Origin of the sequence: Brevibacillus fulvus, from assembly GCF_016908525.1 — a bacterium.
In the GTDB taxonomy this organism is placed as follows: domain Bacteria; phylum Bacillota; class Bacilli; order Brevibacillales; family Brevibacillaceae; genus Brevibacillus_G; species Brevibacillus_G fulvus.
Genome location: NZ_JAFBEB010000011.1, coordinates 1 through 57,671 on the forward strand (window position 1 = coordinate 1; position 57,671 = coordinate 57,671).

The 57,671-nt window shown below is 49.8% G+C and carries 53 protein-coding genes, 7 tRNA genes, 1 pseudogene and 1 other annotated feature (1 of these 62 running past the window's edge); of the genes and pseudogenes, 50 read left to right on the forward strand and 11 right to left on the reverse strand.

Features of this window, described 5'->3' with window-relative positions:
* Positions 1-19: 19 nt before the first annotated feature.
* From JOD01_RS14415 to rocF, 8 genes are all read left to right on the forward strand, one after another.
* Positions 20-95 (forward strand) — tRNA-Val (locus tag JOD01_RS14415).
* Between the two features lie 32 nt (positions 96-127).
* Positions 128-212: transfer RNA gene (locus JOD01_RS14420), tRNA-Tyr, on the forward strand.
* Positions 213-229: 17 nt separating this feature from the next.
* Positions 230-304: transfer RNA gene (locus JOD01_RS14425), tRNA-Gln, on the forward strand.
* Between the two features lie 7 nt (positions 305-311).
* A tRNA-Lys gene (locus tag JOD01_RS14430) sits at positions 312-387 on the forward strand.
* A gap of 14 nt (positions 388-401) precedes the next feature.
* A tRNA-Arg gene (locus JOD01_RS14435) sits at positions 402-478 on the forward strand.
* A gap of 46 nt (positions 479-524) precedes the next feature.
* Positions 525-601 (forward strand) — tRNA-Pro (locus JOD01_RS14440).
* A gap of 56 nt (positions 602-657) precedes the next feature.
* Positions 658-731, forward strand: a tRNA-Gly gene (locus JOD01_RS14445).
* A 177-nt stretch (positions 732-908) separates the two neighbouring features.
* A complete protein-coding gene (gene rocF / locus JOD01_RS14450; RefSeq protein ID WP_204519023.1) occupies positions 909-1,805 on the forward strand; it encodes an arginase in 897 nt (298 codons plus the stop codon).
* 127 nt (positions 1,806-1,932) lie between these two features.
* Here the strand turns inward: rocF and JOD01_RS14455 are convergent, their stop codons facing one another.
* The gene (locus JOD01_RS14455; RefSeq protein ID WP_204519024.1) at positions 1,933-2,088 is read right to left on the reverse strand and encodes an aspartyl-phosphate phosphatase Spo0E family protein; all 156 of its coding nucleotides are present in this window, start codon (positions 2,086-2,088) and stop codon (positions 1,933-1,935) included.
* A 184-nt stretch (positions 2,089-2,272) separates the two neighbouring features.
* Here JOD01_RS14455 and sigW point away from each other — a divergent pair, with 184 nt between their 5' ends.
* From sigW to JOD01_RS14495, 8 genes are all read left to right on the forward strand, one after another.
* Positions 2,273-2,836: an RNA polymerase sigma factor SigW gene (sigW, locus tag JOD01_RS14460; RefSeq protein ID WP_204519025.1), complete on the forward strand. Its 564-nt coding sequence runs from the start codon at positions 2,273-2,275 to the stop codon at positions 2,834-2,836.
* Between the two features lie 19 nt (positions 2,837-2,855).
* Positions 2,856-3,479, forward strand: coding sequence for a zf-HC2 domain-containing protein (locus tag JOD01_RS14465; RefSeq protein WP_204519026.1), 624 nt, complete (start codon positions 2,856-2,858; stop codon positions 3,477-3,479).
* A gap of 106 nt (positions 3,480-3,585) precedes the next feature.
* Positions 3,586-4,404, forward strand: a complete 819-nt coding sequence (gene cdaA, locus JOD01_RS14470) for a diadenylate cyclase CdaA (RefSeq protein WP_239565474.1) — start codon at positions 3,586-3,588, stop codon at positions 4,402-4,404.
* Positions 4,397-5,644, forward strand: a complete 1,248-nt coding sequence (locus tag JOD01_RS14475) for a CdaR family protein (RefSeq protein WP_204519027.1) — start codon at positions 4,397-4,399, stop codon at positions 5,642-5,644. The genes cdaA and JOD01_RS14475 overlap by 8 nt, the downstream gene beginning before the upstream one ends.
* Positions 5,645-5,688: 44 nt before the next feature.
* Positions 5,689-7,035 (forward strand): phosphoglucosamine mutase, encoded by a 1,347-nt coding sequence (gene glmM, locus JOD01_RS14480; protein WP_204519028.1) that lies wholly within the window; start codon positions 5,689-5,691, stop codon positions 7,033-7,035.
* Between the two features lie 492 nt (positions 7,036-7,527).
* On the forward strand, positions 7,528-9,360 hold the full coding sequence (glmS, locus tag JOD01_RS14485) for a glutamine--fructose-6-phosphate transaminase (isomerizing) (RefSeq protein ID WP_204519029.1): 1,833 nt from the start codon (positions 7,528-7,530) through the stop codon (positions 9,358-9,360).
* A gap of 454 nt (positions 9,361-9,814) precedes the next feature.
* Positions 9,815-10,636 (forward strand): MerR family transcriptional regulator, encoded by an 822-nt coding sequence (locus JOD01_RS14490; protein ID WP_204519030.1) that lies wholly within the window; start codon positions 9,815-9,817, stop codon positions 10,634-10,636.
* A 53-nt stretch (positions 10,637-10,689) separates the two neighbouring features.
* Positions 10,690-11,370 (forward strand): DUF554 domain-containing protein, encoded by a 681-nt coding sequence (locus JOD01_RS14495; RefSeq protein ID WP_204519031.1) that lies wholly within the window; start codon positions 10,690-10,692, stop codon positions 11,368-11,370.
* 131 nt (positions 11,371-11,501) lie between these two features.
* Here the strand turns inward: JOD01_RS14495 and JOD01_RS20000 are convergent, their stop codons facing one another.
* Together JOD01_RS20000 and JOD01_RS14505 are read right to left on the reverse strand one after the other, a co-directional pair.
* The gene (locus JOD01_RS20000; protein ID WP_204519133.1) at positions 11,502-11,687 is read right to left on the reverse strand and encodes a transposase; all 186 of its coding nucleotides are present in this window, start codon (positions 11,685-11,687) and stop codon (positions 11,502-11,504) included.
* Positions 11,603-12,523, reverse strand: a complete 921-nt coding sequence (locus JOD01_RS14505; protein WP_204519032.1) for an AraC family transcriptional regulator — start codon at positions 12,521-12,523, stop codon at positions 11,603-11,605. Before JOD01_RS14505 ends, JOD01_RS20000 begins: the two co-directional genes overlap by 85 nt.
* Before the next feature lie 198 nt (positions 12,524-12,721).
* On the opposite strand from JOD01_RS14505, the gene JOD01_RS14510 reads away from it, so the two are divergent.
* Complete coding sequence (locus JOD01_RS14510; protein WP_204519033.1) at positions 12,722-12,976, forward strand: Atu4866 domain-containing protein; 255 nt, start codon at positions 12,722-12,724, stop codon at positions 12,974-12,976.
* A gap of 77 nt (positions 12,977-13,053) precedes the next feature.
* Positions 13,054-13,791: an SDR family oxidoreductase gene (locus tag JOD01_RS14515; protein ID WP_204519034.1), complete on the forward strand. Its 738-nt coding sequence runs from the start codon at positions 13,054-13,056 to the stop codon at positions 13,789-13,791.
* 285 nt (positions 13,792-14,076) lie between these two features.
* Here the strand turns inward: JOD01_RS14515 and JOD01_RS14520 are convergent, their stop codons facing one another.
* The 3 genes from JOD01_RS14520 to JOD01_RS14530 form a co-directional block, all read right to left on the reverse strand.
* On the reverse strand, positions 14,077-14,838 hold the full coding sequence (locus tag JOD01_RS14520; RefSeq protein ID WP_204519035.1) for an SDR family oxidoreductase: 762 nt from the start codon (positions 14,836-14,838) through the stop codon (positions 14,077-14,079).
* A gap of 100 nt (positions 14,839-14,938) precedes the next feature.
* Positions 14,939-15,316 carry a MerR family transcriptional regulator gene (locus JOD01_RS14525; protein WP_204519036.1) on the reverse strand — a complete coding sequence of 126 codons (378 nt, stop codon included), beginning with the start codon at positions 15,314-15,316 and terminating at the stop codon, positions 14,939-14,941.
* A gap of 136 nt (positions 15,317-15,452) precedes the next feature.
* Positions 15,453-16,502: an NAD(P)-dependent alcohol dehydrogenase gene (locus tag JOD01_RS14530; protein WP_204519037.1), complete on the reverse strand. Its 1,050-nt coding sequence runs from the start codon at positions 16,500-16,502 to the stop codon at positions 15,453-15,455.
* 271 nt (positions 16,503-16,773) lie between these two features.
* On the opposite strand from JOD01_RS14530, the gene JOD01_RS14535 reads away from it, so the two are divergent.
* Complete coding sequence (locus tag JOD01_RS14535) at positions 16,774-17,319, forward strand: TetR/AcrR family transcriptional regulator (protein WP_204519038.1); 546 nt, start codon at positions 16,774-16,776, stop codon at positions 17,317-17,319.
* Between the two features lie 76 nt (positions 17,320-17,395).
* Positions 17,396-18,241 (forward strand): SPL family radical SAM protein, encoded by an 846-nt coding sequence (locus tag JOD01_RS14540; protein WP_204519134.1) that lies wholly within the window; start codon positions 17,396-17,398, stop codon positions 18,239-18,241.
* A 98-nt stretch (positions 18,242-18,339) separates the two neighbouring features.
* Here JOD01_RS14540 and JOD01_RS14545 read toward each other — a convergent pair whose 3' ends face one another.
* Complete coding sequence (locus tag JOD01_RS14545; RefSeq protein WP_204519039.1) at positions 18,340-19,680, reverse strand: TrkH family potassium uptake protein; 1,341 nt, start codon at positions 19,678-19,680, stop codon at positions 18,340-18,342.
* Positions 19,681-20,057: 377 nt separating this feature from the next.
* Between JOD01_RS14545 and JOD01_RS14550 the strand changes: the two genes are divergently transcribed.
* The 12 genes and pseudogenes from JOD01_RS14550 to JOD01_RS14605 all read left to right on the forward strand — a co-directional run bounded on the left by JOD01_RS14550 (position 20,058) and on the right by JOD01_RS14605 (position 34,132).
* Positions 20,058-20,387, forward strand: a complete 330-nt coding sequence (locus tag JOD01_RS14550; RefSeq protein ID WP_204519040.1) for a metal-sensitive transcriptional regulator — start codon at positions 20,058-20,060, stop codon at positions 20,385-20,387.
* 18 nt (positions 20,388-20,405) lie between these two features.
* Positions 20,406-20,609, forward strand: a complete 204-nt coding sequence (copZ, locus tag JOD01_RS14555) for a copper chaperone CopZ (protein ID WP_204519041.1) — start codon at positions 20,406-20,408, stop codon at positions 20,607-20,609.
* Positions 20,610-20,718: 109 nt separating this feature from the next.
* Positions 20,719-23,142 carry a heavy metal translocating P-type ATPase gene (locus JOD01_RS14560; RefSeq protein ID WP_204519042.1) on the forward strand — a complete coding sequence of 808 codons (2,424 nt, stop codon included), beginning with the start codon at positions 20,719-20,721 and terminating at the stop codon, positions 23,140-23,142.
* Positions 23,143-23,168: 26 nt separating this feature from the next.
* Positions 23,169-23,789 carry an NAD(P)/FAD-dependent oxidoreductase gene (locus JOD01_RS14565; protein WP_204519043.1) on the forward strand — a complete coding sequence of 207 codons (621 nt, stop codon included), beginning with the start codon at positions 23,169-23,171 and terminating at the stop codon, positions 23,787-23,789.
* Positions 23,790-23,842: 53 nt separating this feature from the next.
* On the forward strand, positions 23,843-24,415 hold the full coding sequence (locus JOD01_RS14570; RefSeq protein WP_204519044.1) for a YdhK family protein: 573 nt from the start codon (positions 23,843-23,845) through the stop codon (positions 24,413-24,415).
* Between the two features lie 436 nt (positions 24,416-24,851).
* Positions 24,852-26,285 carry a DHA2 family efflux MFS transporter permease subunit gene (locus tag JOD01_RS14575; protein ID WP_204519045.1) on the forward strand — a complete coding sequence of 478 codons (1,434 nt, stop codon included), beginning with the start codon at positions 24,852-24,854 and terminating at the stop codon, positions 26,283-26,285.
* An 85-nt stretch (positions 26,286-26,370) separates the two neighbouring features.
* Positions 26,371-26,520, forward strand: a pseudogene (locus tag JOD01_RS14580) (heme ABC transporter substrate-binding protein IsdE); the annotation flags it as partial.
* Between the two features lie 184 nt (positions 26,521-26,704).
* The gene (gene acnA / locus JOD01_RS14585) at positions 26,705-29,422 is read left to right on the forward strand and encodes an aconitate hydratase AcnA (RefSeq protein ID WP_204519046.1); all 2,718 of its coding nucleotides are present in this window, start codon (positions 26,705-26,707) and stop codon (positions 29,420-29,422) included.
* Between the two features lie 232 nt (positions 29,423-29,654).
* Entirely contained in the window at positions 29,655-29,999 is a 345-nt protein-coding gene (locus JOD01_RS14590; protein WP_239565475.1) for a hypothetical protein, read from the forward strand.
* Between the two features lie 4 nt (positions 30,000-30,003).
* A complete protein-coding gene (locus JOD01_RS14595) occupies positions 30,004-30,489 on the forward strand; it encodes a nitroreductase family protein (RefSeq protein ID WP_204519047.1) in 486 nt (161 codons plus the stop codon).
* A 48-nt stretch (positions 30,490-30,537) separates the two neighbouring features.
* Positions 30,538-32,283, forward strand: a complete 1,746-nt coding sequence (locus JOD01_RS14600; RefSeq protein ID WP_204519048.1) for an ABC transporter transmembrane domain-containing protein — start codon at positions 30,538-30,540, stop codon at positions 32,281-32,283.
* Entirely contained in the window at positions 32,267-34,132 is a 1,866-nt protein-coding gene (locus JOD01_RS14605; protein ID WP_204519049.1) for an ABC transporter ATP-binding protein, read from the forward strand. The genes JOD01_RS14600 and JOD01_RS14605 overlap by 17 nt, the downstream gene beginning before the upstream one ends.
* A gap of 53 nt (positions 34,133-34,185) precedes the next feature.
* Here JOD01_RS14605 and JOD01_RS14610 read toward each other — a convergent pair whose 3' ends face one another.
* The gene (locus JOD01_RS14610) at positions 34,186-35,013 is read right to left on the reverse strand and encodes a DUF4405 domain-containing protein (protein WP_204519050.1); all 828 of its coding nucleotides are present in this window, start codon (positions 35,011-35,013) and stop codon (positions 34,186-34,188) included.
* Between the two features lie 74 nt (positions 35,014-35,087).
* Between JOD01_RS14610 and JOD01_RS14615 the strand changes: the two genes are divergently transcribed.
* From JOD01_RS14615 to JOD01_RS14680, 14 genes are all read left to right on the forward strand, one after another.
* Positions 35,088-35,249, forward strand: coding sequence for a hypothetical protein (locus JOD01_RS14615; protein WP_204519051.1), 162 nt, complete (start codon positions 35,088-35,090; stop codon positions 35,247-35,249).
* Between the two features lie 148 nt (positions 35,250-35,397).
* Entirely contained in the window at positions 35,398-36,399 is a 1,002-nt protein-coding gene (locus tag JOD01_RS14620; protein ID WP_204519052.1) for a LacI family DNA-binding transcriptional regulator, read from the forward strand.
* A gap of 52 nt (positions 36,400-36,451) precedes the next feature.
* Positions 36,452-37,393, forward strand: a complete 942-nt coding sequence (locus JOD01_RS14625; protein WP_338028569.1) for a sugar kinase — start codon at positions 36,452-36,454, stop codon at positions 37,391-37,393.
* Positions 37,394-37,496: 103 nt separating this feature from the next.
* Positions 37,497-38,540 carry a C4-dicarboxylate TRAP transporter substrate-binding protein gene (locus tag JOD01_RS14630; RefSeq protein ID WP_204519054.1) on the forward strand — a complete coding sequence of 348 codons (1,044 nt, stop codon included), beginning with the start codon at positions 37,497-37,499 and terminating at the stop codon, positions 38,538-38,540.
* Positions 38,541-38,592: 52 nt separating this feature from the next.
* The gene (locus JOD01_RS14635) at positions 38,593-39,066 is read left to right on the forward strand and encodes a TRAP transporter small permease (RefSeq protein WP_204519055.1); all 474 of its coding nucleotides are present in this window, start codon (positions 38,593-38,595) and stop codon (positions 39,064-39,066) included.
* 1 nt (position 39,067) lies between these two features.
* Positions 39,068-40,351 (forward strand): TRAP transporter large permease, encoded by a 1,284-nt coding sequence (locus tag JOD01_RS14640; protein WP_204519056.1) that lies wholly within the window; start codon positions 39,068-39,070, stop codon positions 40,349-40,351.
* Positions 40,352-40,380: 29 nt separating this feature from the next.
* A complete protein-coding gene (locus tag JOD01_RS14645) occupies positions 40,381-41,889 on the forward strand; it encodes a UxaA family hydrolase (protein ID WP_204519057.1) in 1,509 nt (502 codons plus the stop codon).
* Between the two features lie 16 nt (positions 41,890-41,905).
* The gene (locus JOD01_RS14650) at positions 41,906-43,447 is read left to right on the forward strand and encodes a tagaturonate reductase (protein ID WP_204519058.1); all 1,542 of its coding nucleotides are present in this window, start codon (positions 41,906-41,908) and stop codon (positions 43,445-43,447) included.
* A 2-nt stretch (positions 43,448-43,449) separates the two neighbouring features.
* A complete protein-coding gene (locus JOD01_RS14655; RefSeq protein WP_204519059.1) occupies positions 43,450-44,472 on the forward strand; it encodes a zinc-binding alcohol dehydrogenase family protein in 1,023 nt (340 codons plus the stop codon).
* A gap of 13 nt (positions 44,473-44,485) precedes the next feature.
* Entirely contained in the window at positions 44,486-45,127 is a 642-nt protein-coding gene (locus JOD01_RS14660) for a bifunctional 4-hydroxy-2-oxoglutarate aldolase/2-dehydro-3-deoxy-phosphogluconate aldolase (protein ID WP_204519060.1), read from the forward strand.
* Positions 45,128-45,430: 303 nt separating this feature from the next.
* A complete protein-coding gene (locus tag JOD01_RS14665; protein ID WP_204519061.1) occupies positions 45,431-45,718 on the forward strand; it encodes a HesB/YadR/YfhF family protein in 288 nt (95 codons plus the stop codon).
* A gap of 218 nt (positions 45,719-45,936) precedes the next feature.
* Positions 45,937-47,001, forward strand: a complete 1,065-nt coding sequence (locus tag JOD01_RS14670; protein ID WP_204519062.1) for an isocitrate/isopropylmalate dehydrogenase family protein — start codon at positions 45,937-45,939, stop codon at positions 46,999-47,001.
* Positions 47,002-47,159: 158 nt separating this feature from the next.
* Complete coding sequence (locus tag JOD01_RS14675; protein ID WP_204519063.1) at positions 47,160-48,227, forward strand: Ldh family oxidoreductase; 1,068 nt, start codon at positions 47,160-47,162, stop codon at positions 48,225-48,227.
* A 208-nt stretch (positions 48,228-48,435) separates the two neighbouring features.
* On the forward strand, positions 48,436-50,427 hold the full coding sequence (locus JOD01_RS14680) for a methyl-accepting chemotaxis protein (RefSeq protein ID WP_204519064.1): 1,992 nt from the start codon (positions 48,436-48,438) through the stop codon (positions 50,425-50,427).
* Between the two features lie 52 nt (positions 50,428-50,479).
* On the opposite strand, the gene JOD01_RS14685 is transcribed toward JOD01_RS14680, so the two are convergent.
* Both JOD01_RS14685 and JOD01_RS14690 read right to left on the reverse strand, forming a co-directional pair.
* A complete protein-coding gene (locus JOD01_RS14685) occupies positions 50,480-51,493 on the reverse strand; it encodes a LacI family DNA-binding transcriptional regulator (RefSeq protein WP_204519065.1) in 1,014 nt (337 codons plus the stop codon).
* Between the two features lie 310 nt (positions 51,494-51,803).
* Entirely contained in the window at positions 51,804-52,250 is a 447-nt protein-coding gene (locus JOD01_RS14690) for a GyrI-like domain-containing protein (RefSeq protein WP_204519066.1), read from the reverse strand.
* A gap of 113 nt (positions 52,251-52,363) precedes the next feature.
* Between JOD01_RS14690 and JOD01_RS14695 the strand changes: the two genes are divergently transcribed.
* The gene (locus JOD01_RS14695; RefSeq protein ID WP_204519067.1) at positions 52,364-53,842 is read left to right on the forward strand and encodes an aldehyde dehydrogenase family protein; all 1,479 of its coding nucleotides are present in this window, start codon (positions 52,364-52,366) and stop codon (positions 53,840-53,842) included.
* A gap of 42 nt (positions 53,843-53,884) precedes the next feature.
* On the opposite strand, the gene JOD01_RS14700 is transcribed toward JOD01_RS14695, so the two are convergent.
* A complete protein-coding gene (locus JOD01_RS14700) occupies positions 53,885-54,196 on the reverse strand; it encodes a hypothetical protein (protein ID WP_204519068.1) in 312 nt (103 codons plus the stop codon).
* A gap of 185 nt (positions 54,197-54,381) precedes the next feature.
* Positions 54,382-54,612, forward strand: a binding site (T-box leader).
* 99 nt (positions 54,613-54,711) lie between these two features.
* Between JOD01_RS14700 and JOD01_RS14705 the strand changes: the two genes are divergently transcribed.
* The 3 genes in view from JOD01_RS14705 to arsC are tightly spaced (at most 57 nt apart) and all read left to right on the forward strand, a layout consistent with a single transcriptional unit that may run on beyond the window.
* A complete protein-coding gene (locus JOD01_RS14705; protein ID WP_204519069.1) occupies positions 54,712-56,256 on the forward strand; it encodes a 2-isopropylmalate synthase in 1,545 nt (514 codons plus the stop codon).
* A 57-nt stretch (positions 56,257-56,313) separates the two neighbouring features.
* The gene (locus JOD01_RS14710; RefSeq protein WP_204519070.1) at positions 56,314-57,612 is read left to right on the forward strand and encodes an arsenic transporter; all 1,299 of its coding nucleotides are present in this window, start codon (positions 56,314-56,316) and stop codon (positions 57,610-57,612) included.
* A gap of 31 nt (positions 57,613-57,643) precedes the next feature.
* Positions 57,644-57,671, forward strand: the 5' portion of a protein-coding gene (gene arsC, locus JOD01_RS14715; RefSeq protein WP_204519071.1) for an arsenate reductase (thioredoxin). 398 nt of this gene lie beyond the right edge of the window; 28 of the gene's 426 nt are visible here — the first part of the coding sequence; it begins with the start codon at positions 57,644-57,646; its stop codon lies beyond the right edge, outside the window.

Below are 57,671 nucleotides of genomic sequence, written 5' to 3' on the forward strand. Positions count from 1 at the left end.
ACACTTTGTGGGGTGTTGTGGAGGCTTAGCTCAGCTGGGAGAGCATCTGCCTTACAAGCAGAGGGTCGGCGGTTCGATCCCGTCAGCCTCCACCAGAATAATTTTTTGAGAAGCGGCGAAGGCTAACGGGGAGATAGCGAAGAGGCTAAACGCGGCAGACTGTAAATCTGCTCCCTATGGGTTCGGCGGTTCGAATCCGTCTCTCCCCACCACTAACCTTGATTTTTATTGGGGTATAGCCAAGCGGTAAGGCAACGGACTTTGACTCCGTCACTCCTAGGTTCGAATCCTAGTACCCCAGCCAGAAATGAGAGCCATTAGCTCAGTTGGTAGAGCATCTGACTTTTAATCAGAGGGTCGAAGGTTCGAGTCCTTCATGGCTCACCACTTTTTACTTGGATGTGCCCTTAGCTCAGCTGGATAGAGCGTTTGACTACGAATCAAAAGGTCGGGAGTTCGAATCTCTCAGGGCACGCCATTTCGTTTCGTCAAATGAAAGAGAATGGTCAAAAGCCAAACAGAAACGGGAAGTAGCTCAGCTTGGTAGAGTACTTGGCTTGGGACCAAGGGGTCGCAGGTTCGAATCCTGTCTTCCCGACCATTTTATTAAAAAATGGTTATTAGTTCAGTTTCTTGGGGATACTAATAGATAGTCATGCGGGTGTAGTTCAATGGTAGAACCCCAGCCTTCCAAGCTGGTCGCGTGGGTTCGATTCCCATCACCCGCTCCATAACTTTGCCAAAAACGGGCAACCATTCGGTTGTTCGTTTTTTTATTGCCATTTTAACAAGGCGCGGCTAAAAACTGAAAATTGCAACTTATATCTATGCAAAAAGTTGTCGAGTTGAGTCATTGAGGTTGGAAACGCTACAATGAGGGGAGAGATCCTTTTAAGGGGGAAAATCACATGAATGACAAAATATCGGTAATTGGTGTGCCAATGGATCTGGGCGCCGATCGCAGAGGTGTTGATATGGGACCTAGCGCTATCCGTTACGCCGGAATTGCAAAAAAATTGGAAAGATTGGGATTTGACCTGAAGGATACTGGAAATATTAATGTTCCTCAGCCGGAAATGTATGTGGAAGCAGGGAAGTATAAATATCTCGAGCAAGTTGTGAAAGCAAATGAACAACTGGCGGAAGCCGTGAGCAAAGAGATCGGCGATGGCCGTTTTCCGCTTGTGCTGGGGGGAGACCATAGCATTGCAATTGGTACAATAGCTGGAGTTGCCAAACATGTGCAGAACCTGGGAGTAATTTGGTTTGATGCACATGGTGATCTTAATACCGGCGAAACCTCGCCCTCAGGCAATATCCACGGCATGTCCCTGGCAGCCTGCTTAGGTTACGGCCATGAGCGGCTTGTTTCACTCGGCGGTTTCTTTCCCAAACTCAAGCCGGAAAACATCGTAATTATAGGGGCACGCGATCTTGATCCGGGGGAACGGGCATTGATTAAAGAAATAGGTCTCAATGTATATACGATGCATGAAATTGATAAATTGGGAATGGCGCGTGTAATGGAGGAAGCGATTAAGCAAGTGAGCCGTGAAACGGACGGAGTTCATCTGAGCCTTGATCTGGACGGATTGGACCCTCATGATGCTCCCGGCGTAGGAACGCCGGTAATCGGGGGGATTTCCTATCGCGAAAGTCACTTGGCACTGGAGATACTGGCTGAGGCGGATGTACTCGTTTCTGCCGAGTTTGTTGAGGTAAACCCGATCCTCGATCGTGAAAATGCTACGGCGCAGGTGGCGGTCGAATTGATTGGCTCGGCATTTGGGGAAAAGTTGCTTTAAACATATGCTAAAAAAAGGGGGGGGAACCCCCTTTTTCTCTTTTATGGAAACATGATCTTGCCAAACGGCTTGATCCCAACAGTTTTTACCAATAACCCAGTACTCTTTACAAAAAGGCGAAATCGGACTAAAGTCTAGGGAAGAAGTGGAGTTTGTTTAGCAATTGGTCCAGTTTTACACTGAGCTCAACCAATTCGGGGGAGATGATCCCGCTTTTCTTATAGCGGTCATTCAGTTCTTGGCGCAATTGTTCAATTTGTTCCAGTACAAATTCATTGTTCATCCGATCCACTCTCCTTTTCATAAGATATAACGCAGGAGTTTCTTTCTATCTATATAATTAAAGAAGTATAAATATTCCCAATATTAGCCAGTAAGTCATAGGAAAATTTTTTATACGGGAAAAGTGAAACTAAGTTCAGGTTCTATTCGTATAGGAGATTACGGTGTTTGCCGGGGAGGATAGCATGGAATTTGTGGAGAAACGGTTAATCGAACGTGCCAAACGGGGGGATCGGGAAGCATTTGCCGAGTTGATCGAGATATATAAAGATAAAATCTTCCAACTCGCCTATCGCATGGTCGGTAACCGACAAGAAGCAGAGGATATTGCACAAGAAACGTTTTTGCGCGTATTTGCAAATTTACACACATACGACGATCAATACAAATTTTCTACCTGGATCTATCGCATCGCAACAAACCTGTGCATTGACAGAGGGCGGAAGAAAAAGCCCGACTTTTCTTTAGATGAAGAGATTGAGCAAGGAGAAGGGCTGGATTGGTATTCCAGACTCTCCTCAAAAGAACAAACACCGGAAGAAAAAGTCGTGACACAAGAGTTGCAGGAAACGGTGCAGGATGCGCTTTCGCAGTTGGCACCGAAGTACAGGTCGATTATGATCTTGCGCTACATCGAGGATCTATCGCTGCAGGAAATTAGTGACATACTAAAGCTGCCAATTACAACGATCAAAACAAGAATTCATCGTGGTCGTGAGGCGCTACGTGGTCGATTGCGATTTATGTGAAGAAGGGAGTACAACCAAAATGGAATGCAGAGAAATGGCAGGTCGCATCCATGAATTCCTGGACGGAGATCTGGACGAATACAACAATCAATTGCTTCAGCAACATCTCCGAACCTGTGATCGCTGTTACCGTCACATGCGTGAATTGCAAAGGGCGATCGCATTTGTACAAAGCGCTTCCCATATACACGTTCCCGCAGATTTTACGGACCGGGTTCTCGCGAAACTTCCCGCGCCCACGAAATCGTTTCGTTTTGCCAACTGGCTGCGAAAACATCCGATGATCGCGGCGGCGGCTGTTTTTCTGTTGCTGATGACAGGAAGCATTTCCGCATCCTGGTTTGAACGCAATCCGGTCATTCAGGTGGCTTCGGCCAATTTGGATAAGCTGAAAATTGACCATAGCCGCAACGTGGTCATTGTTCCAGCGGGAACAAAAATCGACGGTGACATTGTTGTCCGCAATGGCAGCGTCGAAGTGCAAGGGGAAGTAACCGGGAATGTCGTAGCGATTGAGGGGAAAGTGTTCTTGGCTTCGACGGCTCAAGTGGCTGGAAATACGGAAGAGATTGAAGCGATTTTTGAATGGATCTGGTATGAGTTGAAAAATATCGGAAATGACTTGCTTCCAGCGACTCCATAAGGGAAAATAAAAGAGGTTAAGGTCGGCACGGCTGTGGAGCCGTGCTTTTTCCCAACTCAGAATCAGACAGCGGATAGAAATGGAGTGAAAGATGGAGGCTTCGTTTATGGGTTCGATCGATTATGGGGATATCATCAGATACGCGGTCGATATATTGGCGGTCACGTATGTTATCTATAAATTGCTAATGCTGATTCGCGGTACCAGAGCGGTCCAACTGCTGAAGGGGATTGTTGTTATCGTCGTGACTTGGCTCTTGAGCAGATGGTTTGAACTGACCACTTTGCACTGGCTGATGCAACAAGCCTTCACCTTCGGAGTACTGGCTTTGGTTATTATTTTTCAGCCAGAGCTGCGCAAAGCGCTGGAACAGTTAGGGAGAGGAAGGCTCTTTTCACGAACCCAAAGTACACAGGACCAGGAACAGATCCAGCGCATGGTCAAAGAAGTTTGCAAATCCGCAACCTATATGGCGAAGCGGCGGATTGGCGCACTGATTGTCGTTGAACGGGAGACGGGATTGAACGATTATGTGGAGACCGGGATTGCGATCAACGGCAGAGTCAGTTCCGAACTGATGATCAATATTTTTATCCCGAATACGCCGCTGCATGATGGGGCGGTCATCCTCCGCAAAGATATCGTATTGGCGGCAGCGTGCTATTTGCCTTTATCCGAAAGCACCAATATCTCCAAAGAACTGGGAACCCGACATCGGGCGGCGATCGGGATGAGCGAAGTTTCCGACGGCTTGTCGATCGTTGTATCGGAGGAAACAGGGCAGGTGTCCTTTGTTTCCAATGGAGTGATCTATCGCAATTTGACTGAGGAACAACTGAGCGGCATGATGTTGGAGCATTTAACTCCTCCAGCAAAAAACAGGTCATTTATCGACCGCTGGCAGTGGGGGCGAAAACATGGATAGATGGATCAACAGCCCGTGGGTGGCAAGAATTATCGCATTGTTGTTGGCTTCCATGATGTGGATGGCGGTGAACCTGGAAGCGGAGCCGGAAGCAGCCATGGACAGTACGCAACCTGTTTTTATTGATGGCGTGAAGCTGGAAGTTTATTATGATAGTGACCAATTCGAAGTGGTAAAAGTACCCCAGACGGTAAAGGTCGCATTGGAAAGCAACAATCCGTTTTACCGGCATAACTTTATCCCCCCTGATTCCTATGAAGTGTATGTTGATTTGCGGGGACAGGGCAAAGGGACACATCGGGTCAATGTCCAGTACCGGGGCTTTCCTGAAGAAGCGAAAGTCGGAATTATTCCCAACCAAGTTGACGTGACATTGGAAGAGAAGAAAACGGTGGAAAAAGAAGTGCAGGTGGAAACATTGGGGCAAGTCGCGCCGGGCTATACGGCGGGGGAACCGATCGTCAAACCGTTCCGTGTGCTGGTAAAAGTGCCGGAGAGCCGGGTTGACGACATTGCTTTGGTCAAAGCGACTGTCAATCTGGATCAGGCAACGGAAACGATCAAAACGACCGTTCCGTTAAAAGTTGTCGACAAGGCAGGAAACGAGATTGACAAGGTGGAAGTAAATCCGTTGACCGTCGGGGTAGAGGTACCCGTAACCAGTCCGTTTGTCAAAGTGCCAATCAAATTGAACTTGGTCAATGAGCTTCCGGATGGGTACAGCTTGGCGAGTGTTCAGATGAATACAGAGGAGGCGACTGTATACGGTCCCAAGGAGGTTATTGATCCGGCTAAGCTCAGCACTTACCCGGGGCCGGAAATTGATTTGAGCAAAATTACCTCAGATCATTTGGTTCAGCTAAAAATGCCGCTTTTGGACAAGATAGTAAAAGTAGATCCTGATTACCTGCAGGTCTCATTAAAAGTCGTGAAGTCTTCGACAAAACGTTTGGAAAGGGTCCCGATTCGGGTTACCGGGTTGTCGGAAAACACCGAAGCCAGGGTACTTAGTGCGGATGGAAAAGAACTTTCCACCATCGATTTTGACGTAATCGGGGCTGCGGAAATTTTGCAGCAAATGAAGCTTGATGATGTTCAAGTCGTGGCGGATGTCAGCAATTTGCCGCCGGGCGTGCATGAAGTCGCACTGAATTACATCTATAATCAGCCAGATTATTTGAAAACAGGCCCGACTGCATTAAAAACGGTAACGGTGGAAATCACCAATAAACAGAGATAGGCATATGCTATAGATGTGTAGAAGGATAGAAATGAGGGACAAGAATGGGGAAGTATTTCGGAACAGATGGTGTACGTGGGATTGCGAATGCGCAACTGACGCCTGAGTTGGCTTTTAAAGTGGGACGGATTGGTGGCTACGTACTGACCAGACACAAGAGTGAAGGCAGACCGAAAGTCGTAATTGGACGAGATACTCGTGTTTCCGGAGAGATGCTGGAAAATGCCCTGTTGGCCGGACTGCTCTCCGTAGGGGTAGAAGCGGTTCGACTAGGGGTAATTTCTACACCTGGTGTGGCGTATTTGACAAGAGCAACCGGAGCGGATGCCGGCGTCATGATTTCCGCATCCCATAATCCATATCCTGATAACGGCATCAAGTTTTTCGGGAACAATGGTTTTAAACTGTCTGATGAAGTCGAGTCGGAAATCGAACAGTATCTCGACGCTTCAGAAGATACATTGCCGCGTCCGACCGGTGCAGATATCGGTACGGTCCTCGATTACTTCGAAGGCGGACAGAAGTATTTGTCTCACTTGAAGAGCACGATCAGCGAGCGGTTTGACGGTTACAAAATCGTGCTGGATTGCGCCAATGGGGCGGTTTCCTCTTTGGCGGCGCGTCTGTTTGCCGACGTGGAAGCGGAAGTGGTCACGATCGGAGCGAATCCAAACGGTGTCAATATCAATGAGAACTGCGGTTCGACCCATCCGGAGCGGCTGCAGGAGGAAGTTATCAAGCAAAAAGCTCATCTCGGCTTATCCTTCGACGGCGATGCTGACCGTTGTATTGCCGTAGATGAAAACGGGGAGATCGTCGACGGCGATTACATTATGGCCATTTGTGCCCGCGCGTTGAAAGCGAAAGGAAAACTGAACAACAATACCGTAGTGACGACAGTGATGGCCAATCTCGGTTTCTTCAAAGCGATGGAGGAGTCGGCGATCAATACGACGAAAACGGCAGTGGGCGACCGCTATGTGGTGGAGGAAATGATTCGCGGCGGATACAACCTTGGCGGCGAACAGTCGGGCCATATCATCTTTTTGGATCATAACACGACCGGTGACGGTTTGCTGACCGGCTTGCAGTTGCTCAACGTCTTGAAGGAAACAGGCAGGCCATTATCGGAACTGAAACAAGTGATGAGCAAGTATCCGCAGATTTTGGTCAATGTGCCGGTCGTGGATAAAACCAAACTGAACGGCAATCAGGCGATCGAGCAAGTGATCAAAGAAGTGGAGGAAGAGTTGGCTGGTGACGGTCGCGTATTGGTCCGCCCGTCGGGGACTGAACCGATCGTGCGGGTCATGGCGGAAGGTCCGGATGAAGCCAAGCTAAGCGCACTCGTAGATCGGATCGTCGACGTCGTAAAACAGCAGTTGGTTTAAGTTGGAAACAGGAACGGCACCTTGGCTCGGAGAAACCGCCCGTGCCGGCGTGTCAAAGGTTGTCTATAAAACGGAAGGAAGCAGCACCTCGCTGCTTCCTTTTGCATATGATGAAACATCGAAATAGTTGTTGTTGCCTTGCCAAACCTGTGCTAAAGTAATCATGTACGGAAAGGGGGCAGGTGTTTCGAATAGTTTAGGCGATTGATGACCCGATTTGATTTTCCCAAACAAAGCGCCAGCACTGCGTGGGTCGGAGAGAACGCAGTGGACGAGGTGGAGGTTTATCGAAGGATTCGGCGGATGCCTCCCGGCCGGTTGTATCGAGGCCGAAAATACAGGGACAAAACAGCGGGGTAACCTGTTGCACAATACCTGTATACGATACACAACCATTTTAAAAAATTGCGATGGAGTGACGGGGACACTTCCCCGTTACGGATAGAGTACGGCAGTGTCCCCGTCCGTTCACGAAAGGGGACTTGTTTAAACATGTGCGGAATCGTTGGATATATTGGGAATAAAAATGCGCAGGAGATCATTATCGAAGGCTTGCGGAAATTGGAATATCGCGGCTATGACTCGGCTGGCCTGGCTGTTTTGACCGAACAGGGCTTGTCTTTGGATAAAAAACAAGGCCGATTAGCCAATCTGGAAGAGCTTTTGGCCGCACAGCCGCTGAAAGGTCATGTCGGGATTGGACATACCCGCTGGGCTACGCACGGCCGTCCGTCTGATCTGAATGCGCATCCTCATACAGATGCAAAACGGAAGTTCGCCGTTGTGCACAACGGGATTATCGAAAACTTCCTGTCGATTAAAGAAGAGCTTGTGCAAAAAGGTTATACATTTGTTTCGGAAACAGATACCGAAGTGATTGCCCATTTGCTCGATGACTTGTACGACGGCGATCTCGTCGCCACTGTGCAAAAGGCGGTCAAACGGATGCGCGGCGCCTATGCATTGGGCATTATGAGCGAACATGAACCGGACAAACTGATCGCCGTTCGTCTGGCCAGCCCGTTGATCGTCGGGGTCGGCGAAGGCGAAAGCTTTATCGGTTCGGATATCCCGGCTTTGCTGGAACATACGCGCGACGTCTATATCCTCAATGAAGGGGAAATGGCGGTTTTGACTCGTGACGGCGTCGAACTGTTTGACACCGAAACCGGCCAAAAACTGGAGCGGGACATTTTCCATGTCGATTGGGATTTGGTGCAAGCGGAAAAAGGCGGTTTCGATTCGTTCATGCTTAAAGAAATTTTTGAGCAGCCGCAAGCGATTCGCGACACGATCGGTTCCCGCATTGATCTCGATGAGAAAAAAGTCGTTTTGCCGGAACTGAAAATGAGCGATGCGCAATTGGCCAGCTACGACCGGATTTACATTATCGCTTGCGGTACGTCCATGCACGCTGGTTTGGTCGGCAAAGATGTGATCGAGAAACTGACCCGTATCCCGGTGGAAGTGGCTGTCGCGTCCGAATTCCGCTATCGCGACCCGATTTATACGGATAAAACGTTGATGATTGTGATCAGCCAATCGGGTGAAACCGCCGATACACTGGCTGCATTGCGTGAAGCGAAGAAAAGCGGCGTCACCGTCATGGCGATCACCAATGTGGTCGGCAGCTCGGTTGCCCGCGAAGCCGATGAAGTGCTCTTTACCTGGGCCGGTCCGGAAGTAGCGGTTGCCTCGACCAAAGCGTATACCTCACAGGTAGCGGCGTTGTATATGTTTGCCCTTTACCTGTCACAGATCAAAGGAACGCAGTCGGCTGAACAAATCGCTGAAATTGTGGATCACTTGCTGGAACTGCCGGGGCAAATCAGCCAGATTCTCGCTGATGCGGACCATGTCCGCCAATACGCAGAGCGGATCAAAGATGTGACCAGCTTGTTCTTCATCGGTCGTTCGCTCGACTACGCGGTATCGCTGGAAGGCTCGTTGAAATTGAAGGAGATCTCCTACATTCATTCCGAAGCGTACGCAGCAGGCGAGCTGAAACACGGAACATTGGCCTTGATTGAAGAGGATGTGCCGGTGATCGCCTTGGCGACCCAGCCGGATATTTATGAAAAAATGGTCAGCAATATTGTAGAAGTCAAAGCGCGTGGCGCACATGTCCTCGGCTTTGCTTTCGCAGGCGACAACGATTTGATCAAAACGGTCGATCAAGTCGTGTACGTTCCGAAAACGTTGCCTTTGCTGGCTCCGATTCTTACCGTCATTCCATTGCAACTATTGGCTTACTACACCTCGGCGGCAAGAGGTTTGGATGTTGACAAACCGCGCAACCTTGCGAAGAGCGTGACAGTTGAGTAAAGAGAAGGAAGTTTGTCCAGAGAAATAAAGTTATAGACTATAAATTAACGGTCAATACGTTTCGTGTGGTACTTGTGAGTGGAACCATCACGACGCTACCAATCAGAAATAGTTGTTTATCGAGCTACCTACGGTTAGGTAGCTCTTTTTTCTTTTTCATAATTGTACAGAGCTAATAAAGTTTTAGACTGATGAATAAAGTTCTAGACTGGATAATAAAGTACTAGACTGGGGGCGTTAAACTGACGGGCAGTTTTCGTTGAAGATCGACTGTTTAACTTGTATTCAACAATTGGTCTAGATTCGCTAATAAAGCAAATGGATATTTGTGTTAAAATAAATGGAAATAAATACGGGCAAATGAGAGAGATCAATCTCTTGATTTTCTAGTGCGAACAATTCTATGAAAATAATTCTAAACATTAGGAACTAGAGGTGTAGAAAAGGAACAAACATGAAAGATGTTTTTACAATTGGGGAAGTATCACGACTGTTCCGGATAAAAAGCAGTGCGCTTCGTTACTATTGCGACATTGGCTTACTGACACCGACTTATGTAGATCCTGAAACCGGCTATCGGTACTTTTCAACAGCCCATTTTGAACGGCTCAATACAATTAAATATTTACAGACACTTGGGCTGTCACTGCAAGAAATTCAAACCTTTGTCGACAATCGTGATCCGGTTTATTTACTGGACCAACTACATGCTCAACGTGAAATTACACAGCAAAAAATTAAAGAACTACAAGAAATTGAACAAAAAATAAATAATCGTATACAACAAATTGAAGATGCTCTTACACCACATGTTATTGGAGTCATTCAAGAGCAAGTTTTCCCAACACGAGAAATCGTGGTGTTACGCCAAACTATTCCAAGTGGGGCCGATTTAGAACTCTTCATCCGCAACCTTGAAAATAGCTCGAAATTACAATCGGCGGTTTTTTTGGGGAAAATCGGTATATCGATTGCGAAGCACAAAATAGAGAAGTGTCAATTTGATTTGTATGATGCCATCTTTTTATTATTGGAAAATGAGGCTGTAGAAGAATCGGTACAAGAGGAATTACCAGAAGGTCTTTATGTCACGTTGCGCTTTCAAGGAACACATGTGAATGCCAGTAAGTATTATGAACAGCTTTTACAGTATATAAAACAAAAACACTATGAAATCACAGGCGACTCTGTTGAAGTGACGTATATTGATTATGGGTTATCGAATAATACGAACGAGTTTGTCACTGAAATCCAAATTCCTGTCAAGACTTCTTGACCTTCAAGTTACTTGAAAGTTTATGATAAGCACAGAGGAGGTGAGGTGACAACATGATTGGTACAATTGTGAATACAATCGCTATTATAATCGGCAGTGCAGTTGGTGGCTTTTTAAAAAAGGGAATCAAAGACGAGTACCAATCCGCTTTATTTACAGCAATGGGATTTGCAGCTGTTGCGCTTGGCATCAACGCTGTTGTGCAAAATATGCCAAATAGTGAATACCCTGTATTATTCATCGTAAGTTTAGCGATTGGAGGATTAGTAGGAACTATTCTCGATATCGATGCACAATTTCAAAAGCTTGTTAATCGATTTTCGCAAACTGATTTAAGTAAAGGCTTATCAACTGGGATTTTACTATTTTGTATTGGTACTCTGTCTATTTTAGGTCCTATACAAGGTGCGTTATATAATAATCATACTTATTTATTTACCAATGCCACATTAGATTTGGTGACATCGATGGCGTTAGCAGCGACATATGGTTTTGGGATCGTATTTGCTGCTGTCGTGTTGTTTGTTTGGCAAACATCAATTTACTTATGCGCCCAATACTTGGAACCATTTCTAACGGATGCGTTAATGACGGAAATATCGATTGTTGGAGGAATTTTAATCTTCAGTTCAGGTTTATCGATTTTAGGGATTAAAGAAACGAAATCGTTAAATATGTTGCCAGCGCTCTTTATACCTGTACTTTGGTTTGCCGGATTGGCTTTATTTTCTTAAAAGAAAGTTATTAAGCAAGCTTATTTTCAATATTTTTCATATGGTACTTGTGAATGGAACCATCGCGACGCTACCAGTTAGAAATAGGTGTTTATCGAGCTACCTGCGGTTAGGTAGCTCTTTTTTCTTTATCATAACGAGCCTTCTCGGTTGACTATGCGATGGGAAAAGGAGGACAGTCGCGAGCCTTTTGCTTTTGCTGCCACCCACGCTGCTTGGCAAAGAGTGGTCTTCAGTCCCTTGTTTCCGCTTCGTGTAGTGCGCTGCGCAGCCGGCGAACGTCCCGGACTGGCGGCTGCCCAAACATCCGCGCATATTCCCGGCTAAAATGCGAAGGGCTTTCGTATCCAACCTGAAAAGCAGCTTCGGCCGCATCGATCGATTCCGAGAACAGCAGCCGACGTGCCTCTTGCAATCGGATCTGTTTTTGATACTGGATCGGACTCATCCCCGTGACTTTCTTAAAATATTCGTACAAAGACGAGGTGCTCATGCGAGCTTCTGCGGCCAATTCATCAACGCGCAATGGCAGAGCAAAGTCGCGGTTAAGCTTCTCGACGACCCCCGCAATTCGCTGCGCATGACTTCCTATGACTGCAATTTGCTTCAAGGAAGAGTTATTTTCTTTTTGAATCACTCGGTAAATAATTTCCCGCATGACAGAATGCGCGAGCACCGAGATATCCTGTGGCGTTTCGACCAGTTTCACCAACCGCAGAACTGCATCCAGGAGCATATCATCGATGTGGCTTACCTTTAGACCCCGGCAGGTCTCATTTCCGGCTCTTATCGAATCTCCGGCAGCCTGAATGACGTCAAGAATCTGGTTCGTATCGAAATGGATTTGCACACTTAAATACGGTGTTTCACTCGACGCTTCCATCACCTGTCCAGTAATCGGCAAATGTACAGAAGCTGTTATAAAGCTGCTTGGGTCATACTGGTACATCTCCTTCCCCAGCATGACCACCTTGGAACCTTGGGCCACGACACAAAGGGAAGGTTCGTAGACAGAATAAACGGGCTCGGACGGCCGGGAAGCACGAATCAAGCGCAACCCGGGAACTTGCGTGTCATGCGTTCCGTCTTCCGGTGCGGATTTTTCGATGATCCGCAGCAGTTCCTTTCTTTTTTTCTCGAACCATTCATCCATTTGTTTCCTCCCCTTATCCGCATTATTTACGTTATTTACCACTTTATCTTCTTCTGGAGGATTAGGCAATCATTATGTATGATCCAGCTACCGCCATGCTCTTCGAAGAAGCGATAATAAACATACGGTACGGAAATCCTGGAAACGATGACAAGGCAGACTGAAGTCCAGGATACGAAAACGAAAGGGGAATTATCAATGAGTAAACCAAACGAACAATCCCATCCCTATGTTGGCATGTGGGTGATAAAAGACGGTTATATCCGACACGAACTGCTGCCGAACGGCCGGTATGACGAAGCGCGCGGAAATCGGAAAAGTGCTTATCAAGGCCGGTATACGATTATAGGCGACCATATCGAGTACGTAGATGATACAGGCTTTAAGGCAGACGGCGATTTCCGCAACTCGGTGCTCTACCACGCCGGCATGGTTCTCTATCGTGAAAAATAGCGGGAGATGCGCCGGTTTTTCCCTGTGATTTGTTCGATTCGAGCCATTGGATATTGAGAGAAAAAGGAGAAATGTTAATGTCTGAAATCAATGGAAAGGTTGTCGTTATTACAGGAGCAAGCAGCGGAATCGGTGAAGCGACGGCGAAGCTTCTTGCCAGCCGCGGCGCCCTTGTCGTCATGGGGGCAAGACGTGTGGAAAGGTTGGAAGCACTGGCTTCCCTTATTGAGGCAGAAGGAGGATGCGCATTATATCAACAGCTGGACGTGACGAATATCGATCAAATGCAGTCCATCATCCGCTTGGCGCAGAGCCGGTTCGGACGAGTCGATGTCATTGTGAACAACGCCGGCGTAATGCCTCTCTCTCCCTTGGAAGCCTTGAAAATTGATGAATGGAATCGGATGATCGACGTTAATATCCGCGGGGTTTTGCATGGCATTGCTGCAAGTCTTCCTGTTATGAAGGAGCAGCAATCCGGCCACGTGATTAACCTGGCTTCCATTGGTGCCTATGCGGTTTCACCGACTGCAGCAGTATACTGCGCAACGAAATACGCCGTTCGAGCCATCACGGAAGGTTTGCGCCAGGAAGTTGGTTCAGACATCCGGGTAACGCTCATTTCGCCCGGTGTAACGCAGTCCGAGCTTGCTGAGAGCATTTCGGATGATGAGGCCAGGGAACTGATGAGGACGTACCGGCGCCACGCTCTTCCTGCTTCCGCTATTGCCCGAGCCATCGCCTATGCGATCGAACAGCCGGCTGAAGTTGACGTAAACGAGCTGGTCGTTCGGCCTACAGCCCAGCTTTCGTAACGTTGTGAAAAACTGTACGGAAGGCACAGATTTTACCCACTTAGACTTGGTCTAAGGCAGACGCTGTTTTCATTACCTTTTGCCGGAGGACTCGATTATGTCGTAACCTTTTTGATCCTCTTCTCAATCGTCACGTTGGTCGAAAAAGTAATTATCGAATCTTTGACTCGCCTGCAAAGCGGACCGGGGAAACAGGCTTGAAAAAACTGTAGCGATGCAGTTTTTGCGCTGCCCCCGGTTAGGACACTTTGTGGGCTTGAATGAGCCATTTTTACCGGAAATGGGTTATTCAATCAAGTTTTTTGTGGCCTGATACATCTTTTCGGTGTATTCGTCAATTTCATCTCTTGACATGCGTAAGCGATTCACAGAAGAGCCATAGCCAATTTCCTGTTTCCCTTCTTGCAACCCTGTAAAAATTCCATCGGCGAAGGCATCCAATGGTTCTCCCTGGGTATGTAAACCCGCTCCGCCCAAATCGGTATTCACTGCCGGAGGAGCAACTTCAATGACTTCTACCGATGTTTCGGAGAGTTGGAGCCGCAGACTCATTGTAAAAGAATGAAACGCCGCTTTGGTTGCGGAATAAATCGGAGCGATCGCAAACGGGGTAAAAGCCAGCCCGGATGTCACGTTAATGATCGTCGCCGCTTCTTTTGTCGCAAGATAGGGTGCGAACAACATAGCAAGATGGAAAGGCGCCTCAATGTTGGTGGTAATTTCTTTATGGAAATAACCCCAATTGTTTTTCGCATCCGCTTTTAACACATGGAAGCGTTGCTGAATCCCCGCATTGTTCACTAACACATTCACTTCCGGATAATTGGCTGTCACCCATTCAAACAAGGCGACCCGCTCGGATTCAATCGCCAGATCGCTTACACGGGTAATCAGGCTCGGAACCTTTTCTTTGGCATTTTGCAGCACTTCTTCACGTCTTCCACAAACAATTACTCTGTTTCCGGCCTTAATAAATCGTTCTGCAAAGGCCAATCCGATGCCGGAACCTCCGCCGGTAATAAGGATCGTATTTCCTGAAAGCTTCATGATCGTTCCCCTTTTCCATGTTTTCTCCGCATGCGTGGCATGACTTTTTCTGTAACGGCATGATGCCAGGAAACTCGCACAGGCAAAATGCCCAAGATGATCATTCTTCTATTCTTCCCCGGGTACGTTCCAAATAACGGTTAATTTTTGCTTCGATCCCTTTCAAGGACTCTGTCATGACGGAAATTTCAGCGAGCACAGCTTGCTTGTGCCGGTTCATCATCTCAAGTCTTCGTTCAAGGGTGTTCTCGCCTTCGATCACCCAGTCAACATATTGCTTTATACTGCTGATGGGCATGTGTGTGTGTTTTAAACAAATCACGATTTCCAGAAGGCTCATTTGATCTTCGGAAAATATCCGCCTTCCCGCTTCATCGCGCTCGATTAGGGGCATCAGTCCTTTCTTTTCGTAATAACGCAAGGTAGATTCCGAAATATTGAACTTGGCTGCAGCTTCGCTTATGGAGCAATAGGTCATCGGGAGGCCTCCAGATTTTGTCATTGATCGTCGACAGATACAATGGTACGACTTAAACCATGGTTTAAGTCAAGAGGAAACGCAAAAAAGGCACACCATTGCAGGCGTGCCCTGAATATTTGATGCAAATATACGGTTATTCCTTGCCCATCGTGCTGATGTCGATCACAAATCGATAGCGGACATCTGAAGCGAGTACGCGTTCCCAAGCTTCATCAATCTGGTTGGCCGAAATAACTTCGATCTCCGGGGTGATGCTGTGTTCAGCGCAAAAATCCAGCATTTCCTGCGTTTCACGAATGCCGCCGATCATTGATCCTGCAAACGACCGACGATGAGGAATAAGCGAGAATACTTGCACCGGCAACGGCTCTGCGGGCGCGCCGACATTGACCAATGTACCGTCCAGCGCCAGCAGCGACAGGTAGGCATTAATATCGATCTGGGCGCTCACGGTATTGACAATAAGGTCGAACGTACCGGCCAGTTTTTCAAACGTCTGCGGATCGCTCGTGGCATAATAATGATCCGCACCCAGCCGCAAACCGTCTTCTTTCTTTTTCAACGTCTGCGATAAAACCGTGACCTCTGCTCCCATCGCATGAGCAATTTTCACAGCCATATGTCCAAGCCCGCCAAATCCGACAACCGCTACCTTTTTACCCGGAGCAGCACCCCAATGGCGCAGCGGCGAGTACGTTGTGATGCCGGCGCACAAGAGCGGTGCGGCAACGTCCAGCTCAATACTGTCCGGGATTCGGACCACGAAGTCTTCGGTGACGACGATGTGGGTAGAATAGCCGCCTTGCGTATATTGCCCGTATCGGTCGATCGCCGCGTAGGTACCGGTATGGCCATTCAGGCAGTACTGCTCTTCTCCTTTGCGGCAATTTTCGCACTCTCCGCATGAGTCAACCATGCAGCCGACGCCGACGCGATCGCCAACGGCATATTTTGTGACTGCCGATCCGACCTGTCTGACGATTCCGGCGATCTCGTGTCCGGGGACGAGTGGATATTGCACTGGTCCCCACTCGCCGCGAGCAGTATGAATATCGGAGTGGCAAATACCAGCGTATTTAATCTCAATGAGCACATCATGCGGCTGGAGCTCCCTGCGCTCGATCGTCGTTGGTTGGAACGGACCTTCCGGACTGAAGACAGCACGTGCATTTGCAGTAATCATATGTAACCTCCCGCTTTGCTTGTATTCGGTAATTTTTGAGTGAATAAGGCAAAATAAACAATTTGTGATTAAACAACATCTGTTTATAATTATAAATAGGCACAGGATGCTTGCAATGGTTAAATGAGAGCCATTTGTCGTTTATTGAATAGTTTAAGGCAGTTTGTTGATTATTTTTAAGGAAGTTACAGAGGAACGGCTGCCTTGATAGCGGATATGTAAGCATATGAACCGAACATGTGTCTGATTCAAGAAAGCTGGGGTACGGATCATGGCAAAAGTCGATCGAAGAATTGTGAAAACACAAGAAGCGATAAAAAAGGCAGTCATTGAGCTGATGGCGGAAAAATGCTTTGATGACATTACAATTCAGGATATTGCCGACCGGGCAAACATAAACCGCGGAACCATCTATCTTCATTATCGTGATAAATTTGATTTGTTGGATAAACTCACCGAGGAACATATAAATGAGTTGGCGAAGACGGGGGAATGGGCATGCAAGCTGGATTGGAGCGGTGCGCTAGTCCCTTTCTTTGTCTACTTTCAAGAAAACTACTTATTCTTTTCGACGATGCTGGAAAGCAAAGGGGCTCCCTCTTTTCGAAAGCGGCTGTTTGATTTTATTATCGCCGGGTTCAAAGGTGAGATCGACAGAGAAAGCGGAAGGAATACGGATCTAGATGAAGACGTGATGCTGCAATACGCCGGGGCGGCTTATGTAAGTGTAATTGAATGGTGGATACGGAATGGCATGCCCCATTCTCCCCAGGTTATGGCTAAACAAGTCGGGGCATTGTTGGAGAGAACGCTGTGATTGAAGGGTCTCCCTTTCCGATAACGGAGGGAAAGATATGTAGCGGGAGAACGGAGTCGAGGTGAAATTAGTTCAAATGCCAATCGAAATCAAAGATATTCTAGCGCGTAAGCTTCTGAGCGAGGCGAAAGGCTACCTGGATGTTGGCTTTACCCATTCCTTGAATCCTTATAGCGGCTGTGCATTTTCCTGCACCTATTGTTATGTGAGAGAAATGCCGATTCAAAGGTTCAAACAGATTCCCTGGGGCGAATGGGTGGAGATCAAGAGAAACGCGGCGGAAAACTACCGGAATGAAGTCAGCAAACTTCGTCAAAAAAACAAACCGGTCAATATTTTTATGTCCTCGGCCACCGATCCGTACCAACCGATTGAACGGCAGGCAGCGATTACGCGGCAGATTTTGCAGGCAATGATCGAAGCGCCCCCGGATCTGCTGCAAATTCAGACCCGAAGTCCGCTGGTTACGAGAGATCTCGATTTGCTGCTCAAACTAAAGGAAATTTGCCAACTGCTCGTTTCGATGACGGTCGAGACCGATCGTGAGGACATCAAGCGAATTTTTGCTCCGTATGCGCCCGGGATCAAATTGCGGCTAAAAGCGTTAGCAGAACTGCATGATGCCGGGATTGCCACACAAGCTTCGGTTTCACCTGTATTGCCCTTTACCCCTGAGTTCGCCGATTTGCTGCAAGGGAAAGTTGACCGGATTTGGATTGATACGCTCAATATCGGGGACGGCTCCATGGGAAAACGTTCAGCACGGCTCGGCATGCCACAACTGTTTGAAACACACGGGTTGGCGCAATGGTATGAGAGAAATATCCATGTCAGAGTCGCCAAGTACTTTCAAAAAACATTTCCGCAAGAGATGATACACATCTCCAGGGATCAAGCATTCCCGATTGGCTCCAATGAATGAAACAGCGGCTGTCTAAGTCACGAAGTGAGGTCTTAGATTGCCGCTGCAGTTTTTTATAGCCGATGCTGCTCAGCAAATCAAGCAGCCGTAAACCTTCTTTATCCAATAATGATTCGCTCTTTTGGGTAGTGATAGGAAGTTTGGTTTGGTTTCCCGCCCATAAAGAATAAGAACGTAAATATGCCAATTTTGCCAATAAACATTAACGTCATAATCACAATTTTGCCCGCTGTGGACAAATCCGGCGTGATCCCAAGGGAAAGACCGACTGTACCGAATGCGGACGAAACTTCGAAGACGATTTGCATCAACGAAAGGGTCGGCTCCAGGTATGTAAGCGCAATAACGCCGACGCTGCAAAGCAGCATGGCTGTCGAGAAGACGACGAATGACTTGATAATATCTTCCTCATGAATTTCCCGATTGAAAATTTTTATGGTCATGTTCCTGTTTGCGTAAGCATACATGGTCAGCAATATAACGGCGAACGTGGTTGTTCTGATTCCCCCGCCGGCGCTGCTTGGGGACGCTCCAATGAACATGAGGATACTTAAAAACAAGTGGGTGGCGGTGGAAAACTGGTTGATATCATTGATGGCCATGCCGCCCGTTCGCGATGATATGGAATAAAACAAAGAATGCATAAGCGATTGGAGTCCAGGCTTGTCTGCATATTCAAAGAGGTAAATAAAAATCGTTCCAGCTACGATCAGTAACAAAAAAGTAGCGGTGGTGATTTTCGTAAACAAGCTAAATCGGAATTTTACATTGTTTTCACGGCGAAACCGTTCACGAATTTCCATCAAGACCGGAAATCCAAGTGAGCCGATCATAAAAAGCACCATATTTATGCTCAGGACAAAGTAATCATTTTCAAACGGAACCAATGAGCTTCCTGTAATGTCAAAGCCGGCATTTGTCGTGGCTGCAACGGAGGCGAAGAAACCTTGTAAAAAAGCCTCTTGCCAACTGGGGAAATATTGCAAAAAATACGTTCCCAATACGACAGCCCCGATGAGTTCGACCAGCACAAAGAAAAAAAAGATCATTTGAATAAGCCGAACGATGCCGGACACAGTCGCTCTGTTTTGTTCTGTGGTCATCAGCAGTCGTTCCCGCAATCCAATTCTCTTGCCGAGCAATAACCATAGCATGGTCCCGAAAGCCATAATGCCCACTCCACCGAACTGCAAGATGGCAGCAAAAATGAACATTCCCGGAATGCTGAGCAGTTGACTGATGTCAACGGTAGATAACCCTGTTACCGTCATCGCGCTGATGGCGAGAAAAACGGCGTCAATAAACGGCAACGCCGCATTCGGCTTATGCGTGATCGGGAGCAATAGTAAAACCGTTGACAGAGCCACGGCTACGATGTAATAAAAGACGATCATTTGCGCCGCCGAAAATCTGCGTGTTGTTTTCTCCTTAGTCTTCATCCTATTTCTCCATGATTACTGTAAATTTGCATTGTCTTGATACTGATCGTGCGTGCAAACAATAAACATTCGTACTGCCAGCTTTCTGCTTTACATATTATCCTGCCCGAATGCTTACTGACCAATCGTACGTTATCATACTATATTTTTTCAATCCAAGCATGAAATTTCGCGATTCAATGCTTAATCATCTGCGGTCAGCGTCGAACACTCGAACACTCGAACACTCCAACACTCCAACACTCCAACACTCCAACACTCCAACACAACTTTCCTTGCGATTTAGGCTATCCTATTCATGTTGGCAACAAAGAAGTGTCCGTACGCTTGCATACCCTGGAGGGGTATGGTATTATCTTTTATGGGAGGATGATTGCATGGAGGAACTTGAACAGGAAAAAGCTGAGAGTTGTCACTCACATAGCAGCGAACGCAAGAGTCATCATTCGGATAAAGTCAAGAGCAACTTGATTTCGCGGCTAAACCGGATCGAGGGTCAGGTGCGCGGATTAAAGGGCATGATAGAAAAAGACACGTATTGCGATGACGTGCTGAATCAAATTGCTGCGGTTCAGTCGGCATTAAACAGCGTTGGCAAGCTTTTGCTGGAACATCACATGAACAGTTGCGTGATCGAACGCATTCAAGAAGGCGATCGTGAAGTGATCAAAGAATTGTTGACTACGATGAACAAGTTAATGAAATAATCGGAGGAGAGATGAGCGATGCAATCTATTACATTGAAAGTTGAAGGCATGTCTTGCAATCATTGCGTAAACGCGGTAGAAGGTGCGGTCAAAAAACTTGGCGCAACAGGGAAAGTTGATTTGAACGCGGGATTGGTGACCGTGGAATACGACGAATCCAAAGTAACGGTTGATGCGATTAAAGCAGCTATCGAAGACCAAGGCTATGACGTTGTGAGCTAACGAAGGGGGCCGTTTGAAGCGGCTCCATCCCCGCTGCTCCAGCAGCATATATTTTTTTTCAATCAAATATACCCCATAAGGGTATATTCCCGGTGAGGTGAGCGCTTTAATGGAAAAATGGGAACAGCAGCATGCTACTTTGCAAATTGCCGGTATGACTTGTGCGGCATGCGCCAATCGGATTGAGAAAGGCTTGAAAAAAGTCGACGGCGTTGATGAGGCAAACGTCAACTTCGCGCTTGAAAAAGCTTCTGTTGTGTATAATCCGGCAAAAGTAAACGTGGCCGTACTTGAGCAAAAAATTACCGATCTCGGATACAGCACCGTTAAAGACGAGATCGATTTCACGCTTATAGGCATGACTTGCGCAGCATGTGCGAACCGAATTGAAAAAGGTTTAAACCGAATCCCTGGTGTCAGCAAGGCAACGGTCAATTTCGCCCTGGAGACGGCGCATGTCGAGTACAACGCTGCCGAGGTATCCGTGGCGGACATGATCAAAAAAGTCGAGCAGCTTGGCTATCAGGCGATTCGCAAAGGAGAGGCCTCCGGAGCAGACGGAGATTACAAGCAAAAAGAAATTCGTCACAAGAAGCTGCAGCTGCTCGTATCGGCGGTTCTTTCTGCTCCGCTTCTTTGGGCGATGGTTGGCCACTTCTCGTTTACTGCCTGGATCTATGTGCCTGCATGGTTTATGAATCCATGGGTGCAGCTTGTTCTTGCCACGATCGTACAGTTTGTGATCGGCCGTCAATTTTACGCAGGCGCCTATAAGGCATTGCGAAATCGAAGTGCCAATATGGATGTGCTTGTGGCGTTGGGGACGTCGGCGGCATATTTTTACAGCTTGTACTTAACCTTGCAATGGGCGTCCTCCTCCGATGCTCACCACGCACCGGATATGTATTACGAAACGAGTGCAATTCTGATTACGCTGATTATTCTCGGCAAGCTGTTTGAGGCGCTGGCCAAAGGACGCACCTCGGAAGCGATCAAAAAGTTGATCGGCTTGCAAGCGAAAACCGCCACGGTGATTCGGAACGGCCGAGAACTCTCCATCTCCGTGGAAGAAGTCGTGGTCGGCGACACTGTTTTGATCAAGCCGGGAGAAAAGATTCCAGTTGATGGCCAAGTGTTGGCAGGGCAATCCGCCGTTGATGAATCGATGCTGACTGGTGAGAGTATCCCGGTTGAGAAACAAACGGGTGATGTTGTGATCGGCGCGACGGTGAACAAAAATGGCGCTCTTACGATAAAAGCCACCCGTGTCGGCAAGGAAACGGCGCTCGCGCAAATCATTAAGGTCGTGGAAGAGGCACAAGGCTCAAAAGCGCCGATTCAACGCGTAGCCGATTCGATCTCGGGCGTTTTTGTTCCGATTGTCGTAGGAATCGCTGTCCTTACGTTTCTGGTGTGGTTTATCTTCATTTCCCCAGGTGAACTGGCTGCAGCGCTGGAAAAAGCGATTGCCGTTTTGGTTATCGCCTGTCCTTGTGCGCTGGGGTTGGCGACGCCGACATCGATCATGGCTGGATCAGGCCGCGCCGCAGAGTTCGGGATTCTCTTTAAAGGCGGGGAACATCTGGAATCGTTGCAGAAGGTCCAGACAGTCGTACTGGATAAAACCGGTACGGTAACGAATGGGCAGCCCGAACTGACAGATGTGCAGATCGAAACGATCGATGAGGCGGAAGCGCTTCGCCTGATCGGCTCGGCAGAGAAACAGTCGGAACATCCGCTGGCCCAGGCGATTGTTTCCGGCATTTTGCAAAGGGGCATCTCGCTTTCGCCGGTGCAACAGTTTGAAGCGATTCCCGGATTCGGCATTCGCGCTGTTGTGGAGGGCAGGGAAATACTGGTCGGCACACGCAAACTGCTGAACCGGGAAAAGATTGAATTCGGCAAAGCGGGCCCTTTGATGGAACGTTATGAAACTGAAGGCAAAACAGCCATGCTTGCCGCTATCGATCAAACTTATGTCGGGGTGGTTGCGGTTGCCGACACGATCAAAGAAACGTCCACGGAAGCGATTGCCAAACTGAAACAAATGGGCATTGAGGTCATAATGATCACCGGGGACAACCAGCGGACAGCAGAGGCGATTGCCAAACAAGTCGGGATCGAGCATGTGCTGGCTGAAGTATTGCCGGAGGGCAAAGCCGAGGCGGTGAAACGACTGCAAGCGCAAGGGAAAAAAGTCGCAATGGTCGGCGACGGCATCAATGATGCGCCGGCACTTGCCACCGCTGACGTGGGGATCGCGATTGGAACGGGTACGGACATCGCCATGGAGGCTGCGGATCTCACACTGATGCGAGGCGAGTTGACGGGAATTGCCGATGCCATCTTGATGAGCCGCAAAACGATGGCGAATATCAAGCAAAACCTGTTCTGGGCGCTTGGCTATAATACGCTGGGGATTCCCATTGCCGCGATCGGACTGCTTGCACCATGGGTGGCCGGAGCAGCGATGGCTTTGAGTTCGGTGTCCGTTGTCCTCAATGCGTTGCGTCTGCAAAGGGTCAAACTGTAAGTCTTTCAGTATGGGAGAGGGTTGCTATGGGGATGATGAAGTTTGCCGTCACACCGGGTTTTATGGTCGGCGGGACTCTATTTAAGGCTGAGCAGCTTGCTGTTCTTGGCTCGATCATAGGGGAAGAGGCCAAAATTGAACTGACCAATTTCCAACAGTTGTATGTGGAAATGGATGAAGAGAATGCGGAAGAAGTCAAGCGGAGGCTGTCGGAGACGGGGTTGCAGATTTATCCGGCTGGATATGTGACAAAAAGCGTGATCGGCTGCAATTTTTGCCGTGGGGCTGAAGAAGCCGGACTTGAGGTTGCGAAGAAACTCAATGAGATCATCGCCGGGATTCCGACGCCGGCTCCGATGAAAATCGGCTACGCAGGCTGTGCGCTTGGCACGAGCGAACCGCTGCTTAAAGATATTGGCATTGTAAAAATGCGAGACAGGTACGATATTTACATTGGCGGCGAACCGAAGTCGCTAAAGCCGGCCTTGGCCGTTCTATTGGTTGCCAATGTGGAGGCCGAGCAAATGATTACGATTGTCCGAAAGCTCGTCACTTATTTCCAGGCGAATGGAAAGAATAAGGAGAGATTTGGCAAATTTGTTCAACGGGTTTCAATCGAAAATTTGCGCCAGGCAGTCGCCGGTTAAAGTTAAACCGATGGCATGATATCCGAAAACAGTTCATGGAAGGTGAAAGTGACATGAAAAAACAACATCCAATCACTTTATTTGGAGCTGCCGTGATGCTGGCGGTTGTGTTAAGTGCCTGTGGCAACGAAGAAAATTCGTTTCAAGAGCAGGCGGCAGACAATCAGCGACAAGAGATGAATCACTCGGAAATGAACCATTCCGCATCAGAAAAACTTCCTGCGGGATTGGAGGAAGCAAAGAATCCGAAGTTTACAGTGGGAAGTCAAGCGATCATTCATGCTGATCATATGCCCGGGATGAATGGCGCTCGTGCAACGATCGTCGGAGCTTATGATACTACGGTTTATACCGTTTCCTACGTTCCGACAACAGGTGGGCAAAGGGTTACCAACCACAAATGGGTCATTCAAGAGGAAATCATGAATGCAGGAGATCAACCGTTTTCCAAAGGGGCAGAAGTAACCCTGATGGCCGATCATATGGAGGGCATGAATGGTGCCAAGGCAACGATTGATTCAGCAGAAAAAACGACCGTTTACGTGGTCGATTATATGCCGACAACTGGCGGAAATCCGGTAAAAAACCATAGATGGGTTACAGAAAGCGAGCTTTCATTTCGTTAAACCCTGTTTCATGCAAGTTTTCACATAAAGCCTGAACGGCCAATTCCAGCGAAATGACAAAGGAACATGCTTGCCGGAAAGTCGGGAGAAACCGGGAATGCCGCCCCCGTTTTCCCGGCTTTTTTGCGGAGGGTGCTAATATTTTGGAAATTGCACATCGGGATGTTGGGTTTTTCCGTCCGGATTGTTATAATCAGATTTATTGTTTCTGAAGCTCCAGCAGTCCATTGATCGATTTACATGAGATGCAGAACACCAAGGGCCAAAGGGTCCGTTTTTTCTATATCAAGGACAAATGCGATGATTCCAACAGATAAATCGGGATAAACGGGAGTTCCCAACTGTCCAGCGTTTATCGAACAGTGGGAAGACAGGAGCGACAGGAAGAAAAACAGATAGAGAAGTTTTTTCAACAAAGGGAAAGTGGAGGGAAACAATGAAGCAATTCAATACACGAGCCATCATGGCGTCATTGCTCATCTGCGGTTTCGTCGGCATGTTCAGCGAGACGGCTCTCAATATCGCGATGACCAATTTGATGGACGTTTTTCAAATTTCAGCGGCAACTGCCCAGTGGCTGACGACGGGCTTTTTGCTGACGCTCGGCATTTTGATGCCGATGACCGGGTTGCTGTTGCAGCGGTTTACAACGAGGCAGCTGTTTATTAGCTCGCTCGCAAGCTCGATTGTCGGCACCATCATTGCGGCGTTGGCGGTCAATTTTGAAATGCTGATGGTCGCTCGCGTCTTGCAGGCCATCGGGATGGGGCTGTTGATTCCGCTTATGTTCAATACGATTCTCGTCGTGTATCCGCCAGATAAGCGCGGAGCAGCGATGGGCTTTGTCGGACTGGTTATCATGTTCGCGCCTGCCACCGGCCCGACCGTGGCCGGGTTGTTGATCGAATATTTGACATGGCACTACATCTTCTGGCTGTCGCTGCCGTTTTTGGTCATTGGGCTGCTGGTAGGGCTCAAGTATTTGGAAAATGTCACCGAAGTCACGAAGCCGCGCATCGATCTGCTTTCCGTCGTATTGTCAACGCTCGGCTTCGGCGGAGTTGTTTTCGGCTTTAGCAAGGCGGGGGAAGGCGGGCAAGGCTGGGCCAGTTCACTTGTCGTTGCTTCGATCGGCGTCGGATTGCTCGCGCTTGTGCTATTCTCGCTGCGCCAGTCTTTGATGAAAGAACCGATGATGAATCTGCGTGTCTTCAAGTATCCGATGTATATTGTCGGCTTGCTGTTGGTGCTGTCGTGCACGATGATCATATTGTCGAGCATGATTATTTTGCCGATGTTCTTGCAGGACAGTATGAAGTTGTCCGCGTTCGACACCGGGTTGATGTTGTTGCCGGGCAGCGCCTTGAACGGCATTCTGTCGCCGCGCATGGGTCGTCTGTTCGACAAGTATGGACCGAAATGGCTGGTGATTCCCGGTCTCGTGATCGTAGCGGCCATGTTATGGTTTTTCGCCAGCATGTCGACAGTGTCTTCCATTGTTTTGATCGTCGCGTTGCATATCGGGCTGATGGTTGGTATCTCCATGGTGTGGATGCCGGCGCAAACGAACGGTTTAAACCAGTTGCCGCCGGAACTATACCCGCATGGCACAGCGGTGATGAATACGTTGCAGCAAGTCGCCGGTGCGATTGGAACGGCTGTTGCGATCAGCATTTTGTCCAGCGGGATGGAGAACTATTTGCACGACTCCGCTGCCCCGACCAATCCGAACGAAATAGCCAACGCGATGGCGCTCGGATCGCAACACGTGTTTTTGTTCGCAATGATTGTGACGCTGATCGGTTTGGCTTTGGCGGTGTTTATTCGCCGCGTTGTGGTCAATCATGCAGCCAATCACTCCATGCATTAATTTTGAAAGGGGCCCGCGGGCTCCTTTTTTTGTTGCGCATCGTTGCAAACCCGATAAACGCTGACGATCAGTTCAGCTATTGCCCGTTACCCCGATTGCCGGGAAAAAGGCGAAAATCGCCAAAACGGTTGCCGGCAAGAAATCTCCTACTGTGCCGATCTTGATGGGCGTACCGGGAAGTTACCTGGTTGCGACGGAAAATGCCTACATTGGCAACCTGGTCAAACTGGCCGGCAGTTGCGGTAATGCCATCCATTTCTTTTTCGATTTGCTGCAATCGTTTCATCAAGGTTATTGGGCAGGAAGACGAACGATAGAAAAGATTCATGGCGAGCCATGAAATATCGGTATTCGTTCAGCTGTTCGCCTTAATCTAAAATCAATTGTACAAATAACCTTTGACGGGAGGGCAGACAGGTATGAAAGCAACGGCGACAGACATCTTGCATGCTCGCGCTTCACTAACGATAAACGGAAAACCGTTTACCTACTTTCGCATCAAAGCATTGGAGGAAGCCGGGATCGGCAATGTCTCCAAGCTGCCTTTTTCCATAAAAGTTCTCTTGGAGGCGGCTGTCCGTGAATTTGACGGTGTAGCCATCACAGCGGAACATGTCAGCAAAATCGCAAACTGGGCGACGGAACGGGACCCCAATCAGGAGATTCCCTTTAAGCCGGCACGAATCCTTCTCCATGACACGACCGGCTTGCCAGCGATTGTTGATCTGGCAGCAATGCGTGAGACGATGCAGCGTTTGGATGGAGACGTATCCAGAGTCAATCCGCTCATCCCGGTCGACCTCGTGGTAGATCACTCGGTTACGGTAGATTATTTCGGAAGCGCGGATGCCATGGAACGGAATGAACAATTGAACTTCCAACGCAACTTGGAACGGTTTCGCTTTTTCCGTTGGGCGCAAAATTCGTTTGATAACTTGCGCGTAGTCCCCCCGGCGTCCGGTATTATGCACCAAATTAATATGGAGTATCTGACCACCGTTGTAGTGCAAAAGGATGCGGCTGGTGCCGCCATCCTGTATCCCGATTCCCTTGTCGGTACAGATTCCCATACGACGATGATAAACGGATTGGGTGTAGCCGCTTGGGGCGTCGGCGGCATTGAGGCCGAAGCGGCGATGTTGGGGCAACCGTTGTATTTTGTCATTCCCGAGGTGCTCGGGTTCCGGTTAACCGGCTCTCTTCCGGAAGGGACCACGGCCACAGATCTTGCTCTGACCATTACCCATCTTCTTCGCAAAAAAGGCGTGGTCGGCAAGTTTGTGGAATTCTTTGGTCCGGGTGTGGAAACATTGAGCGCCGCTGATCGGGCGACGATATCCAATATGGCACCTGAGTACGGGGCAACCATGGGCTATTTTCCGGTAGGACAAGAAACTTTGCGTTACTTGCGAACGATTGGCCACAGCGAGGAGCACGTCTCCCTTGTAGAAGCCTATTATAAAGCGCAAGGCATGTTCATGAGCAGCCATAGTCCGGAACCAGCCTATCGTGATCTCATTGAACTCGATTTAGCGACGGTCGAGCCGTGTCTTGCCGGCCCGAAACGTCCGCAAGATCAGATACGTTTGACGGCAATGAAGCATAACTACAACGAACTTATGCGCAAACCGATCGAGCAAGGCGGATACGGTTTGTCCGAGGAAGAGCTGAAAAAAGCGGTCGTTGTGGAACATGCCAATGGGGAAACGTCCGTGTTGAAAAACGGGTCGGTTGTGCTGGCGGCTATCACCAGCTGTACGAATACTTCCAACCCGAGCGTATTGATCGCAGCGGGACTTTTGGCCAAAAAGGCGGTAGAAAAAGGCTTGAGGAAACCGGCGTATGTGAAGAGTTCTCTAACCCCCGGTTCGCGAGTTGTCACGGATTACTTAGCCGAATCAGGGTTGTTGCCTTATCTGGAAGCTCTCGGCTTCCATATCGCCGGTTATGGCTGTGCGACGTGTATCGGCAATTCCGGGCCACTTCCGGACGAGGTGAGTGCCGCTATCGCGCAACATGACTTGACCGTAGCCGGGGTGATTTCCGGCAATCGAAATTTCGAAGGGCGTGTGCACCCTCAAGTCAAAGCGAACTATCTCGCTTCGCCGCCGCTCGTCATCGCTTATGCTTTGGCGGGTACTGTTGACATCGATCTGGCGAAGGAGCCAATCGGGTATGGAGATGCAGATCAGCCTGTCTATTTGAAAGAGATTTGGCCATCTTCCGCGGAGATTCAAGCATGGTTGGGCCATGCGGTTCGTCCAGAGTTGTTCCGGAAAAGGTATGAAAATATTTTGGAGGCAAACGAACAGTGGAATGCCATCGACATCCCGAAAGGTCTGCTGTATGAGTGGGATGAAGCTTCGACTTATATAAAAAAGCCGCCTTTCCTGGAAAATCTTCCGGAAACACCGGCCAAGATTGAGGAAATCAGAGGGGCCCGTGCGCTGGCGGTTTTGGGAGATTCGGTGACGACAGATCACCTTTCTCCGTCGGGGGCGATCAAAGCGGATAGTCCGGCGGGAATATATTTGCAAAAGCGGGGAGTCAAGCCGAAAGATTTCAATTCCTATCCATCGCGGCGTGGTAACCATGAAGTCATGATGCGGGGAGCCTTCGCGAATATTCGTATACGCAATCGCTTGGTTCCCGGCTCAGAGGGGGGCGTGACCAACTACTTGCCGACAGATGAAGTGATGTCGATTTATGATGCTGCCATGCGGTATCTGAAAGAACAAACGCCGCTTGTCGTGATCGCCGGCAAGGAGTATGGAACAGGCAGTTCCCGAGACTGGGCAGCGAAGGGCACGTTTTTGCTTGGGATAAAAGCGGTCATTGCCGAAAGTTTCGAAAGAATACACCGCAGCAACCTCGTCGGCATGGGTGTTCTTCCCCTGCAGTTCACCGAGGGGACGAACGCTTCGGCACTTGGGCTTACCGGTCGTGAAATCTTTGAGACGATAGGGCTTGCCGATGACTTAAAACCGGGACAAACGATCAAGGTCAAAGCTGCGCGAGAAGATGGAACTGCTTTTTGTTTTGATGTGATTGTTCGTCTGGACAGTGTCGCGGATCTTCATTACTATCGGAACGGCGGCATCATGCAAACGGTCGTTCGCCAATTATTGCATCAGTAGAGATCCATGCTGTCCTTTACAAAAAAGCGTCAACAGAAGGAAACCGTTTTTTCGGAAACCTGTCGAAAAGTCCGAAGGATCGCATGGAGGCCCGCTCAGTGAGCTAGCGGGTCTTTTTTCGTATTTGACGGCTGGTCGATCTCCAGCTTGACATAATGGCGGAAAGTTGTATACATTTGGATTCAGAAAATTGTTTGTATACATATGTATGCGATCAGAAGGGGGAGAATCCGTGCGGGAAGGCAAAGATGAGTCAAGGGAGCTTTTCGGTCATCGCGGCCATTGGGAACAATGGCAAGAAAAAGCGGAGAAGCGGAGAGCGAAGATTTGTTCCGAGCCGCGTTACCAAAGCGCGCAGACGTTTCGCCGCGGCAGGGCGATCGCCTTTTTGGAGATCTTGAAAGTAAAGCGTGCGACATTGCAGCAGCAGTTGAATCAACCTGAATATGAATCGATCAAACAGGTGATCAGCGGTGAATTAAAAGCGGTCGAGGCGATTATACAAGAGTTTATGCATGCATTCGAGCTTCGCGAGATATCAATGCAAAGCGAGCGGGAAAACAAAGGAGATGAATGATCAGATGAATATCATTGATGGGATCAAACACCGGAGAACGATCAAAATGTTCAAACCGGATCCGATTCGTGAGGAAGATTTGCTCACCTGGCTGGAAGCTGCCAGCTATGCGCCGAATCATCGGATGAACGAACCGTGGGAAATCCGCTTCGTCGGAGCGCAGACGAGAGCGAAGTTGCAACATAAAACGGACTTCGGCGGCGCGCCGGTCGTGCTGGCCGTCTTGTCCAAACCGGCTCCCACTCCCTTTGAGCGCGATGAGAATGTCATGGCGGTTGCTTGCTTCGTGCAAAATTTGCTCTTGGCTGCGCATGAGGCGGGCGCTGGCGTATTTTGGTCGTCGATGGGTCATTCGCCGCAAAATCGGGAAATTCTCGGTGTGCCCGCTGATTACGACGTGATTGGTGTCTTGGGGATTGGTTATCCGGCGGAAGTGCCTGCTCTCAAAGCGAGAACGCCGATCACTTCCAAAATCGCCTATTTGCCCTAATCCAATCCCAGGACCGCCAACAACAGCGGTCCATCGAGGTGAGAAGCTGTGTGGAAATTGAGAGCCTATTTGCAACCATACTGGAAACCGGCGTTATTGGCGCCGATTTTGATGCTGATTGAGGTCGCCATGGATTTGCTGCAACCAAAGCTGATGGCCCATATTGTGAACGAAGGCATCGTCAAAGGGAATCTGACGCTGATTCAAACTACCGGACTGTTGATGCTCGGGGTTGCGCTGATCGGATTGATCGGCGGCGCCGGCTGTACGATATTTTCGACCATTGCCTCGCAAAACTTTGGAGCCGACCTGAGAAGCGCTTTGTTTCAAAAAGTCCAAAGGTTGCCCTTTCGCGAGCTGAATCGACTGAATACCGGTTCCTTGATAACCCGCTTGACGAATGACGTGATGCAGGTGCAAACCATGGTGCAGATGAGCTTGCGCACGATTCGCGCACCACTGTTGGTAGTTGGCAGTCTGGTGCTGGCTATATTGATCAGTCTGAAGCTTACGCTGATTTTGGCCGTCGCCGTACCTGTGCTGTTCATCGTCTTGTTTTTTGTCATGCGGTTTTCCTTTCCGCTGTTTACCCGGGTGCAATCGAGACTGGACCGCGTCAATACGGTCCTTCAGGAAAACTTGTCCGGTATTCGGGTTGTAAAATCGTTTGTCCGCGCTGATTACGAGCGGAAACGGTTTGCTCGCGCCAACGAAGATTACACCGAGATGGCGATCAAAGCGGGCCGAATTATTGCGCTGAATATGCCGCTGATGATGCTGATCATGAATGCCAGCATCGTAGCTGTGCTCTGGTACGGCGGAGTGCAGACACGGAACGGCAGTCTTCCTGTCGGCGATTTGATCGCTTTTATCAATTATGTGACGCAATTGTTGTTTTCCATGCTCATGCTGGGCAATATGCTGGCGTTTATCTCCCGGGCCCAAGCATCTGCCGGCAGGATTCATGAGGTGCTGGTCATGGAAACGGAGAGCGACAACACCGGGAAGCGGGATGAGAGTAATTTGTTCCAGTCGGGACAGTTGACTTTTGAGAATGTTTCGTTTGCCTACGATCGCGAGCAAACCGATTTAGTGCTGCAAAACATTTCCTTTCGGGTCGAACCCGGGCAGACGATCGCCATCCTGGGCGCCACCGGGGCGGGAAAATCTTCTTTGGTTCAACTGATCCCCCGCTTTTACGACGCGACAAGCGGCAGAGTGCTGATCGACGGTGTGGACGTCAGAGAGATACCGCTGGATATCTTGCGGAAGCGCATTGGCATCGTGCTGCAGCAATCGATTTTGTTCAGCGGCAAGGTTCGTGACAACATTTGTTTCGGAAAGCCCGATGCCAGCCAGGAAGAAGTCGAAGCAGCCGCCATAGCCGCAGAGGCCCATTCGTTTATCATGCAGCTGCCGGATGGATATGACACCGATCTTGGGCAACGGGGCGTCAACTTGTCCGGCGGTCAGAAACAACGGATTGCGATTGCCAGAGCATTGCTGCTGCGGCCGAAACTGTTGATCCTCGACGACAGTATGAGCGCACTCGATCTTGGCACGGAATCGCGCATTCAGCAGGCGCTCAAACATCTGATGAAGCAAAGCACCAATCTTATCATCGCGCAGCGTATCTCTTCGGTTGTCGAAGCAGATAAAATCATTGTGCTGGACCAGGGAAGAATCACCGCAGAAGGCACCCACCATGAACTTTTGCAAAGCAGTTCGGTCTACCAAGAGATTTATCGCTCGCAATGGAGGGAGGAGGATGAAGCTTATGTCAGATCACGCTAACCGAACGCACCGCGATGCCTCCAAACCGCCGAATCCGCCGATCGGGTTCGGAAGACCTGGCCCTGGCAGATTTTTCGGACCGAAAGTGCGGCCGCAAAACGGATTGGCGACAATCAAAAGGCTGTGGGGGTATTTAGGCAGACAGCGCAGCGGAATGCTGATCGCCACGCTGCTCACCTTACTCGGTTCCGCCATTGCACTGATTGGCCCTTATCTGATGGGCAAAGCGGTCGATGACTACATTATCCCGAAAGACTACGCCGGACTCGGCTGGTTATGCTTAGGCATGCTTGGCTTTTATTTGCTCGGCAGCCTTGTTTCGTGGGGGCAATCGTACGTCATGGCCGGCGTTTCCGGGCGAACGGTCCGGGAACTGCGGCAGGATGTTTTCAAGGCGTTTCAACTGCTTCCGTTGAAATTTTTCGACAGCCGCCCCCATGGCGAATGGATGAGCCGCGCGACAAACGATGTGGAGAACGTATCCAACTCCTTGAATCAAAGCGTGATCCAACTGCTGTCCAGCGTCATCACGCTTGCCGGTTCGCTGGTGATGATGCTGCGGCTGAACCTGGTATTGACCTGCGTCAGCCTGGTTTGCATCCCGCTGATGCTGCTGGCGACCAAAAAGATTGCCCAGTTGAGCCGAGGCTACTTTAAAGGCCAGCAGCAGGAGCTTGGCGCATTAAACGGATTTATTGAGGAGATGGTCAGCGGCCAGAAAACGGTCAAAGCGTTTCGCCGGGAAGCGGTGGCCATCGAGCAATTTCAAGCCATTAACAAAAGGCTGAACCGGGTCGGCATCAAAGCCCAGATCGTATCGGGTACGGTCGGACCGGTGATCAACTTTGTGAATAATGTCAGTTTTGCCTTGATTGCGGCAATCGGCGGATGGATGGCGTTTCACGATTGGACGACGATCGGAGTGATTGTCAGCTTTCTTAACTACTCCAAACAATTCAACCGACCGATTAACGAATTGGCGAATCAATATAACATGGTGCAATCGGCGATCGCTGGAGCCGAGCGCGTCTTTGAAATATTGGATATGGACACGGAATTCACGGAGGAACAGGAAGCGCGGGTGAATAAGGAAGTCACAGGCAAAGTGGAGTTTCGCGCTGTCTCTTTCGGCTATACGCGGGAAAAACCGATCTTGCAGCAAGTCTCGTTTACAGCAAAGCCTGGCGACAAAATCGCTTTGGTTGGGCCAACAGGTGCCGGCAAGACAACGATCGTCAATCTGTTGACCCGTTTTTACGACATCGATTCCGGGACGATTGCCATCGACGGCATCAACCTCAACCTTTGGGAGAAAAACAACTTGCGCAGCAAGCTGGGCATTGTCCTGCAGGATGCCTATGTGTTTTCCGGCACGATCCGCGAGAACATCCGCTACGGCCGTTTGGAGGCAACCGATGAAGAAGTCGTGGCCGCGGCGAAGCTGGCTAATGCCGACGGGTTTATTACCAGGCTGCCCCAAGGCTACGATACGATTTTAACCGCGGAAGGCAGCAATTTGAGCCACGGTCAGCGCCAGCTTTTGACGATTGCCCGCACCATCTTGGCTGATCCGGCGATCCTTATCCTCGATGAGGCAACGAGCAGCATCGATACGCGAACGGAAATGCATGTCCAGGAAGCGATGAAAACGTTAATGAAAGGGCGAACAAGCTTTGTCATCGCCCATCGCCTCAACACGATCCGCGATGCTGATCTGATTCTTGTGCTGAACGCCGGGCAAATCGTGGAACAGGGCACGCACCGCCAGCTTTTGCAGGCCAAAGGCTTTTATTATCAATTGTATACGAGCCAATTTGAACGGGCCGATACAGCCAGCGGAATAACCTGACGGGAAACAGTCAGCAGAATTACCGTATACGATTACTGCTCATCTTTTAACTTTTACTGTGTCCCATCCGTGATTTCAAGATGGGCCGATTTTTGCTGCTGCTTTTTGCGAAAAAGCCGTTTCTCCAGATAGTAAGCAGGAACGATCAGCACTGCAAAAATCAGAAAATAGTTGAGAATCACCAGCAACGAATTGGCGCTGCCGCGATGTCCGAATTCGCCTTGTCCGCCATGCCTTTCCGCGAATGGGCCAGCTTGCGGTTTTTCGGGCAGCATAGTGCTGTTAGCTGCACGGTCCGTATTGTTAAGCTGTTTCGCATGTTGGGCAGTTTGACTCGTGTTTGTAGCCACCGCAGAGGAATACCACTGCATTCCTCCGGCCAATACGGCCAAAGCGAGCAGAACGGCAGCGATAACACCTTTCCGCAACGCTCCTTGCTTCGACACAAACGCTTTTTTGCAAATCCCCATCACCCATTGCCAATGGACACCGATATGCAGTCCGACCAGGACAAGGGTGACATTTGCAGAAAGACTGTGCAACCCGCGAATCGCCCGGCTTCCTTCAACGGCAAGATTGGGGAAAACGACCTTGGAAATCAAGATGCCGGTAATAATAATCGTTGACATGGAAATGAGCAAAAGGATGTTCAACAAGTAACTGAAGCGCATTTTCTTGGGCAATTTGGCGTCGAATATTTTCAAGGTGGTCTGTTTTACCCACTGAAAGTTCAGTCCGATATGGGTAAGGATCGCGACACCAAACAGCAATCCGGCAATTTCGTGAAAGGGCAGGCCGTTCAACACTCTTGGATTCATTAACAAGGCAAAAGCGAGAGCCATCAGCAAATCAAGCACGATCTTTATATAATTTTTTTTCACAGCGAATCCCTCCTGGCAGGCTGTCATTTCGTGTTGCTACTGGGTTCATCATAATTGACGCTGGTGAAAATACGATGAAAGAAATAAGGAAATATGATGGAAAAATTCGTACAGGCCGCTTGCCGCAATCTGCGGAGGCGAACGCCCGGTCAGCAACCGGCAGTTGTTTTGCCGCAAGCGAGGCGTGGGATAAGCGATTTGACTGCCAGCCTTGGCTCGCTGTTGACTGGGCTTAAGGCTGGTTTCATTTTCGAGCCGATACCGCAATTTTGGACAATTTTTGAGATAATATTTAAAAAATTGCTTGTCTTTTTTACGGAGCTTGTATTATTATGTTGCTAAACCGATTTACTAAACCGGTTTAGTAATCAGTAGAGGTGTTTTATGAAACCCGTCACGATGGCAGATGTTGCTGCTCTGGCGAATGTATCCAAAAGCACGGTCTCGCAATACATCAATAACCGTTATGACTACATGAGTGAAGAGACCAAGCGCCGCATAGAGGAAGCAATCCGGCAACTGGGATACAAGCCAAATTATGTTGCCAAAAGTTTGAAGCAAAAGCAAACATCTACGATCGGAGTGATTGTCGCAAACATCTTGCATACGTTCTCGACGCAAGTGATTCGCTCGATTGAGGATGTATGCAGGGAAGCCCGTTTTCACGCGATTGTCTGCAATGCCGACGATAATCCGCAGCAGGAAAAAGAATACATCGAAATGCTGCGCGCCAAGCAAATTGACGGCCTGATCGTTTTTCCGACAGGGGGAAATATCGATCTGTACCAGACAATGGTCAAGGAACAATATCCACTCCTGTTCGTAGACCGTTTCGTCAAGGACTTGCCGGTTGAAAGCATATTGCTGGACAACGAAAAAGCGTCGGAGTTGGCTGTCGATCATCTTGTTGAAAGCGGATACAGAAAAATCGGAATGCTCACCACCTCGCTCCATTCCAACATCACGCCGCGGATCGAACGGATCAACGGCTATAAGAAAGCATTGGAAAAGCACGGGCTGCCGATTCGGGAAGAGCATTACAAGGGTGTCGACGTTCGCCAAATGGATCAAGTGTTGGCCGAGATGTTCCGTTTGCCGGAGCCGCCGGATGCTTTAATCGCCGGCAATGATTTAACGCTGATGGAAATTTTGAAGTTCGCGAAAAAACACAATTTATCCATCCCGCGGCAGGTGGCCGTCATCGGGATTGACGAAGTATCGTTTTCCGGCATTTACCACCCGCCGTTGACAACGATCGTCCAGCCGGCATTTGAAATGGGCAAGCAAGCTGCCGAAAGCCTGCTGGCGCAGATCAAAGGTTCCGATCGGGAAAGAAAAGAGATCCAGCGATTTGCACCCAAGCTGATCATTCGCGAATCGACCTGACTCAAAAGGAGCAAAGAGGAAGACATTCTAAGGGGAGATTGACTTGTTAGATGTGATCACCATCGGGGATGCATTGGTTGCAATGACTCCCACCAGTTCAGGGAGACTCAGATTTGTTCACTCATTTGAGAAAAAAGTAGGCGGAGCGGAACTGAACGTGGCCATCGGATGCGCCCGTCTGGGGCTGAAGGCCGGATGGATCAGCCGATTGGGCAATGATGAATTTGGCCACTACATTCTCCAATGCGTACGCGGAGAGGGAATCGACACAACGCATGTCCAACTGGTCGACGGTTACCCGACCTCCCTCTATTTCAAAGAAATTTTTGACGATGGACGGGCAGGTTCCTACTACTACCGAAGCAATTCACCCACATCAACGATGCGTCCCGAGCAGATTGACGAGGCGTATGTAGAGCAAGCGAAAATCGTTCATATCTCCGGAGTGTTCCCTGCGGTGGCCAAGACAAACCGCGAAGTGCTGCTTCGCCTGGTCCAACTGGCCAAGCAGAAAGGAAAGCTCGTCACATTTGACCCGAATATCCGCTTGAAATTGTGGAGCGCGGAGGAAGCACGGGAAACGCTGCTTGCACTGATGCCCTATATCGATGTGGTGCTTGCGGGTGAGGAGGAGGCTGATCTGCTCGTCGGAACAACCGAACCGGCTGAAATATTTGCAAGGTTTGCCCAACTTGGCATTCGCCACGTCGTGATCAAAAGGGGCGAGCGCGGAGCGGTTGGGAATCGGGACGGCGAAGTGCTCGATCATCCGGCAATACCGGCATCGGTGGTCGTCGATTCGGTCGGGGCAGGCGACGGATTTGCCGTCGGCTATTTATATAGCTTGTTGCAAGGCTGGGATCTCCAGAAAAGTCTGCATCTGGCCAATTTGATTGGCTCCATCGTCGTAGGTGTTCGCGGCGACAACGAAGGCTTGCCGTATTTGGATGAAATTGAGGTATATCTTGGTCAGAAACAACGGATTGAGCGTTAACAGGCGGACATGCGCAGCATTCGTTCAGAAAGTTGCGAATGGTACGCCGATTGCCAATATAGCAAGCGCTTACAAAAACCAAAAGAGAGAAGGGGAATCAATGATGAAAAAAGGGTTCAAGTGGACAAAGTTGATTTTTTCGGTCGTAACGGCTTTATCGCTGGCAGCATGTTCGTCCGGCGGCAATAACTCGGCTTCTTCAGGAGCAGCCAATGGTTCTGCGGAAGGCGGTCAGAAAATATCTGTCAATATTGCCTATGGCAACCAGCCAGGCGAACCGATTGACCAACTGGCCAACAAATGGAAGGAACTGGCCGAGCAAAAAAGCAACGGCCGCCTGGAACTGAAGCTCTTCCCAAGCTCGCAGCTCGGTTCTGAGAAAGATGTAATCGAGCAGGCAAAGATGGGAAACAACACGATTATTTTGACCGGCTACGATTTCCTGATGGACTATGTACCAGATATGGGTATCATGACGGCTCCTTATTTGACGGACAGTACGGATGACCTGTTTTATTTGACAACTACGGACTGGTTTAAAGGGCTGACCGACCAGTTGAAACAAAAAGGCCTTGTCGTTGTCACGACGAACACTCTTTACGGCAATCGCCATTTGATGACAACGAAAGAAGTGAAAAGCCCGGATGATATGAAAGGCATGAAAATCCGCGTGCCAAACAGCAACACTTATATCAAAACTTTTGAAGCTTTGGGAGCAACGCCTACACCGATGCCGCTTGCCGACGTATACACTTCGCTGCAGCAAGGTCTGATTGATGGCGCGGAAAACCCGTTGCCTGTTTTGCAAGGTACGAAAACAAACGAAGTGGCCAAATTTTTGGCTCTGACCGAACATACGAAAATTATCAGCCCATGGGTAGCGGGTACGGCGTTCTTTGACACGATTCCGCAAGATTTGCAGCAAATCTTGGTCGAAACCGGGGACGAGGCAGGGGAATTTGCCAAGGCGATCACAAACGAACAGTCGGAGAAAGTGCTGGAAGAGTTTAAGCAACAAGGCGTGAAAGTAACGGAAGTGGATTTGAATCAGTTCAAGGAGAAAACCAAAAGTGTATATACAGCATTCCCGCAATGGTCTCCAAATCTGTATGAAACTGTTCAAGATCTGTTGAAAAATCGTAAGTAGCATGTAAAAGGGGGAGCGATCAGAAAGCTCCCCTTTCACAGGAGGGAATGAGATGCTGAAGAGATGGTTGTATTCACTGGATGATGCCGTTGCAGGCATCGCCTGCGCCGGTGTTATTTTGCTTACGTTTATCAACGTAGTAGCCCGCTTTATATTCAATCATCCGATTGGCTGGGCCGAAGAAGTGACGCTGGGCTTGTTCATCTGGATGGTTTTTATCGGGATGAGCTCTTCCATCAAAGATAATGGACACATTGGCGTTGATTACTTCGTCAGGAAGCTGCCCAAGCCAGCTGCACGGTTTATGCGCGGGTTGAAAGTGGTGATCTTGTATGCAGTTCTGCTCGGTATTTTTGTCGTGTTTGGCTACCAGTTGACCGAGCAGGCCGGCAGCAAAATCACTCCTGTACTGGGAATCAGCTATCAATACATTGACGTAGCCGTGCCGCTCGGCGGAATTCTTGCAACAATTCATTACACCATTTCACTGTTTGCTGCAAAGCTGAAAAAGGGGGAAAACCTCTAATATGTTGCTCACGCTAACCTTGATCATCCTGTTGTTTCTGCTGTTTATCGATATTCCGATTTCCTTTGCGCTGGCGGGCAGTTCGGCCTTCTACATCTTGTTTAACGACAGTGTTCCCGACGCTATCCTGATCCAGCGGATGGTCGGGGGAATCGAATCCGTGCCCTTGCTCGCCATCGTCTTCTTTATCGCTGCCGGTATTTTGATGAACTACACCGGGATTACACAGCGCATGCTCAACTTTGCGCAAGTGATCACCAAGCCTTTGCCGGGACGCCTCGCCCAGGTGAACGTCCTGATCAGTACGATGATGGGCGGGATCTCCGGTTCCAACGTGGCTGATGCGGCGATGCTCTCCAAAATTCTCGTGCCGGAGATGGTCAAAAAAGGCTATCCGAAATCGTTCTCCACGGTGCTGACGGGAGCGACTTCCTTGATCACGCCGATCATTCCGCCGGGGATCGCCATGATTATGTATGGCTTTGTCGGCAACGTGTCTATCGGAAAATTGTTCATGGCCGGGTTGTTGCCGGGAATTTTACTCTGTGTCATCTACATGATTTATGTGCATTTTATTGCGAAAAAACATAAGTATGAGATGGACAATCGCGGCTGGGCCACTCCGAAAGAATTTTTCCTTTCCTTTAAAGATGCGCTGCTTGCTTTTATCCTGCCGATTATCATCATTGGCGGCATTCGCTTTGGTATTTTCAGCGCGACCGAAGCAGGAGCCATCGCGGTTGTCTTCGCGCTGGTTCTCGGATTGTTCATTTACCGCGAGATGAAGTTCAAGCATATGCTCGCATCGGTTATCGAGACTGTGAAAACGTCTGCTTCCATTTTGCTCATTATCGCTGCCGGTTCCGCTTTCGGCTGGATTTTGACGATTGAACAGGTACCGCAAACGTTGACCGGCTTTATGCTGGATTATGTATCGAGCCCAAGTATGTTTTTCGTGATCGTGCTTGTTTTTCTTCTGTTTATCGGAATGTTTGTGGAAGGCAACGTCGCGCTGATCATTTTGACGCCGCTGTTTATGCCGATGCTGCAGGCTTATCACATCGATCCGGTTCAATTCGGTATTTTCTTCATTATTTGCCTGAGTATCGGAACGTTGACCCCGCCTGTCGGGACGATCATGATCGCAACCTGCGCAATTACCAATACAAGGATTGAAGATTTCGTCAAAGACAGCCTTCCGTTCCTGGTACTGTTAATCATTGCGGCGTTGTTGATCGCCTTTATTCCAGGGATTACACTCTGGTTGCCAAACATGATGTTTTGACAAACTTCGGGATAAATGAGGTGGAGCAAGTGACAGAGACCGATCACGGTTTTATCCAGATTCATAAGGCAGACAATGTGTGGATTTGTTTGCGGGATGTCAGGAAGGGCGAAACGATCGAATTGAACGGCGTATCGCTGGTTGCCAGAGAAGATGTGCCAAGCGGTCACAAAATTGCCAATCAGCCGATTGCCGCCGGGACGGATATTGTCAAATACGGCTTTCCGATCGGCAGTGCGACGCGAGACATCGACAGCGGAGAATGGGTGCACAGCCACAATGTCAAGACCAAGCTCGAAGGAGAACTCACCTATTCTTACAAACCGGTTGCGACGACTGTTTTTCCGCATGCAGTTGCGGAAGAGCAAACGTTTCTCGGTTATGTGCGCGAGAACGGAGACGTCGGGGTTCGCAATGAAATATGGATTATCAATACGGTCGGCTGCATTAACAAAGTGGCAGAACAGCTGGCCAAAATGGCAGATCGGACGTTTAAACGGGAAAATATCGACGGGGTCTACCATTTTCCTCATCCGTACGGCTGTTCACAGTTGGGCGATGACTTGGAATATACGCAAAAAATTCTCGCTGGCCTGGTCAACCATCCAAATGCCGGTGGTGTGCTCGTTCTCGGCTTGGGCTGCGAGAACAATTACATTGATCTGTTCAAGGAAGCAATCGGACCGTACCATGCTGACCGGGTCAAATTCCTCGCCGTTCAGCAGGTGGAGGATGAAATCGAGCAAGGGATGGAGCAAATCGAGGAACTTGTTGCCTACGCTTCCCGATTTAAAAGGCAGGAAGTGCCCGTCTCCAAGCTGAAAATCGGGTTGAAGTGCGGCGGCTCGGACGGTTTGTCCGGCATCACCGCCAATCCGTTGGTGGGAGCATTTTCCGATCGGCTCATCTCGTTGGGCGGGGCGACCGTATTGACAGAAGTGCCGGAAATGTTCGGAGCGGAAACGATCCTGATGGAGCGGGCGAAAAACGAGCAAGTCTACGGTCAAATTGTCGAGCTGATCAACGATTTTAAGCACTACTTTGCCAAAAATGATCAACCGATCTATGAAAATCCGTCACCCGGCAATAAAAAAGGCGGCATTACAACCTTGGAGGAAAAATCGCTCGGATGCGTGCAAAAAGGCGGGTTCGGACGGGTGGATGACGTTTTGCAATATGGCGAGCGGATACGCCAGAGCGGGCTTAGCCTGCTGCAAGGGCCGGGCAACGATCTCGTCTCGGTGACGGCGTTGGCGGCTGCGGGATGTCAGATTGTTCTGTTTACAACGGGACGCGGCACGCCGTTTGGCGGACCGGTGCCGACGGTGAAAATCTCAACGAATACCGCTTTGTATGAGCGCAAGAAAAACTGGATCGATTACAATGCCGGACAACTGGTGCAGGGGGCCACGATGGAAGGTACCGCAGCCGACTTTTTCCGCTACGTGATCGAGCTGGCTTCCGGTCGTATTCAGGCCAAAAACGAGCTGTACGGCTATAAAGAAATCGCGATTTTCAAAAACGGCGTGACGCTGTAAGGGGGGGGGCAAAAAGATGGAAAACGAGCGGGCTCCTTCCCTCAACCGAAGCAAGCTGTTGGAAATTGACGCCAGCCGCAAGTCAGCTTTGCACCCGGAGCGTGTCTTGCAGATCGGCGAAGGCAATTTTATGCGGGGCTTTGTGGACTGGATGCTGTACCGAATGAACGAAAACGGCTGTTTTCAGGGCAAAGTCGTAGCCATCCAGCCCACCCCGCGAGGAAAAGTGGTGCCGAAGCTGAATCGGCAGGATGGTCTGTATACGTTGGTCCAGCGGGGCATTGCAAACGGAGAAGCGATGGAGCGGGTTGAACGGATCGATGTCATCAGCAGAGGAATCAACCCATATGAGAACTGGGCGGACGCGCTGCGAACGGCGGAGTCGCCGGAAATCCGCTTCCTCTTTTCCAATACAACGGAAGCGGGACTGCAATGGAATGAGGAAGCCTACGACCCGGCGCAAGCGCCGCTGTCTTTTCCCGGCAAGCTGGTCGCGCTCTTGTATCACCGTTATGTAAAGTTTCACGGAGCGAAAGAAGCGGGCTGGATCATCCTGCCATGCGAGTTGGTTGAACACAACGGCGCGGTGCTGAAAGATTTGTGCAAGCGGGTTGCAACGCATTGGGGATTTTCCGCCGCTTTTGCCCGGTGGCTCGACGAGGCATGCGTGTTCTGCAATACGCTGGTCGACCGCATCGTCACCGGATATCCTCAAGGAGAGGAAAAGGAGTGGGAGTCTCGACTTGGCTACCATGACGAGCTGTTGACTGTCTGTGAGCCATACCATTTGTTCGTCATCGAAGGACCGGTAGAGGTGGAACAAGAATTGCCGTTTCGCCAGGCAGGGCTGCATGTCTTTTTTGACCGGATTGAGCAGTACCGTGAACTCAAAGTAAAGCTGTTGAACGCGCCTCATACACTGCTGGCGGCCGTTGCTTTTTTGGCGGGCATCAATACGGTGCGGGAGGCGGTCGAGGACAGACAGTTACGAGCTTACCTGCTGCATGCGATGCAGCATGAAATCAAACAGGCGTTGCCGGCAGAAATGTATGAGCGTGCTGATGCTTACATCGAGGATGTGCTCGCACGCTTCGCCAATCCGTATTTGCGGCATCACCTGCTCGATATCAGTCTGAATGGATTGTCCAAGTTCACGACCCGGGTGTTGCCCAGCATACATGCCTATCAGGCAGTGCAGGGGGCATTGCCGCAGGCGTTGGTCTTCGGATTGGCGGCCCTGTTGGTTTTTTACCGGCTCAAGCGAAGCGAGGGCGAGCAATTCTGGGGTGTCAGGGCAATTGGGGACGAATATGTGATTCGCGATCAAGCGGCGTTCGTTACCCAGCTTGGTGAGCTATGGAAACAGGTGGATGAACAACGGGTTGCTTTATCCGCAATGGTCGAACAATTTCTCGGAATGAGCGGCATTTGGGGCGAGGATTTGAACGCAATCGCAGGCTTGACCGACAACGTTACCCGTTATGTGGCGGCCATTGCCAGCAAGGGCATCCGGCAGGCATTGCGAGAAGCGGGAGATTTTGCAGCGAAAGGGGTATAAAAATGAAAACAATCGTTTGTTCGGAACCGGGGAAAATGGCGTTAATCGATACGGAGGCGCCGGCTGCACCGGCAGCGCATGAAGTATTGCTCAACATCAAGCGAATTGGTATTTGCGGTACTGACATTCACGCGTTTGGCGGCAATCAGCCGTTTTTTGCCTACCCGCGAGTGCTTGGCCATGAGCTGTCCGGGGAAGTGGTTCAAATCGGAGCAGAAGTCACCAATGTCAAGGCAGGAGATAGAGTAGCGGTCATTCCCTATATGCACTGTGGCATTTGCCTGCCATGCCGCAGCGGAAAAACGAATTGCTGTACCCGGATGCGTGTGCTTGGCGTGCATATCGATGGCGGCATGCGCGAGTCGATCGTAGTTCCCGCTTCGCACGTATTGCCCGTACCGCAGCTGTCCTGGGAAGAGGCCGCGATTGTCGAGCCGCTCAGCATCGGGGCGCACGCTGTCAGACGGGCCGGCATCCAAGCGGGCGAGACCATCCTGATGATCGGGGCAGGGCCGATCGGGCTGGGCGTGGCCCGCTTTGCCAAGCTGCAAGGGGCAAAGGTTATCGCCATGGACATGGATGAGCAACGACTGGCCTTTTGTCAGAAGTGGACAGGGTGCGACGAGATTGTGCTGGCGTCCGATCGGCCAAAAGAGCGCATTTTGGAACGAAATGGGCAAGAGTTGCCAAGCGTCGTTTTCGATGCGACCGGGAACAAGCACTCGATGACGGGCGCTTTTGACTATGTCGCTCATGGGGGAACACTCGTCTATGTAGGGTTAGTCAAAGATCAAATCACGTTCTCCGATCCGGATTTTCACGCCAAGGAACTGACGTTGATGGGCAGCCGCAACGCGACGCAGGAAGATTTCCAATATGTAATCAGCTGCCTGAATGAAGGCAAAATTGACTCTGCTGCCTATATTTCGGAAATGATCCCGTTTGAGCGGTTTGCCAAGGAGCATGTCGATCTGTTGAAACCGAATCGCGGTGTGATCAAATCGATGATTACACTGGAGGAATAGGAGGAAGATTGTGATGGCGAGTCGACTGGAAAGCTATCAACGTTTGCAGCAATCCGGCATTGTTGCGGTCATGCGCCGGATGAAACCGGAAAAGGTGGTGGAAATCGTCGCCGCTTTGCAGCGAGCAGGGGTAACGGCAATCGAGATTACCGTGGAACACGCGGATGGTTACGCCTGCCTGGACGTCCTGAAAAAACAGTTTGGTGCGGGCCTGTTGCTGGGGGCCGGGACCGTGCTGGATACCGAAACGGCGAAGCGGGCGCTGGAAACCGGGGCGGACTTTATCGTCACGCCGGTAGTGAAAACCGATGTCATCGCGTTGGCCAATCGCTACGGCGTGCTGATCGGCGCAGGGGCGATGACGCCATCGGAAATTTTGACGGCATACGAAGCGGGAGCAGACATCGTCAAAGTATTCCCGGCCGATACGCTCGGAGCGGACTATCTGAAGCACGTCAAAGGCCCGTTGGGACACATTCCGCTGATGCCGACGGGCGGGATCAATCTGAACAATCTTGCTGATTACGTCCGCAACGGTGCGCTGTGCGTCGGCGTGGGCAGCGCGCTTTATCAATACGAAACGGCACAAGAAATCGAACAGGAAGCTTCCCGGTTTGTGCAGGCGTACCAAGGTGCGAAAAACGCCAAAAAGTAAGGCCGGTTATGGAGAGAAAAGCGAATAAGTAGATTGGGTTTCCGAAATTGGTTGGCATTCGCTGTTGCATGGCGGATGCATTTTTATTTGAAGCGACTGAGTGCTGACTGTGCCGGAGCATTTGGTTCCCGCGGCTATCGCAAGCCGGTCAGCGCATTTGTGCAATATTTTGCCTGAAAGATGGAACGTTGCCGCGCGTTTTTCCGCAAACTTTCTAAACAAAAAAGTTGAGTTAATAGCCGGTTTTGGATATACTTTAAATACAATGGAAGCGAAACCAGCGCAAAGGAATGAAGCAGCCCGATGAAAATTGAGGTAAAACAGGCGGCATTGGAATGGTTGATGCGTGACTGGGGTTTTAAAAGCGGCGATTTTGTCCGCATTTTTGTCAGATATGGCGGCAGCAGCACAGTACAGGACTCCTTTTCCTTAGGGATTGCCAAGGATGAACCGAACAGCCCGGCTTATACTACCACGATCGAAGGAATTACCTTTTACATGGAACAGGACGATAGCTGGTATGTGGACGGCAAAGATTTAACCATCGACTATGATGCTCCAAAGGAAGAAGTTGTGTTTCTGTTCTCTTGAATCTATTGTACGACACTCACTGTAAAGACCCTGGCATGTCCGACAGGATGGACATCCGCCGGGGTTTTTTGTTGCCCATCCCATAAAGATTGCTCCGAAGCATAACCAAAAGCTATGGAACCTGATGCAAAATCGATATTGTATTTTTGGTCAACTCTCGACTACATTTTTAACAAAACCTCAACAAATTTACATAACGGAAAGGGTTGGTCTCGGATATGACGACTTACAAATTGGGTGTATTATACGGGGATGGAATTGGCCCCGAAATCGTGCAGTCGACGGTAGATGTACTGCAAGCCGCGGTAGAGCGAGCAGAGGGAATTTCCTTCGAATTTGTTGAATTGCCAATGGGCTGGAGCGGAATCAACGAATATGGCGATCCTGTACCCGCTCTGACCAAAGAGGCGCTGGAGACGTGTCACGGCTGGATCATGGGACCGCATGATTCGGCAGCCTATCCGCTGGAACATAAAGCAAAACGCAATCCAAGCGGAGAGCTTCGCCATCATTTTGACCTGTATGCCAACATTCGGCCAAGCAAGACGATTGCCGGGATTAAAAGTATGGTTGGGCAAGCTGACTTGGTCATCTTTCGTGAAAATACGGAAGGATTTTATCCCGACCGCAATATGTATGCGGGCAGCGGCGAATTTATGGTCAACCCGGAGACAGCGCTTGTCGTTGGCGTATTCACGAAAAAAGCCGCGGAACGAATCGCTCACGCCGCTTTTCGCATGGCGCTGCAGCGGCGGAAAAAAGTGGCGATTGTCCATAAGGCCAACGTGATCAAGCTTGGATATGGCTTGTTTCTGGAAACTTGCCGGGAAGTTGGGAAGCAGTATCCCGCAGTTGAGGTGGAGGATTACCATATCGATGCGATGACTGCGCATCTGGTTCGCCGGGCGAAAGATTTTGATGTCATCGTAACTACCAATATGTTTGGCGACATTTTGTCCGATTTGGCCGGGGAATTGGTCGGCAGTCTCGGATTGGCTCCTTCCATCAACACGAACGACAATCAGGCGATGGCTCAGGCCGCGCATGGCTCAGCACCGGATATTGCTGGTAAAAACATGGCCAATCCGGTCGGCGAGATGCTTTCCGCTGTCATGTTGCTCGATTGGCTGGCCAGCCGACATCAGGATGAAAGTTTGCAACAACTTGCTCGCACAGTCGAAACCGCGATCATGAGGACGATCGAAGCCGGCATTTGCACTCGCGATCTCGGCGGTACGGCGACGACAACGGAGTTTACGAAAGCGATTGCAGAACGGCTCTGAATGTGGAAAAAGAGCTCTTCGCTGCACGGTCTATGAACAAGCGGCTGACAATTCAAAATCGTTATCGGCTGCGATGCGCTCTTTTCATTTTTTTTACTCCGTTTCCTCGTGCTAAGATGACGTTAGCTTTTTAAATGAGGAATGAAGGAGGCCATTTGATGTCAGAGCGGTTGATCAAAGCGGAAGAATTGAGGCGGATCGCGGCCAAGCTGTTTGAAGGCGGAGGATTGCGGCCTGAAGACGCGGCGGTGATTGCCTGCGATCTGGTTGAAGCCAATTTGCGCGGGTTGGACTCACACGGCGTTTCCCGAATCCCCATGTATTTGGAGCGGATTCGGAGAGGGGTGGTCAATCCGCAGCCAAACATCAGCGTTCATCAAGTTTCAGCGGCGGTGTCTCTGGTCGATGGCGACGACGGGATGGGTTTTCTTGTAGCTCATCGAGCCATGGATGAAGCCATCGCTCTGGCTGCGGAGAGTGGAATCGGACTGGTAGGAGTCAGGCGCAGCACGCATTACGGGATGGCCGCGCTGTATGTGAAACAGGCCATTGAAAAAGGTTATATCGCTCTCGCTTATACCAATTCCTCGCCCGCATTGCCGGTTTGGGGAGGCCGAACCGCTTTTCTCGGCGCCAGTCCATTCGCCGCTGGAGTTCCAGGAGGAAAAGAAGTTCCTTATGTTTTGGATATGGCAATGACCGTGATCGCCCGCGGAAAGATCAGAATGGCGGCGTTGCATGGGGAACCGATTCCGCAAGGCTTGGCGCTGGATTCCGATGGGGCGCCGACGACCAACGCCCAAAAAGCGTTTGAAGGGGTATGCTTGCCATTCGGCGGGGCAAAAGGGGCCGCGCTCGCCATGCTGATGGATTTGCTCGCAGGGGTACTTACCGGCGCCAACTACGGCGGTGCTGTAAAAAGCCTCTACTATGATCATTCCGAACCGCAAAACGTCGGCCATTTATTTCTGGCCATCCGCCCGGATTTATTCATGACGAGAGAAGAATTTGGGACAAGGATGGACACTTTTGTGGCAAAGGCGAAATCTTCGCCGCTTGCCCAAGGGTTCGAGGAGATTCTCATCCCTGGAGAGCCTGAGGAGCGAACCGCGGCCATCCGCTTGCAAACAGGCATCCCGATCAGTGACGAAGTAGTGCGTGAACTGCTTGATGAAGGAGCGCGGCTGGGACTGGATTTGCACGAGTATTGCTTTCGGAATCTTTGAAGAATGCCATCTGAAAGCCATCGAATATCAGGATTCTATTACGTTCGCGATCGACCAGGGAGCGGACTCCTGCCAGGCTGCGAAAACGGCAATCGAGCACATGCGAATGATCCCAGTTTCACCACAAATAATGGTTTAAAAAGCCAACATAAAGGGAACCAGTTGTTGTAAGCATCGCTACAAGTCAAGCAAAAGGGGACGCAGCAGCATGAATTGGATTCACTCTATCAAAGCAAAATCGAGTATTGCTTTCCTGTTGTTCTCCTTGATTCCATTGCTGGTAACGACATTGGTTTTGTCGCAATACTCCAAAGCAACTACAACCGAGGACACCAACCGGAAAACCATTGATATAGCCAGCGCAAACGCCGCGAATATCGATTACTGGATTCAGCATAAAATCGTGGTTGTTCAGGAATTGATCAAGGCTCACCCGGAATTTAAAAACGGGGACGCTTCAAAGATTCTGTCGATACTGAAGACGGTCGGGGAAGCCGATCCAGAGATTGAATATTACGCCTATGTCGACAAAGACGCGAATAGCGCGAACTGGATGGGACAGAAGTCCAATGTAGCGGAACGGGACTACTACAAAAAAGCGAAAGAAAGCAAAAAACCGACGATCAGCGGCTTGCTGGTCAACCAAAAAACAGGAAAACTGATTATCGTCATTGCTGTTCCCATACTCGACGGGGACAAATTTCTCGGAACGGTCAATGCGGTGGTGAATCCGACCATCCTGGCAACGTTAACGAAACAGATCAAACTCGGCGAAACAGGATTTGGCTATTTGTGGACGAACGACGGAGTTTTTCTCGCTCATGCCAAGTTTGAGGACCGGCCGGGCAAAACGTTGGAGGAGGTATTTACCCCTGAACAAGTTGCCTACTTTAAAGAGACGGTTTACCAAAACGAAAGCGGTACCGTGCAGTACATCAGTACGGACGGGAAGGACAAAGTGACGGCGTACAGCACCGTTCCTGCGACTGGCTGGAAGGTGTTGGTGACGATTGACGCCGAGGAAGTGTACGCAACGGTCGATACGTATCAGCGCATATCGATGATGATGTTACTGATCGTCTGTATTTTGGCTGCCTTGTTGTCCTGGCTGATCGGACGTAAAATTTCCCAACCGCTTGCGACCTTGGCCAGAGCGTTGGAACGAGTGGCTACGGGCGATTTGACCGTTCGCGTCGCGATGAACACGAAAGATGAAGTAGAGTTGATCGCAAAAAACATGAATGTCATGCTGGAGTCGATGACCGGCATCCTTGGTCAGGCGAATCAAGCCTCTGCCCAAGTTGCCGCTTCCTCTGAACAGCTGACCGCAATTTCCGCGGAAACGGCGGAGACAGCCCGACAAATCGGGCAGGCAGCCGAACAAGTGGTAAACGGGTCGGCAACACAAGCGAAAGCAACCCAACAAACGTCTTTGGCCATGGAAGAAATGTCCACGAGCATGTTGAGAATCGCTGAATCGACTTCCAAGGTTTCCGATACAACAAAAGGGACCACGGATGCCGTGACGAAAGGAAATGACGCTGTTGGCAAGGCAATCGCTCACATGGGAACGATTGAGCGGGCGGTTACCCATTCTTCCGACGAAATTGCTGCACTGGGTCAGCTTTCCGTCAAGATCGGGGAGATTGTAAACGTGATAAGCGAGATCGCCCGCCAGACGCAAATGCTTTCGCTGAATGCCTCCATTGAGGCTGCACGGGCGGGAGAACATGGCAAAGGATTCTCGGTCGTTGCCGAGGAAGTGAAAAAACTGGCGGAGCAATCGCAAGCATCTTCGGACCATATCGCGCAACTTATTTTCGATGTTCAACAGACAACCGCTCGTGCGATGAGTGCCATGAACGAAGGGGTAACGGTTGTGGCGGAAGGTACGACGATTATGGGAAGTCTGGAACAGGTGTTTGCCGCTATCTATGAATCCGTACAGGAGGTTGCCGCCCAAATCGCGGAAATTTCCGCTGCCACAGAAGAAGTAACGGCGGGGGTAGAGGAAGTGACGTCTTCGCTCGATGAGATGGTGTCGGTTTCCGATCATGCCGTAAGCAATACGGAATCGATTGCCGGTTCAATTCAAGGGCAGCTTGCTTCGATGGAAGGAATTTCCCGATCAAGTGAGCACTTAAGCCGAATGGCGCAGGAATTGAAGGAAGAACTGGCTCACTTTACCATACACAAATGAACAATTTAAAAAAAAGACCAGCGGTGGTCTTTTTTTCATTCTTCTCAAACCTTTATGTGGTTCCGCGAACAATGAGGTCCGGACTTAAAATAATCTGTTGAGGGGGACCGGCCAATCCGCTGATCCGCTGATGAAGCAGATTCGCTGCATAGGCCCCGATTTGCTGCGGATGGGCAGCAATGGTGGATAAGCCGGGTGGAGTCATCGAAGCCTCTTGAATATCATCAAAGCCCACAATCGAAATGTGCTGCCCCGGTTTTATCCCGATCTCATCAAGATAAGTCAGTGCCCCCAATGCGATAATGTCGTTATAGCAAAAAATGGCCGTTGGCGGGTCAGGTTGCTCCAATACTTTTCTGATCGTTTCATAACCGCCTTGTCTCGTCGTCGGACCTTCCTTAATCAAGGCTTCATCGACCGGAATTCCCGCTTCAAGCAGGGCTAGGCAATAGCCCTCTGTTCTTTCTTGCCAAGCGGATGAGTTGCTTGGTCCGCCTATAAAGGCGATGCGTTGATGGCCTTTTGCCACCAGATGCTGAACGGCCAATTTCGCACCCTCTACATTGTCGATTCCAACGTAGTCAAATTGATGATCAGTCGTAATCCGTCTGGCGGCCAGCACGATGGGAATATCAAACTGGCTTAAACGTTCGACCGTCTCAGGAGAACTTCCCGGGACGGGGCTCAACAGAATTCCTCCAACGCGATGTTCCAGCATCGTCGACAGGAGCAAGTCCTGTTTTTCGACGGAATCAAAAGTCGTTCCTAAAATGACGGTGTACCCTTCTTTATCGAGAGACTCATGGATGCCGATCAGCAAGTCCGAAAAGTAAGGATTTCTGATATCGGTAATAATCAGACCGATCGTATTGGAGCGGTTAGAGCGCAGATTGGCGGCTACCCTATCGTAGATATAGCCTAACTCTTTCATCGAGTTGAATACTTTTTCGCGTGCGGCGTCCGACACATTTGATGAGCCTCGGACGACTTTGGAAGCAGTTGCCCGCGAGACTCCTGCATGTTCAGCGACTTGCTGAAGTGTGACGCGCGACCGTTTTTTGACCATAACGCTGACTCCCCCGTCTTCTATATCTGCGATAAACGTTTGATCTTCGTGCTTTCCAAGCGTTTCCTGAAGTATGGCATTTTTTTTATTATACCAAATATTAAGATAGAGGCTCTCCACGTACAGCATGGGTCTGAAAAAAAATATCCTGCCGAGCTGCCGGCAGCCAATAGGCGCCGGCTGTGCATCTGTTGTGAATCACTGACGCGATCACAAAGATCAGGTAGAATTAGTCTGTCGCCCTCCGTTTAAGAAAAAAGCAGATTAGGACTCCTGAAAGTCTCGTAATCCGCTTCTTTTTGGTTCCCGCTTACGCTTCAAGAGGAATCAAGATTTCAACCCGATTATTTTCCGTATCAGCGTGATAGCGTTCGATGCTGTGCAAGTCGGTTCGCCGCGTGTAACCGTGTTCGGCAAGCCAGCGAAAGACGCTGATGTAGGTATTGGGCACTTCGACGAGCGGACCATGGTGAACGGCATGGGCATAAGTGAGAGCAGGTACGGTATAGCCGATCATGCCGGGAGGGATCTGAAACTGTTCCACCTCGGTACAGGCTAAGATGGTATAGATGCCGTTCGGGTCTTCGAAGGAAACTTCGTAGCGGGTCAGCGGATCGCGTTTGTGCGGAATTTGCGCGAGGCGCGATTGCAAAGTTTTCACCATATTCGGAACACCCTGGCTCAAAGCGGAAAAAGGCCCAGCATAAAATAAGCCGACGAGGTGAAATTCCGGTTGCTTGCCAATCGTAATTTCCATATTGTCACTCCCCCAGGAAAACTTTGTCCTTTTTAATACTACACCCCGCATAGTTTTTCCTCCATTTCCAAATGCTAGTGATTGAAACATTACTGTTTGGAGGAAGGGATACGATGGCAACAGAGCCGATTACCGTGCATGCGATTATTAATGGACAGCCGATTTCAACAGATAAAAAGCAGCCGCGGGAAAATCCGGCCAATCCGGAGGAAATTGTGGGATATGCACCGGTTAATTCAAGAGAAGATACCGTGCAGGCGATTGAAGCGGCCTATCAGGCTTTTGGCAGTTGGAAAACGAGTGCCGTTGAGGAACGGATCGAGCGTATGCGCCGGGCGATCGAAAAGCTGAGAGCTGCGATCCCCGATTTGGCGCGGCTGCTGTCGCGCGAACATGGCAAACCGCTGTATGATGCCGAGGGGGAATTTGCCATTTCGCTGATGTGGATGGAATTTGCCTGCGATCATGTAAAAGAGGTCGTACAGGAAGAAGTGAGGCAGCACGAAAAAGGCAAGACGATAATCAGTCATGATCCGATCGGTGTCGTCTCGGCCATCACCCCGTGGAATTACCCGATCTCATTGTCAACGATCAAAATTGCCCCGGCGATTTTGACGGGGAATACGATGGTTTTGAAACCAAGCCCGTTTGCGCCGTTAGCCGTCAGCAAAGTGGCAGAAATCATTTCCGCCGAATTTCCGCCGGGTGTGCTTAATCTCGTTCATGGAGAGGCTGATGTCGGCGTGGAGCTGACCTCCCATCCGAAAGTTGCCAAAATCGCTTTTACCGGCGGCACCAAGACGGCCAAACATATTATCAAGGCGGCTTCGGAAACGATTAAGAAAATGACCCTGGAGTTGGGCGGGAATGATGCCGCGATCATTTTACCGGGCTTTGACGTAAACGATGAGCGGGCGATGCGCCGCTTGGTCATCTCCAATTTTCTCACCGCCGGCCAAATTTGCATGATCGCCAAACGCGTCTATGTACATCGCTCGCTCTACGATGAATTTGTCAAGAAATATCGGGAAGCGGCGGATAAGTGGATTCGTGTCGGCGATCCATTCCATCCGCAAGTTACGATTGGGCCGGTGAACAATCTTGGCCAAGTGAAGTATGTGCAAAGTCTGATCGACGATGCCCAGCAACGGGGAGCCGAGGTGATCAAGCTGGGGAAAGTGGTTGACCCAGAGCTGTTCGAGCGCGGTTACTTTATGCAGCCGACCATTGTGCTGGGCTGCGACTACCACGATCCGATCGTCGTGGAAGAACAGTTTGGCCCGACGTTGCCGATTCTTCCTTTTGACGATGAAGAGCAGGTAATTGCACTGCATAATGAAAGCATATACGGGTTGACCAGTTCGGTTTGGGGCAAGGAAGAGGATGCGATCCGCGTTGCGCGACGGATCGAAGCGGGAACGACGATGATCAATACAGCCGCCGTCCAGGGGCTTGATGTGCGGTTCCCGTTCGGCGGCGTGAAGCAGTCCGGCGTAGGGCGGGAATATGGCCTGGAAGGCATCCGCTCCTACACGGAAACGCATGTGATCAACATTCCGACCGAACTGGAACTGCCGTATATTCCGGAATGAGCGATTTCTGCAACTGAGCTGCTGAGGGCCCTCAGCAGCTTTTTAATCATATTTCTCATCATCAATGCGGATGATCTTCTCCACGATCAACTCCGCTTCTGTTTCAAAATTCAGCTGCAACGGTGCCGGCAGCCGTTCGACAATCTCCTCGATTTCCGGCAGCTGCCAAAACTCAGCCAACGTTTGCGGCCTTGGCTCGAGATTGTCCGTCCAGTCGCGCACGGCGTCGATCATTTTATAAAATGACGCTTCAAACCGCTCCGCTGTCCAGTCAGCGTCTTCGTGGTCCGCTGTTGCCATACGATTCCAATCCTCCAAAACGACGGCCAGCGCCTGCCTGATATTTTCTTGCATGGCGGACACCTCCTTCATTCCCCATATTATAGTCGTTTCCAAAGTAACAACATAGCGGATTTATTGACAAACATGAAACACGCCATTTTCGCCCGGGCCAAACCAAAGCGGGAAGAGCAGAGAGAGCGGCTCGTTTGAGCGTTGACACTGTGGAGGGGATTCCTTATAATGTAAAAAACGATCGCGTAAATGTGTTGATTAGAAATAGTAGGAGTAAAGGGACCTTTCAGAGAGCCGTTGGTTGGTGGGAAACGGCAGTGTCGATTACTCCGAACTCGTCTATGAACAGCTGCCTGACAATGTAGGGTAAGCCGGAATTCCACCGTTACAGGGATAGATGGTGACAGCCATCGAAGGAGCTTATTTCCGATGGAAATGAATTAGAGTGGTACCGCGGGATCAACCTCGTCTCTATTGCAGAGACGAGGTTTTTTGTTGATAAAAGTCCGGGTTTTATCAGCACCGCTTGAGATAGATGAATGATGATGATGAATCAGGATGAGGGGGAAGGAAAGATGAATCGAAGCATTATCGTGCTTGATACGACGTTGCGCGACGGAGAACAAGTACCAGGAGCAAAAATGAATGTGAGTCAAAAAGTTGAATTTGCCCAACAACTGAAACGGTTGAACGTTGATATCATCGAAGCGGGTTTTCCCGCCTCGTCGCACGGAGATTTTCAGGCTGTTCAGGAGATTGCCCGCAAAGTAGGGGACAGCGTATCTGTCACCGCGCTTGCACGGGCGGTCAAAAGCGATATTGACGCCGTCTTTGAAAGCATTCGAGACGCGGAGGACCCGTTCATCCACATCGTGTTGGGAACCTCGGATATCCATGTGGAGAAAAAATTTAACCGTTCGCAGGACGCTGTGCTGCAGATGGGCGTTGAGGCGGTAAAATACGCCAAAACGCTGCTCCCGAATGTGCAGTACTCTACGGAAGACGCATCGAGATCGGACTTTGAGTATTTGTGGAAAACCATTGAGGCTGTCGTAAAAGCGGGAGCGACGATGATCAACGTACCCGATACGGTTGGTTATGCCGTACCGGAAGAGTTCGGCGATCTGATTCGCAGAATCAATGACCGGTTAAAAAATTTAAATGATAACGTAATTTTGAGTGTCCATTGCCATAATGATTTGGGGTTGGCCACGGCCAATACGCTCAGCGCCATAAAAAATGGGGCGGAAAAGATTGAGTGCACGATTAATGGATTGGGAGAACGCGCCGGCAATACCTCTTTGGAAGAAGTGGTCATGAGTCTGAAGGTGCGAGAGAATTATTACCAATGCCGCACGAACATCCACACGCAGGAATTGTTGAAAACCTCCAGATTGCTTACCTATTTGACGGGGCTGGATGTTCAAGTAAACAAGGCCATTACCGGAGAGAATGCGTTTGCCCATTCCTCCGGTATTCATCAGGACGGATTGCTCAAGGACAAACAAGTATATGAAATCATGTCGCCTGAAGAAGTTGGCGTCGAAAAGATGGAATTGATCCTGACCGCCCGCTCCGGACGGCATGCTTTCAAAAATGCCGTGGAGAAACTGGGGTTTGCTACCGACGATGCCAACGAATTTGAGCATTTGTTTGAGAAGTTCCTTGCTTTGGCTGATGCCAAGAAAGAAGTGTACGATCACGATTTGTTCTATCTGGTGACGGGTCACCGTTCGCAAGCTCAAACCGACCATTCGTTGTTCGAGTTGATTTCTTATGAAGTTGTAACCAATGAGCAAAAGCCAACGGCAGCGATTGTATTGAAACGAGGCAACAAATTGCTGGAAGGCAGTGCAGTGGGTATCGGTCCGATTGACGCTTTGTATACAGTCCTGAAAACTTTGACCCAGCTTGACGTGACGCTGAACAGTTACAAAATTAACAGTATTTCCAGAGGAAAAGAAGCGATCGGCCGGGTAAATATTCAAATGGAGTATCAGGGAAAGCCGTATTTTGGCCGCGCCATGGATACCGATATTATGAAAGCGAGCGCCCTGGCATTTTTGAACGGGTTAAACGCTGTTTTGCTTGACAAAGTAAAAGTTAACTCCGATAAATAGATGTGCAGGATGATTCGGTCAACTGCAACGAGATGAGAAAAAGAGTGGAGAAAAATCATGCTGGTACTGTGGACTGCTATTGTCATTTTTGCTGTTACGCTAACCTTTGTCATCTGGCAACCGAAGGGGCTTGGCATTGGGTGGTCGGCGGCGGGCGGAGCGATTCTCGCCTTGCTGTCCGGCGTGGTCAGCTTTGCGGATGTCGCTGCGGTGACAGGGATTGTCTGGAACGCCACTTTGGCTTTTGTCGGGATCATCCTTATTTCCCTGATCCTTGATCAGATCGGTTTTTTTGAATGGTCTGCCTTGCATATCGCACGGATGGCCAAAGGGAACGGGCGGCTGCTGTTTCTGTATGTAGTGCTGCTGGGGGCGGCGGTATCGGCCTTTTTTGCCAACGATGGCGCGGCATTGATCCTGACGCCGATTGTACTTGCCCAAGTCCGGGCGCTGCGCTTGCCGGACAGGATGGTGTTGCCGTTTATCATGGCCAGCGGGTTTGTCGCTGATACGACCTCGTTGCCGCTGATCGTCAGCAATCTGGTGAACATCGTGTCGGCAGACTATTTTCAAATCGGGTTTATCGAATACGCCTCCCGGATGATTGTGCCCAATCTGTTCTCGTTGGCGGCCAGTATGTTGGTGCTTTATGTTTTCTACCGGAAGGCGATCCCCCGCCAATACGACATGGCTCCGTTAAAAGAGCCCCGGCAAGCGATCAAAGATATGCGGCTGTTTCGGTTGTCTTGGCTGATCCTCGCCATTTTGCTCGCCGGCTATTTGATGAATGAACTGGCCGGGATTCCGATTTCGGCGACGGCCGGTGTGGCCGCGCTGTGTTTTCTGTTGGCCGCCCGCGCTTTCAAAGCGATTGATACGAGACGGGTGGTCAAGGAGGCACCCTGGTCGATTGTCGTCTTTTCGATCGGCATGTATGTGGTCGTCTACGGGTTGCGCAATGTCGGCCTGACGGACATGCTGGGACAATGGATCGAGGCGTTTGCCAACCATGGTTTGCTGGCAGCGACAATGGGGATGGGCTTTCTTTCGGCGATCCTGTCTTCGGTAATGAACAATCTGCCGACCGTGATGATTAATGCCTTGGCGATTCAGGGGACGGAGACTTCAGGTGTGCTAAAAGAAGCGTTGGTCTATGCCAATGTGATCGGCAGCGACTTGGGGCCGAAAATTACGCCGATTGGATCGCTAGCGACGTTGCTCTGGCTGCACGTTTTATCCCGGAAAGATGTAAAAATCACCTGGGGCCAATATTTTCGCAGCGGGATTGTATTGACCATTCCGACGCTGATGATTACGTTATTGGGGCTGTACTTGTGGCTGGAAGCGATCAGCTAAACCAATTTGCAGGAATAAGGAGAAGCAAATCATGGACAAAAAACCGCTTGTTTATTTTC

Excerpts from the sequence above, each read along its gene's own strand:
- JOD01_RS14505 (WP_204519032.1), bottom strand. The coding sequence starts at position 12,523 with ATGGATGAATGGTTCGAGAAAAAAAGAAAGGAACTGCTGCGGATCATC.
- JOD01_RS14525 (WP_204519036.1), bottom strand. The coding sequence starts at position 15,316 with ATGACCTATTGCTCCATAAGCGAAGCTGCAGCCAAGTTCAATATTTCG.
- sigW (WP_204519025.1), top strand. The coding sequence starts at position 2,273 with ATGGAATTTGTGGAGAAACGGTTAATCGAACGTGCCAAACGGGGGGAT.
- JOD01_RS14670 (WP_204519062.1), top strand. The coding sequence starts at position 45,937 with ATGACGACTTACAAATTGGGTGTATTATACGGGGATGGAATTGGCCCC.
- JOD01_RS14520 (WP_204519035.1), bottom strand. The coding sequence starts at position 14,838 with ATGAAGCTTTCAGGAAATACGATCCTTATTACCGGCGGAGGTTCCGGC.
- JOD01_RS14710 (WP_204519070.1), top strand. The coding sequence starts at position 56,314 with ATGCTGGTACTGTGGACTGCTATTGTCATTTTTGCTGTTACGCTAACC.
- JOD01_RS14495 (WP_204519031.1), top strand. The coding sequence starts at position 10,690 with ATGATTGGTACAATTGTGAATACAATCGCTATTATAATCGGCAGTGCA.
- JOD01_RS14475 (WP_204519027.1), top strand. The coding sequence starts at position 4,397 with ATGGATAGATGGATCAACAGCCCGTGGGTGGCAAGAATTATCGCATTG.
- JOD01_RS14565 (WP_204519043.1), top strand. The coding sequence starts at position 23,169 with ATGGGGATGATGAAGTTTGCCGTCACACCGGGTTTTATGGTCGGCGGG.
- JOD01_RS14655 (WP_204519059.1), top strand. The coding sequence starts at position 43,450 with ATGAAAACAATCGTTTGTTCGGAACCGGGGAAAATGGCGTTAATCGAT.
- JOD01_RS14540 (WP_204519134.1), top strand. The coding sequence starts at position 17,396 with ATGCCAATCGAAATCAAAGATATTCTAGCGCGTAAGCTTCTGAGCGAG.
- JOD01_RS14660 (WP_204519060.1), top strand. The coding sequence starts at position 44,486 with ATGGCGAGTCGACTGGAAAGCTATCAACGTTTGCAGCAATCCGGCATT.
- JOD01_RS14570 (WP_204519044.1), top strand. The coding sequence starts at position 23,843 with ATGAAAAAACAACATCCAATCACTTTATTTGGAGCTGCCGTGATGCTG.
- JOD01_RS14620 (WP_204519052.1), top strand. The coding sequence starts at position 35,398 with ATGAAACCCGTCACGATGGCAGATGTTGCTGCTCTGGCGAATGTATCC.
- JOD01_RS14510 (WP_204519033.1), top strand. The coding sequence starts at position 12,722 with ATGAGTAAACCAAACGAACAATCCCATCCCTATGTTGGCATGTGGGTG.
- JOD01_RS14575 (WP_204519045.1), top strand. The coding sequence starts at position 24,852 with ATGAAGCAATTCAATACACGAGCCATCATGGCGTCATTGCTCATCTGC.
- JOD01_RS14695 (WP_204519067.1), top strand. The coding sequence starts at position 52,364 with ATGGCAACAGAGCCGATTACCGTGCATGCGATTATTAATGGACAGCCG.
- JOD01_RS14635 (WP_204519055.1), top strand. The coding sequence starts at position 38,593 with ATGCTGAAGAGATGGTTGTATTCACTGGATGATGCCGTTGCAGGCATC.
- glmM (WP_204519028.1), top strand. The coding sequence starts at position 5,689 with ATGGGGAAGTATTTCGGAACAGATGGTGTACGTGGGATTGCGAATGCG.
- JOD01_RS14675 (WP_204519063.1), top strand. The coding sequence starts at position 47,160 with ATGTCAGAGCGGTTGATCAAAGCGGAAGAATTGAGGCGGATCGCGGCC.
- JOD01_RS14515 (WP_204519034.1), top strand. The coding sequence starts at position 13,054 with ATGTCTGAAATCAATGGAAAGGTTGTCGTTATTACAGGAGCAAGCAGC.
- JOD01_RS14550 (WP_204519040.1), top strand. The coding sequence starts at position 20,058 with ATGGAGGAACTTGAACAGGAAAAAGCTGAGAGTTGTCACTCACATAGC.
- glmS (WP_204519029.1), top strand. The coding sequence starts at position 7,528 with ATGTGCGGAATCGTTGGATATATTGGGAATAAAAATGCGCAGGAGATC.
- JOD01_RS14640 (WP_204519056.1), top strand. The coding sequence starts at position 39,068 with ATGTTGCTCACGCTAACCTTGATCATCCTGTTGTTTCTGCTGTTTATC.
- acnA (WP_204519046.1), top strand. The coding sequence starts at position 26,705 with ATGAAAGCAACGGCGACAGACATCTTGCATGCTCGCGCTTCACTAACG.
- JOD01_RS14700 (WP_204519068.1), bottom strand. The coding sequence starts at position 54,196 with ATGCAAGAAAATATCAGGCAGGCGCTGGCCGTCGTTTTGGAGGATTGG.
- JOD01_RS14465 (WP_204519026.1), top strand. The coding sequence starts at position 2,856 with ATGGAATGCAGAGAAATGGCAGGTCGCATCCATGAATTCCTGGACGGA.
- cdaA (WP_239565474.1), top strand. The coding sequence starts at position 3,586 with ATGGGTTCGATCGATTATGGGGATATCATCAGATACGCGGTCGATATA.
- JOD01_RS14665 (WP_204519061.1), top strand. The coding sequence starts at position 45,431 with ATGAAAATTGAGGTAAAACAGGCGGCATTGGAATGGTTGATGCGTGAC.
- JOD01_RS14605 (WP_204519049.1), top strand. The coding sequence starts at position 32,267 with ATGTCAGATCACGCTAACCGAACGCACCGCGATGCCTCCAAACCGCCG.
- JOD01_RS14690 (WP_204519066.1), bottom strand. The coding sequence starts at position 52,250 with ATGGAAATTACGATTGGCAAGCAACCGGAATTTCACCTCGTCGGCTTA.
- JOD01_RS14535 (WP_204519038.1), top strand. The coding sequence starts at position 16,774 with ATGGCAAAAGTCGATCGAAGAATTGTGAAAACACAAGAAGCGATAAAA.
- JOD01_RS14530 (WP_204519037.1), bottom strand. The coding sequence starts at position 16,502 with ATGATTACTGCAAATGCACGTGCTGTCTTCAGTCCGGAAGGTCCGTTC.
- rocF (WP_204519023.1), top strand. The coding sequence starts at position 909 with ATGAATGACAAAATATCGGTAATTGGTGTGCCAATGGATCTGGGCGCC.
- JOD01_RS14455 (WP_204519024.1), bottom strand. The coding sequence starts at position 2,088 with ATGAACAATGAATTTGTACTGGAACAAATTGAACAATTGCGCCAAGAA.
- copZ (WP_204519041.1), top strand. The coding sequence starts at position 20,406 with ATGCAATCTATTACATTGAAAGTTGAAGGCATGTCTTGCAATCATTGC.
- JOD01_RS14545 (WP_204519039.1), bottom strand. The coding sequence starts at position 19,680 with ATGAAGACTAAGGAGAAAACAACACGCAGATTTTCGGCGGCGCAAATG.
- JOD01_RS14705 (WP_204519069.1), top strand. The coding sequence starts at position 54,712 with ATGAATCGAAGCATTATCGTGCTTGATACGACGTTGCGCGACGGAGAA.
- JOD01_RS14490 (WP_204519030.1), top strand. The coding sequence starts at position 9,815 with ATGAAAGATGTTTTTACAATTGGGGAAGTATCACGACTGTTCCGGATA.
- JOD01_RS14650 (WP_204519058.1), top strand. The coding sequence starts at position 41,906 with ATGGAAAACGAGCGGGCTCCTTCCCTCAACCGAAGCAAGCTGTTGGAA.
- JOD01_RS14685 (WP_204519065.1), bottom strand. The coding sequence starts at position 51,493 with ATGGTCAAAAAACGGTCGCGCGTCACACTTCAGCAAGTCGCTGAACAT.
- JOD01_RS14560 (WP_204519042.1), top strand. The coding sequence starts at position 20,719 with ATGGAAAAATGGGAACAGCAGCATGCTACTTTGCAAATTGCCGGTATG.
- JOD01_RS14595 (WP_204519047.1), top strand. The coding sequence starts at position 30,004 with ATGAATATCATTGATGGGATCAAACACCGGAGAACGATCAAAATGTTC.
- JOD01_RS14680 (WP_204519064.1), top strand. The coding sequence starts at position 48,436 with ATGAATTGGATTCACTCTATCAAAGCAAAATCGAGTATTGCTTTCCTG.
- JOD01_RS14615 (WP_204519051.1), top strand. The coding sequence starts at position 35,088 with ATGAAAGAAATAAGGAAATATGATGGAAAAATTCGTACAGGCCGCTTG.
- JOD01_RS14630 (WP_204519054.1), top strand. The coding sequence starts at position 37,497 with ATGAAAAAAGGGTTCAAGTGGACAAAGTTGATTTTTTCGGTCGTAACG.